The organism is Nocardioides marmoraquaticus (assembly GCF_054777915.1).
Genome location: NZ_BAAHAA010000025.1, coordinates 1 through 55,942 on the forward strand (window position 1 = coordinate 1; position 55,942 = coordinate 55,942).

Genomic DNA, 55,942 nt, shown 5'->3' on the forward strand with positions numbered 1-55,942 from the left:
TTCGGTCGGAGGTTGGTGTGGTAACCCCTCCGTACCGAAGGTCCTCGCTATTCGTCTACGCCTCGGCGTTCACAACCTGCCGGGGAACTACAGCTAGGCCTCCTGCAGCAGCACCAGCGAGCGGGCGGCGACGACGAGGTCCTCGCCGGCGACGACCGTGAGGTCGACGGGCACGTCGGGGTCGGTGGAGAGCACCACCGCACCGTGGTGCACCCACTGGTTCTCGGGCAGCGACACGGTGCGCTCCTCGGGCGAGGCGTTGAGCCACAGCAGGAACGAGCTGTCGCGCAGCTGCTCGCCGCGTGGCCCGGGGGAGCGCAGCGGGTCGCCCGAGACGAACATGCCCAGCACGTGCAGGCGCGGGTCCTGCCAGTCGTCGGGGGTCATCTCGCGGCCGTCGGGGTGGATCCAGGCGAGGTCCTTGGGGCCGCCGGACACGGTCGGACGGCCCTCGAACCAGTGCCGCTGCCGCAGCGCCTCGTGCCCCTTGCGCAGCCGCAGCGCGGCCCGGGTGATCTCGTAGACGTCGAGCCAGGCGTCCTCGGCGCGCCAGTCGACCCAGGAGGTCTCGTTGTCCTGGCAGTAGGCGTTGTTGTTGCCGCCCTGGGTGCGGCCGCGCTCGTCGCCGGCGGTGATCATCGGCACGCCGGCCGACAGGCACAGCGTGACCATGAGGTTGGCGGCCTGGCGGCGGCGCAGGGCGGTGATGTCGGGGTCGTCGGTCTCGCCCTCGATGCCGCAGTTCCACGAGCGGTTGTCGTCGCTGCCGTCGCGGTTGCCCTCGCCGTTGGCCTCGTTGTGCTTGCGGTCGTAGGACACGAGGTCGCGGACGGTGAAGCCGTCGTGCGCGGTGACGAAGTTGACCGAGGCGTACGGCGAGCGTCCGTCGTCGAGGTAGAGGTCGCTGGAGCCGGCGAGCCGGGTCGCGACGGTGCGCACCCCGTCGGTGGCGGCGCGCCAGAAGTCGCGCAGGGTGTCGCGGTACTGGTCGTTCCACTCCACGAACGGTGCCGGGAACTCGCCCACCCGGTAGCCGTCGCCCGAGACGTCCCACGGCTCCGCGACGAGCTTGACGTGCCGCAGCACGGGGTCCTGGGTGACGCAGGTGAGGAACTTGCCGGCCATGTCGACGCGGTGGCCCTCGTCGGCGCCCGCGCGGGCGAGCGCGGAGGCGAGGTCGAAGCGGAAGCCGTCGACGTGCATCTCGGTCACCCAGTAGCGCAGCGAGTCGAGCACCAGCCGCAGCGAGGCGGGGTCGTCGGTGCTGACGGTGTTGCCGCAGCCGGTGACGTCCCAGTAGGTGTCGGGCTCGCGGCGGTCCTCCGGCCGCAGCGACGTACGACGGTAGGCGCCGAGGTCGTCGAGGCCGCGCAGCGAGTACGTCGGCCCGTCGCTGCCCGCCTCGCCGGTGTGGTTGTAGACGACGTCGAGCAGCACCTCGATGCCGGCGGCGTGGAAGCTCTTCACCATCTGCTTGAACTCGGTGACCTGCTGGCCGCGGTCGCCCGAGGCGCTGTAGGCCGCGTGGGGGGCGAAGAAGCCGACTGAGTTGTAGCCCCAGTAGTTGGCCAGCCCGTGGGGGGCGAGGTGCGGCTCGGAGACGAACTGGTGCACCGGCAGCAGCTCGACGGCCGTGATGCCGAGGTCGGTGAGGTAGTCGGTCACGACGTGGTGGCCGAGGCCGGCGTAGGTGCCGCGCAGCTCCTCGGGGATGCGGTCGTGCAGCTGCGTGAAGCCCTTGACGTGCAGCTCGTAGATGGCCGTGTCGCGCCAGCGGTAGCCGTGCTTGACGTCGCCCGACCAGTCGAAGTCGTCGTGCACGAGCACGCTGCGGCCGACGTGGGGCGCGGAGTCGCGCTCGTCGGTCGCGTGCTGCGCGGCGTGGGTCTCGAACCCACCGCTGACGGCACGGGCGTAGGGGTCGAGCAGCAGCTTGGACGGGTTGAACCGCAGCCCCTGGTCGGGCGACCACGGGCCGTCGGCGCGGAAGCCGTAGCGCTGGCCGGGCGCGAGGCCGGGCACGGCACCGTGCCAGATGCCCAGGCTGTGCTCGCGCAGCTCGACCCGGGTCTCGACGTCGGACTCGTCGAACAGGCACAGCCACAGCCTGGTCGCCCGGGGCGAGTGCACCGCGAAGTTGGTCGACTCCGCCGACCAGGTGGCCCCGAGGGGCCAGTTGCGTCCGGGCCACAAGGGCACGGTGGCGTCGGTCGGCCGCTCTGCTCGGGTCACGTGGCCGATTATCCGGGCACGAGGTGGTCCGTGTCCCGGGGTCACGGCAGGCGGGGTCCGTCGACGAGCCGGAACCGCACCGTCTGCCCGGGTGCCGCCTGCGCGGCCAGCGGGAGGTCGTCGGTGACGACGACGGCGACGACCGGGTAGCCGCCGGTGACGGGGTGGTCGCGCAGGAACAGCACGGGCAGGCCGTTGGCCGCCACCTGCACGGCACCCGCCACGGTGCCCTCGCTGGGCAGCTCGGTGCCGGCGCGGTCGGGCCGCCGCTCGAGGGGCGGGCCCTCGAGGCGCACCCCGACCCGGTTGCTGCGCGAGTCGACCGCTCGCCCCGTCCGCAGCGACGCGACCGACGCCTCGGTGAACCAGTCGTCGCGGGGCCCGGGCACGGCGCGCAGCACCAGCGGGCCGGCCTCGGGCGTCGCGAGCGGCGCCTGGTCGAGGGGCGGCACGTCGCGACCGGGCCGGGGCCCGGTGGGCAGCTCGTCGCCCGCCGCGAGCGGCCGGCCGAGACCGGAGAGGACGTCGGTGCTCCGCGACCCGAGCACCGGCGCGACCTCGAACCCGCCCCGGACCGCGAGCCAGCTGCGGAGGCCGGCGTGCGGGGGCCGCACCTCGACGCTCGCGCCGTCGGGCACGCGTACGGCGCACCCGGCGCCGTGCGCGCGACGACCGTCCGCGGTCGTGACCACGAGGGTGACCGGGGCGCCGGCGGCGGCGACCACCTGGTCGCCGCGGGCCCGCAGCACCAGCCCTCCCAGGGTGACCTCGAGGCCCGCCGCGTCGTCGTCGTTGCCGACGAGGCGGTTGGCCAGGCCCAGCGCAGCCGGGTCGAGGGCGCCGGACTCGGGCACGCCGAGGTCGGCGCGACCCGGACGCCCGAGGTCCTGCACCAGGCTGAGCGCCCCGGGCGACTCGACCACCAGGTGACCCGTCACGTGGCCTCCTCGAAGCGGACCCGGGTGCCCGGGACGAGCAGCGCGGGCGGGTCGCGGTCGGCGTCCCACAGCACGGCGTCGGTGCGGCCCAGCAGCTGCCACCCCCCGGGGGACTCGCGCGGGTAGACGCCCGAGAACTCGCCCGCCAGGCCCACCGCGCCGGCCGGCACCCGCGTGCGCGACTCGGGGCGCCGCGGCACCGCGAGGCTGCCCCCGGGGCGCTCGGGCACCAGGTAGCCGAAGCCGGGGGCGAAGCCGGTGAACGCCACCCGCCAGGTCGTCGCGAGGTGGCGCCGCACGACCTCGGTGGGGTCGCAGCCCAGGTGCTCGGCGACGTCGGCGAGGTCCTCGCCGTCGTACGTCACCGCGACCACCACCTCGCCCTCGTGGTCGGCGGCCGACCCCGGCAGGTCCAGGCCGTCGACGGTCGCGGCGACGCGCTCCACGGCGGCGCGGTCGCGGCAGCGCAGCAGCAGGCTGCGGGCGCCCGGCACGACGTCCACCAGGCCGGGGAGGTCGTCGTGGGCGTCGCGCACGGCGGCGTGCAGCCGCAGCACCGTGTCGAGGTCGTCGAGGTCGACCAGGGCCGCCGCGTCGCCGCAGGCGCGCCACCTCACGGCGGGGCCTGCACGAAGGGCCGCGGTCGGACGCCGGCCGCCTCGAGCCGCCGACGCACGGCTCGGGCCATCTCGACCGCGCCGGGGGAGTCGCCGTGCACGCACACCGAGTCGGCCTCGACGGCGACGTCGTGGCCGTCGACCGAGGTGACCACGCCCTCGGCCACCAGACGCAGCACGCGCTCGGCGACCGCCTCGGGGTCGTGCAGCACCGCACCGGGCTCGCGTCTGCTCACCAGGGTGCCCTCGGCGGTGTAGGCGCGGTCGGCGAACGCCTCCCGGTGCGCGGTGAGCCCCGCCTCGCCCGCCCGACGCAGCCAGGCCGACCCCGGCAGGCCCAGCACCGGGAGCGGGGCCCCGGTCCCAGCGGCGTACGACGCGACGGCCTCGACGACGGCGGCGGCCTGCTCCTCGTGGTGCACGATCGCGTTGTAGAGCGCGCCGTGGGGCTTGACGTAGCGCACCGACGACCCGGCCACGCGCGCCAGCCCGTCGAGCGCGCCGAGCTGGTAGAGCACGTCGGCCACCAGGTCGTCGGGGTCGACGTCGACGAAGCGGCGGCCGAAGCCGGGCAGGTCGCGGTAGCCGACCTGGGCCCCGATGACGACGCCGTGGTCGACGGCCCAGGCGCACGACTCGCGCAGCGTGCGCGGATCGCCGGCGTGGAAGCCGCAGGCGATGTTGGCGCTGGTGACGATGCCGAGCATCGCCTCGTCGTCCCCCAGCCGCCAGGTGCCGAAGCTCTCGCCGAGGTCGCTGTTGAGGTCGATGGTCGCCTCGGACGCCGACGACTCCTCGGTCGCGGTCGCGGGTGCGTGCTGGGTCATGCAGCCTGACGATAGGCACCGTCCGGCCATCCGGCGTCGGCCCGGGCCGGTGCCGACCGGGCCAGCACTAGCATCCGTGCCATGAGCAGCGACGCCTCCCCGACCCCTGCCGCCCTGGTCCGCCTCGAGGTCACCGACGGGGTCGCCACCCTCCGGCTCGACCGTCCGCCGATGAACGCCCTGAGCGTCCAGGTGCAGGAGGAGATCCGCGCGGCCGCCGCCGAGGCGACCGAGCGCGACGACGTCCGAGCCGTGGTGCTCTACGGCGGCGAGAAGCTCTTCGCGGCCGGCGCCGACGTCAAGGAGATGGCGACCATGTCGCACGCCGACATGGTCAAGCGGTCGGGGGCGCTGATGTCGTCGCTGACGGCGGTGGCGCGCATCCCGAAGCCCGTCGCCGCGGCCGTCACCGGCTACGCCCTGGGCGGTGGCTGCGAGCTCGCCCTGACCGCCGACGTCCGGATCGCGGCCGACGACGCGACGCTGGGCCAGCCCGAGATCCTGCTCGGCATCATCCCGGGTGCCGGCGGGACGCAGCGCCTCTCGCGCCTGGTCGGCCCGAGCAGGGCCAAGGACCTGATCTTCACCGGCCGCTTCGTCAAGGCCGACGAGGCGCTCGCCATCGGCCTGGTCGACCGCGTCGTGCCCGCCGACCAGGTGTACGCCGAGGCGGTGGCGTGGGCGCAGCAGTTCGCCGGCGGCGCGGCCCTGGCCCTGCGGGCCGCCAAGGAGGCCATCGACCGGGGTCTCGAGGTCGACCTCGAGACCGGGCTCGAGATCGAGCGGCAGCAGTTCGCGGCGCTCTTCGCCACCGAGGACCGCACCCTCGGCATGACGTCCTTCATCGAGAAGGGGCCGGGCAAGGCGACCTTCGTGGGACGCTGAGCCACCCATCCCGTCCTCTCCGAGACCACGACCGAGACACCAGGAGGCCTCGTGCCCAAGGCCCGCACCGACGAGACCAGCGCGACCAAGCGCCCCGGCCAGGACGCGCTGCGCCAGCGGCTGTCACAGGTGGTGCGGGCGGTCTTCGGCGTCCTCGCCGCGATCCTGGCGGTGGGGGCGCTGCTGGTGGTGCTGCGCGACAACGTCAACGAGCAGAACACCATCGTGCGCTTCGTGCTCGACGTCGCCGACGCCGTGGCGGGCCCCTTCGACCGCCGCGACGGGATCTTCGACTTCGGCGGAGACAACGCCGCGGCCAAGAACGCCCTCGTCAACTGGGGGATCGCGGCCGTGGTCTACCTCGTCATCGGTCGCGTGGTCGCCGGACTGGTGGCGCCCCGCGGCGCGAAGTAGGACCATGGCCGCCTGGCGTGCACCCGGTGTGTACGCCGCGTGTCACACGGTGTGACTCACCCTGTGACCCACCCCACCCGACGACGCTGTTCCGGCTCTGGTGACCCGCCGGTAACCTCGTCAGCACAAGCCCGACCCATCCGTTGGAGGAGGGGCCCCGCCAGGGGCCGCACACGCGCATGAAGATCATCGTCTGTGTCAAGTACGTGCCCGACGCGACCGCCGACCGGCAGTTCGAGTCCGACCACACCGTCGACCGCGTCGGCGTCCCCGGCCTGCTGTCCGAGCTCGACGAGTACGCCGTCGAGCAGGCGCTGCAGCTGAAGGAGAAGGCCGAGGGCGAGGACGTCGAGGTCGTCGCGCTCACCATCGGTCCGGAGGGTGCCGCGGAGGCCGTCAAGAAGGCGCTGCAGATGGGTGTCGACGCCGGCATCCACGTGACCGACGAGGCGATCGCGGGCTCCGACTACCTCGCGACCTCCGAGGTGCTGGCCGCTGCCGTGCGCAAGGTCGGTGACGCCGACCTCGTGATGTGCGGCATGGCCTCGACCGACGCCTCGGGCTCGGTGGTGCCGGCGATGCTGGCCGAGCGTCTCGACCTGCCCCAGGTGACCCTGGGCGCGGTCATCGAGCGCCAGGGCGACCAGGTCCGCATCAAGCGCGACGGCGACACGTCCACCGAGGTCATCGGCGCGACGCTGCCGATCGTGCTGAGCGTGACCGACCAGTCCGGCGAGGCCCGCTACCCCTCCTTCAAGGGGATCATGGCGGCGAAGAAGAAGCCGGTCGAGACGTGGTCGCTGTCCGACATCGGGGTCGAGGCCTCGCAGGTCGGCATCGACGCGGCGTGGACCCGGGTCAACGACACCGAGGCGCGCCCGCCCCGCACGGCCGGTGAGGTCGTGACCGACGAGGACGGTTCCGGCGCCAAGGCGCTGGTCGACTTCCTCGCCTCGAAGAAGTTCATCTGAGCAGCGGAACGGCTGGAGGAAGAGACATGTCCGAGGTTCTCGTGCTGGTCGACCACGTCGACGGCAAGGTCCGCAAGCCCACCTACGAGCTGCTGACGATCGCCGCCCGCCTGGGCGAGCCGTCTGCGGTGTTCATCGGCTCGGGCGACGCCGCCGCCGGTGTCGCCGAGGCGGTCGGCAAGTACGGCGCGCAGAAGGTCTACGCCGTCGACGACGCCGAGATCAAGGGCTACCTGGTGGCCCCCAAGGCCGAGGCGCTGCAGCAGCTGGTCGAGAGGACCAGCCCGGCCGCGGTGCTCGTGCCCTCGCACAGCGATGGCAAGGAGGTCGCGGCGCGGCTGGCCGTCAAGATCGGCGCCGGCCTCATCACCGACGCCGTCGACGTGCAGCCCGGCGACGGTGGTCCGGTGACCACGCAGTCGGTGTTCGCCGGCAACTTCACCGTGCAGTCGACCATCACCAACGGCACGCCCGTGATCACGGTCAAGCCCAACTCCGCCGCGCCCGAGGAGGCGCAGGGCGCCGCCGAGGTCGAGCAGGTCGCGGTGACGATCTCCGACTCGGCGAAGAAGGCCAAGATCTACGCCTCCGAGCAGCGCAAGGCCTCCGGCCGTCCCGAGCTGACCGAGGCCGCGATCGTGGTCTCCGGCGGCCGCGGCACCGGTGGCGACTTCTCCGAGGTCGAGGGCTTCGCCGACTCGCTCGGCGCCGCCGTGGGTGCTTCGCGCGCCGCGGTCGACTCGGGTTGGAAGCCGCACGCCTTCCAGGTCGGCCAGACCGGCAAGACCGTCTCGCCGCAGCTCTACGTCGCCAACGGCATCTCCGGTGCGATCCAGCACCGCGCCGGAATGCAGACGTCGAAGACCATCGTGGCGGTCAACAAGGACGAGGAGGCGCCGATCTTCGAGCTCGTCGACTTCGGCGTCGTCGGCGACCTGCACTCCGTGCTGCCCGCCGCCACCGAGGAGATCACCAAGCGCAAGGGCTGAGGCGCTGACCCGCCCCGAGCCGCACCAGCCGGCCAGGACCCGCACGCTCGTCGTCGCGGTCGTCCTGGCCGGCTCGCTGCTGTGGTGCCTGGTGCTGACGCTGCTGCGGTGGTGGGGACCCGACCAGCACCACGCCGTGCTGCTGGCCTCCTTCGCGTCGTACGCCGCCCCGGCGTACCTCCTGCTGGCGGTGGTGCTCGGCGTCGCCGCGGTGCGGGCCCGGCGTCGGGTGCTGCCGGCGGCGGGGCTCGTGCTGGCCCTGCTCGGCCTGGGCGTCCACGCGGCGTGGCTGGCGCCGGACCTCGTCTCGCAGCCGGCACCAGCCGGCGACGGGCTCGTCGTGGCGACCCTCAACCTGCGCTTCGGCGAGGCCGAGACCGGCGCCGTGGCCGCGTGGTTGCGCGAGCATGACGCCGACCTGGTGGTGCTGACCGAGGTCACCCCGGAGGCGCTCGCCGCGCTCGAGGCCGACCCACGGGTCGGACCGCCCGGCCGGGGCCCGTGGCCGCACCGCGCGGGCCGCGCGCGGCCGCAGGCAGCCGGGACCGTCGTGCTCTCGCGGCTCCGGCTGGGCGAGCAGCGGCCGCTACGGCTGGGCAACAGCGGGTGGCGGATGCGGGTCGAGCACACCGTGCCCCTCACGCTGACCGCGGCCCACACGGCGTACCCGCTGCAGGCGCTCGAACCGTGGCGCGGCGACCTGCGCCGGCTCGCCGACGACGCGTCGAGCGTCGACGGACCGCACCTCGTGGTCGGCGACCTCAACGCCACGCTCGACCACCGGGCGCTGCGCGAGGTGCTCGCGGCCCGACCCGACGGCCTCCGCGACGCGGCCGAGCAGGCGGGCTCGGGCTGGCAGCCGACCTGGCCGGCGCCCGGGGAGTCGACCGCCCTCGGGGCGCGGCTCCCGGTCGCGCTGCTCGCGCTCGACCACGTGCTGGTGTCACCCGGGATCGTGGCGAGCAGGACGACGACCCAGGCCGTCCCGGGCACCGACCACCTCGCGCTGGTGGCCCGGCTCGAGGTGGCGCGTACGCTGGTCCGGCGATGAGTGCCTACCTCGACCACGCGGCCGCGACGCCGCTGCTCCCCGAGGCCGCGGCGGCGCTGACCGCCGAGCTGGGCCGGGTGGGCAACGCGTCGTCGCTGCACGCCTCCGGCCGCGCCGCCCGCCGGGTGGTGGAGGAGTCGCGCGAGCGCATCGCCGGCGCGCTCGGGTGCCGGCCCGGCGAGGTGGTGCTGACCTCCGGCGGCACCGAGTCGGACAACCTCGCGGTCAAGGGCCTGTGGTGGTCCCGGCGCGCGGCCGACCCCCGCCGGGTGCGGGTGCTGAGCACGCCCGTCGAGCACCACGCCGTGCTCGACGCGCTGCACTGGCTGGGCACCCAGGGCGCCGAGGTCGAGCTGCTGCCCGTCGACGAGGTGGGCCGGCTCGAGGTCGACGCCCTGCGCGCGAGCCTCGAGCGCGACCCCGGCAGCGTCGCCCTGGTCAGCGTGATGTGGGCCAACAACGAGGTCGGCACGGTGCAGCCGATTGACGAGGTCGTCGCCCTCGCCTCGGCCCACGGGGTTCCGGTGCACTCCGACGCGGTGCAGGCGCTCGGCCAGCTGCCGCTCGACTTCGCCGCCAGCGGGGTCGACGCCGTGACCGTCACCAGCCACAAGGCGGGCGGGCCCCACGGCGTCGGTGCGCTGCTGCTGCGCCGCGAGGTCAGCCCGGCGCCGCTGCTGCACGGCGGCGGCCAGGAGCGCGACGTGCGCTCGGGCACCCTCGACGTGCCCGCCGTCGCGGGCTTCGCCGCCGCGTGCGAGGTCGCCGTACGCCGCCAGCCCGCGCTCGCCGAGCGCCTCGAGACGCTCGCCGGTCGGCTGCGGGCCGGGGTGCTCGACGTGGTGCCCGACGCCGTCGCGCACGGCGACCTGCGGCCCGGGCCGCGGCACCGGCTGCCCGGCAACGTGCACCTGTCGTTCCCCGACTGCGAGGGCGACTCGCTGCTCATGCTGCTCGACGCCCAGGGCATCGAGTGCTCGACCGGCTCCGCGTGCGACGCCGGCGTGCCGCAGGCCTCCCACGTCATGATGGCGATGGGCCACGACGAGCGCACCGCCCGGTCGTCGCTGCGCTTCTCGCTCGGCCACACCAGCACCCAGGCCGACGTCGACGCCGTGGTCGGCGCGATCGGCCCCGCCGTCGAGCGCGCCCGGAGGGCGTCGCTGTCGGTGCGGCCCACCAGGGCCGCCGGCTGATGCGGGTGCCGGTCCCATGAGGGTGCTCGCCGCCATGTCGGGCGGCGTCGACTCCGCGGTCGCAGCGGCCCGGGCACGCGATGCGGGCCACGACGTCACCGGCATCCACCTGGCGCTCTCGCGCAACCCGCAGAGCTACCGCACCGGCGCCCGCGGCTGCTGCACCGTCGAGGACAGCAGCGATGCCCGCCGCGCCGCCGACGTGCTCGACCTCCCCTTCTACGTCTGGGACCTCTCGGAGCGGTTCCACGCCGACGTCGTCGAGGACTTCCTCGACGAGTACGCCGCCGGGCGCACCCCGAACCCGTGCCTGCGCTGCAACGAGAAGATCAAGTTCGCCGCCGTCCTCGACCGGGCCCTGGCGCTGGGCTTCGACGCGGTCGTCACCGGCCACTACGCCGTGCGGCGCGAGACGTCCGCCGGTGTCGAGCTGCACCGCTCGGCCGACCTGGCCAAGGACCAGAGCTACGTGCTCGGGGTGCTCGACCAGGACCAGCTCGCCCACGCGCTCTTCCCGCTCGGCGGCACCCCCAAGCCCGAGGTGCGCGCGGAGGCTGCCGCCCGGGGGCTGCGGGTGCACGACAAGCCCGACAGCCACGACATCTGCTTCGTCGCCGACGGCGACACCGGCGGCTGGCTGGCCGAGAGGCTGGAGGAGCAGGGGCGGTCGGTGCGCACGAGCGGCGAGCTCGTCGACACCGCGGGGCAGGTGCTCGGCCACCACGAGGGCGCCTGGCGCTACACCGTCGGCCAGCGCCGCGGCCTGCGGATCGGCACGCCCGCCGCCGACGGGCGGCCGCGCTACGTGCTCGACATCGAGCCGGTCAGCGGCACCGTCACCGTCGGCGCCCGCGAGGAGCTGCGCGTCGACCACCTCGAGGCCGGTCGCGCCCGCTGGTGCACGGCCCCGCTCACGACGCCGCTGCACGCCACGGTGCAGCTCCGTGCCCACGGCGCGGAGCACCGCGCCGTCGTACGACCCGTCGGTGGCGGCCTCGAGGTCGACCTGCTCGACCCGGCCGAGGGCGTCGCGCCCGGGCAGGCGGTCGTGGTCTACGACGGCAGCCGCGTGGTCGGCTCGGCGACCATCGACCGCACCCGCGGGCCGCGGGACCGGGTCGCCTGGTGACCGCGCGCGCCACCGGTGTCGGCTCGGTGCCCGGCACCGACGTCGTCGAGGCCGTCCGGGTGGTGCTGGGCGAGCTGGGCGACCCGCCGGGCATCCCGCACCTGCCCGAGCTCCCCGAGCGGGGCGCCGGGGCCACCACCGTCGGCCGCACCGTCGGCCTCGTCGCCGACCTGGGCTTCGACCTCCAGCCGGCCGGCTGGCGGCTGACCGGCGGCGGCGCCACTGGGCTCGACCAGCGTCGCGCCCGCTCGCTGCTCGGCCAGGACCTCGACGCCCTCGAGGAGCAGGCCCAGGGCTACGCCGGCGAGCTCAAGGTGCAGGTCGCCGGGCCCTGGACCCTGGCGGCCGCCGTGGAGCGTCCGCGGGGCGACCGGCTGCTGGCCGACCACGGCGCCCGGCGCGACGTGGCCCAGGCCCTGGCCGCCGCCGTCGCCGACCACGTGGCCGAGGTCGCCCGACGCGTGCCCGGCGCCTCGGTCGTGCTGCAGGTCGACGAGCCCGCCCTGCCGGCGGTGCTGGCGGGCCGCATTCCCACGGCCTCCGGCTTCGGCAAGCACCGCACGGTGCACCCGCCCGACGCCTCCGAGGCGCTCGGCTGGGTGCTGGCGGCGGCCCGGCCCGCCGCCACCGTCGTGCACAGCTGCGCCGACCAGGTGCCGGTCGCGCTGCTGCGGGGCGCCGGTGCCGACAGCGTCTCGGTCGACCTCGCCGTGCTCGACCCCGCCGGGGTCGAGGGGGTCGCCGAGCTCCTCGACGACGGCGGTCGCGCCTTCCTCGGCGTCGTGGGTGGCGCGGGGACCCAGACGCCCACCACGCGCTCCGTGCTCGACCGGCTGCGCAGCTGGCTCGACATGCTCGGGCTCGACGCCGACGAGGTCGCCGACCAGCTCGTGCTGACCCCGGCGTGCGGCACCGTCGGCGCGTCAGCGGCGTACGCCCGTGACGTGCTGGGCCGGCTGCGGGAGGCGGCCGGCGAGCTCGGCTGACGGCCCGCATCGCGCCCAGGGCGCGGGGTACGCGGGGGAGGAACCGACGTCCCCACGAGAGGAGCAGGTCGTGCCCGATCTGACCGGCAAGAGGATCGCGATCATCGCCACCACGCACTTCGAGGAGGCGGAGCTGGTCACGCCGCGCGACGAGCTCGCCGCGGCAGGCGCGGAGGTGAAGGTCTACTCCCACGGCAGCGAGCCGATCCAGGCGGTGGAGGGCGACACCGAGCCCACCCAGAAGGTGCCGGTCGACGGCGTCTTCGCCGAGCTCGACGTCAGCACCGTCGACGCCGTGGTGGTGCCCGGCGGCACTGTCAACGCCGACACCATCCGCGTCGACGAGGACGCCCAGGAGATCGTGCGCCAGGTGCTCGAGCAGGAGAAGGTGCTCGCCGTCATCTGCCACGCGCCCTGGCTGCTGATCTCGGCCGGCGTCGCCGATGGCAAGCGCCTGACCAGCTACCACACGCTGTCGATCGACCTGCAGAACGCCGGCGCCGACTGGGTCGACGAGGAGGTCGTCGTCGACGGCACGCTCATCACCAGCCGCAACCCCGACGACCTGCCCGCCTTCGTCGAGGCCATCGGCGAGGCCCTGACCGCCTGACGTTTCTCGCTCGTCGAGACCACGACGCCCTCCCCACCGACTGGTGGGGAGGGCGTCGCCGTCTCGGCTCGGTCCGCGAGGAGGTCGCGCAGCGACCGTCTCGGCTCGGTCCCCGAGGGGGTCGCGCAGCGACCGTCTCGGCTCGGTCCCTGAGGAGGTCGCCCAGCGACCGTCTCGGCTCGGTCCCTGAGGAGGTCGCGCAGCCACCCTCTCGGCTCGGTCCCTGAGGAGGTCGCGCAGCGACCGTCTCGAAGGGTCAGCCGGCGTGGACACCCTCCGGTGCGCCGTCCGTCGCGAGCTCCTCGTGCTTCACGCCGAGGAAGACCCACACCAGCAGGCTGGCGGTCCAGATCATGAAGGCGCCGGCCAGGAAGGCGTGCGTGGCGCCGTCGGTGAAGGCGCCCTGGTAGAGCAGGCCGGCCACGGCCTCGCGCACGCCCTCGCTGGGCTCGCCGCCGCCCGCGCCGGCCGCGGCCTGCTGCAGGCTCGTCCCGATCTGGGTGGCGCGGTCGGTGGAGAAGTGCACCGCCACGGTGGACAGCGCCGCGAGGCCCAGCGCGCCTCCGACCTGCTGCATGGTGTTGAGCACGCCGGAGCCGATGCCGGAGTCGCGGGCCCCGACGCCGTGCACGGCGGCCAGCGTCATGGGCACGAAGGTCGCGCCCATGCCGAGCGACATCAGCGCGATGAAGGGGAAGATCTCCGTCCAGTACGACACGTCGGTGCCGAGGTGCACCTGCGCCCGGCCGACCGCGCCGAGGATCGACGAGGCGGAGTCGTCGACGGAGAGCCGCGAGAAGCCCAGCAGGGCCAGGCCCGCCATGGCGGTGCCGGTGCCCGCGATCCAGCGGGGGTCGACCGTGGCGACGAGCTTGGAGGAGACGGTCGCGGCGATGACGATGCCGACGCTGAAGGGCAGGAACGCGACGCCGGTGTGCAGCGGCGAGTAGCCCATGACGTTCTGCACGAACTGCGAGAGGAAGTAGAACATCGCGAACATCGCGGCCGGGACGATCATCATCGTCACGAACGCGGTGGCCCGGGTGCGGCTGAGCAGGATCCGGAAGGGCAGCAGCGGGTGTGCGACCCGTCGCTCCACGACGACGAAGGCGGCGAGGAGCAGCACCCCGACGACGAGCGCGGTGACCGTGCCGGTGTCGCCCCAGCCGTGGGTCGGCTCACCGGCGCGGGACAGGCCGAAGACGATCGCCACGAGGCCCGCGGTGCCGCTCAGGGCGCCGGGCACGTCGAGCTGGCCCGGGTGCGACTCGCTCTCGGCGAGCACGCGGGGCGCGGCGAGCGCGGCGACGATGCCGATCGGCACGTTGATGAGGAAGGTCAGGCGCCACCCGTCGACGCTGGTGCCGAGCAGGTCGGGGGTCAGGCCGGTCAGCCAACCACCGAGGATCAGGCCGACCGCCGCGCCGGCGCCGGACATGGCGGCGTACACCGAGAAGGCGCGGTTGCGCTGCGGCCCGGCCGGGAAGTTGGTCGTGATCAGGGCGAGCGCGGCGGGGGAGGCAAGGGCGGCGCCGAGGCCCTGCAGGCCGCGCGAGCCGAGGAGCATCGCCTCGTTGGCCGCCAGGCCGCCGATGCCGGAGGCGACGGCGAAGATCGCGACGCCGACCATGAAGACGCGGCGGCGGCCGTAGAGGTCGCCGAGGCGTCCGCCGAGCAGCAGCAGGCCGCCGAAGGCGAGGGCGTAGCCGGTGACGACCCACTGCAGGTTGGCCTGCGAGATGCCGAGGTCGGACTGGATGTAGGGCAGCGCGATGTTGGCGATGGTGGCGTCGAGCACCACCATCAGCTGCGCCACGGAGATGAGCACCAGGGCCCAGCCGAGGCGGGTGGTGCCGTGGGTGCCGGAGTCGGTCGTGGTCTCGGGTTCGTCCGCCGGGGCGGCGGGCTCGCGTACGTCGGTCATGCTCGGGGCGCTTTCTTCAGGAGGTGGTGGCCGGGGCCCGGAGGCCGACGGCGGGCAGGATCACGTGGTCGACCACGCGTCGTACGGACTCGTCGTCGGTGGTGAGGCCGAGGACGAAGTAGCGGTGCAGGACGATCCCGGCGAGGGCCGGGACGATCAGGTCGAGGTCGAGGTCACCGTCGATCTCGCCGCGGCGCACGGCCCGGCGGTAGATCTCCTCGGTGGCGGCGACCTTGGGGGCGATCACGGCCTCGCGGAACAGCCCGGCGAACTCGGGGTCGCTGCCCAGCGCGGTGACGACCGCGCCCATCAGGGCGGTGGCGTCGGGACCGACGGGTCCGCGCGGGCCGCAGAACGTCGCGAGCAGGTCGTCGCGCAGCGAGCCGGTGTCGTGCGGGTCCAGGTGGGGTGCCCGGTGCCCGTGCAGCGTCGCCTCGACGACGAGGGCGGCCTTGGACGCCCACCGGCGGTAGAGCGTCGCCTTGCCGGCCCGGGCGCGCCTGGCGACCGCGTCGAGGGTGAGCCGGTCGTAGCCGACCTCGAGCAGCAGCTGCAGCGTCGCGTCGAGGATCTCCTCCTCGCGCTCGCCGACCACACGAGGGCGCGGGCCCAACGGACCTCCTCGGGACGGATGGAACGGAACGGTTCCGTTCAGTTGCCCCTTGCAACCACGGCCCGGCCCCGGGTGTTCCGGGGACCGGGCCGTGGTCTAGTCGGGCCCTGGGTGAGGCCGTCAGGGGGACGGCGAGGGGCTGGGCGTGCCGGCCCCCGCGTCGGGGTCCTCCGACGGGGTCGGGGTCGTCGGCGAGGTCGGCGTCGGGACCGGTGCGTCGGTCTCGGTCGGCTCCTCGCTCGGGGCCTGCGACGGGTCGGTCGACGACTCCTCGGTGGGCTGCTCCGACGGCTGCTCCGACGGCTCCTCCGACGGCGCCTCGGTGGGCTGCGGCTCCGGCGTGGGCTCGGAGCGGTTGCCGCTGAAGACGTTGCCCACCGTGGTGCTGCTGGTCTCGTCGTTGCCGAAGAAGCTCGACAGCGACCGCCCGGTCAGGCCCTCGAAGGAGGTGAGCACGACCATCGCGACCACCATGACGGCGGCGCTGGCGACGCCGACCTTGACCCACGGGAGGTCCGTGCCACGAGGGTCGAGACGCTTCCACCAGGGCGCCGCCGGGTCGTCGGGACCTCCGGCGCTGTCGTCACCCGCGTCGGCGGGCAGCGTGCGGGTGTCGTCGGGCCCCGGCTCGGAGCCCCTCGGGCGCGGGAGGCTGGCGCGGAGCGCCCCGCCCGACTCGCGCACCCGCTGCGCCCGGCGGCGCGCCATCTCGGCCGTGCGGCGCAGCGAGTAGGAGTACGTCGCCGATCCGACGGTGGCGACGACGGAGCCGAGCGCGGCCCCGATCAGGGTGCCGGCGGTGCCGAACCAGGAGGCGAAGACGGCAGCGGAGACGGCGGCCAGGGCGCTGGCCGCGACCTGGACGGTGGAGAGGTCGAGCTTGCGGGGCTCGTCGGTGGCTTCCTCGGGCATGGGTCCTTTGCGGGTCGGGTGCGGGCAGGTCGGCAGGCGTCGAGCCTTCCCGCTATGACGCCGCGGGCGGCGCAGACGTTCCTGTCGCGGGGCGTGACCTCGCCCACGTGGTCCTGGCTACCGTACGGCGCGCAGCCGGGGCGCCAGCGCGACCAGGCCGAGCACCGGCAGCACCGCCAGCCCGCCGAGGGCCGCACCCATGCCGAGCGTGTCGCCGAAACCACCGACGACGGCGGAGCCGACGCCGCCGCCGACGAGGAAGAACAGCGTCGCGATGCCGAGCGCGACCCCCCGCACGTCGTCGTGCACGGCGTCGCCGACGGCCTCCATCAGCGCGGGCTGGCCGAGGCCGAAGGCGAAGGTCACGGAGACCACCGCCGTGACGAGGAGCACGGCGGCGACGACGGTGCTGCCGACCGAGGCGCCGAGGGCGGCGACGACGAGCGCCACGAACGACACCGACGAGGCGACGGCCAGGCTGCGGGGCGGCCCGATCCGGTCGAGCAGCGGGCCGGCGACCCGGGGCGCCAGCAGGCCCGTCACGGCGCTCGGCAGCAGCGCGACGCCGACCTGCCAGGGCTCCCAGCCGCGACCGACGAGCACGGCGGGCACGGCGATGAGCAGCGCGAACCAGGCGGCGGGCGTGGCTGCGGCGGCCACCGCGCTGCGCACCACGGCGGCGTTGCGGATCACCGCGACCGGCAGGAAGCCCTGGGGACGGCGGCGTACCCAGGCGGCGACGGCGGGGGCGCCGAGCACGGCCAGGGCGGCGCCGATCGCCGCCACGAGCGGTCCGGTGGAGGGCGACTGCACGAGCAGCACGACCCCGGCGGCGGTGGCGGCGACGAGCACGGCGCCGATGACGTCGAGGCGGGCGCCGCTGCCGGTGGCCGGCACCTCGCGCCACATCAGGGGCAGCAGCAGGATGCCCAGCATGGGCAGCGCGATCACGGCGCGCCAGCTGAGCAGGCCCTCGATGCTGCCGCCGGCCAGCGGGCCCAGGCAGCTCAGCGCGGCGGCGACGCCGGCGACGGTGCCGAGTGCCCGGCCTCGGTGCGCGCCGCGGTAGCGGGCGCTCACGACCGCGACCCCGAGGGTCGGCACGGCCGCGGCTCCGGCGCCCTGCAGCACGCGCGCGGCGAGCAGCACGCCGAAGTCGGGCGCCAGCGCGCCGGCCAGCGCCCCCAGCGTCATCAGCACCAGTCCCACCAGCAGCGGCAGCCGCGGGCCGACGAGGTCGGAGACCCGGCCGTAGACGGCCGTCATCACGGCCAGCATCAGCGCGTAGAGGCTGATCGCCCACGCGCTGACGCCGGTGCCGACGCCCAGGTCGGCGGCCAGGGTCGGCAGCGCGATGGCCGCCGACGACGAGCCGAAGCCCGCCATGCCGAAGAGCAGGCCGACCAGCAGCGGGAGGCGCAGTGCCCGGCCGGAGGTCGGGGCGGGCGGCTCAGCGAGCGGGTCGGTCAGGTCGGGGTCGGTGGCGCGTGCAGACATTGCCGGCGTCAACCATCTCGTCCTGCTCCGCATTCCACCCCGGCGCGGACGAGCACCTCGCGGCAGCCGACGAGCGCGAGCTGGTTCCAGTGGCCGGTCCTGGCGAGCATGTAGTGGCCCAGCGCGCCGGCGTCGACGAAGTCGGCCGAGGCGGCGACGCCCCGGGCCCGCTCGACGTAGGCCCGCGTCATGCGCGCCGAGGTGATCCGGTCGCGGCTGCCGTGCACGGCCACGAGGTGACGCCCGGCCAGGGTGCGCACGGGGTCCTCCGGACCGAGCCACGGGGCGAGGGCGACCAGCCCCACGACGGCGGGGTGGTCGGCGACGTACGCCGACGTGCGCGCGCCCATGGAGTGGCCGAGCAGCACGACGGGGAGCCCCGGGTGCTCCCGCTGCAGCTCCTCCAGGGCCCAGCGGGCGTCGGGGACGGGGGAGGGCTCGGGCCCGGCGCCGGCGTTCCAGCCCCGCACCGTGTAGGTCAGCAGGTGCACGGCGACACCGTCGTCGCGCAGCGGCCCGTCGATGGCGCGCCGCATCACGTCGGAGCGCCAGCGCGAGGCGCTGCGCCCGCCGACGGGCTCCAGCCCGCGGGGCTTGCCGCCGTGGAGCATGAGCACCACCGCCCGCGGGTCGGCGGGTGGGCGGGAGGCGGTCAGGCCGGGGCCGGGCCGGTCGTCGTGCTCGGGCACGGGGCTCCTGTCGCTCGGGATCTCACGGATCTGGTCGGGGGCGCTTCGACGCCGAGGGCCCCGCTGGATGGGGTACCCGGGCGGCTGCCGGTTGTCGGTGGGCGAGGGCAAGATGGCCTCGTGACGCACGCCTCCCACGATGCCTCGGCCGACGACCTGCGCCAGGAGCACCGCCGCCTCGTCGAGGAGGTCGAGGAGGCCCGCTGGCGCTACTACGTGCTCGACGACCCCACGCTGTCCGACGCCGACTTCGACGTCCGCATGCGGCGGCTCGAGGAGCTCGAGGAGCAGCTGCCCGACCTGCGCACGCCCGACTCGCCCACGCAGAAGGTCGGCGGGGCGGTCTCGACCGAGTTCACGGCCGTCGACCACCTCGAGCCGATGCAGAGCCTCGACAACGCCTTCTCGACCGAGGAGCTCGAGGCCTGGGCGGGCCGGCTGGCCCGCGACGGCGTCAGCGACGCGGCCTACCTGTGCGAGCTCAAGGTCGACGGGCTCGCGATCAACCTGCTCTACGAGGACGGCCGCCTGGTGCGCGCGCTCACCCGTGGCGACGGGCGCACCGGCGAGGACGTCACGCCCAACGTGCGCACCATCGGCTCGATCCCGCACCGGTTGGCCGGCAGCGACGAGTTCCCCACGCCCCGGCTGCTCGAGGTGCGCGGCGAGGTGTTCCTGCCCGTCAGGGCCTTCGAGCAGCTCAACGAGCAGATGGTCGAGGCCGGCAAGCCGATGTTCGCCAACCCGCGCAACGCCGCGGCGGGGTCGCTGCGCCAGAAGGACCCCCGGGTGACCGCCCGCCGGGCGCTGGGCATGGTCTGCCACGGCATCGGCGCCCGCGAGGGCTTCGAGGCCGCGGCGCAGTCCGAGGCCTACGCCGCGCTCAAGGCCTGGGGCCTGCCCACGAGCGAGCGGGCCAAGGTCGTCCACGGGCTCGACGAGGTCGGCGAGTTCGTCTCCCACTACGGCGAGCACCGCCACGACGTCGAGCACGAGATCGACGGCGTGGTGGTCAAGGTCGACGACGTGGCGCTGCAGCGCCGGCTCGGCTCGACCAGCCGGGCGCCGCGCTGGGCGATCGCCTTCAAGTACCCGCCCGAGGAGGTCAACGCCGAGCTGCTGGCCATCGAGGTGCAGGTGGGCCGCACCGGTCGGGTCTCGCCGTTCGGCCGCATGGTGCCGACCAAGGTCGCCGGGTCGACGGTCGAGAAGGCGACGCTGCACAACGCCCACGAGGTCAGGCGCAAGGACGTCCGACCGGGCGACACCGTCGTGCTGCGCAAGGCCGGCGACGTCATCCCCGAGATCCTCGGCCCGGTGCTCGCGCTGCGCCCCGAGGGGCTGCCCGAGTGGGAGATGCCGACGGCCTGCCCGTCGTGCGGCTCCGAGCTCTACCAGCAGAAGGAGGGCGACCGCGACCTGCGCTGCCCCAACCACGAGCACTGCCCGGCGCAGGTGCGCGAGCGCATCTTCCACGTCGCGAGCCGGGGCGCCTTCGACATCGAGGGCGTGGGCGCCGAGGCCGCGCACGCGCTCCTCGAGGCGGGCGTGATCGCCAACGAGGGCGACCTGTTCGACCTCGACCGCGACCGGCTGCTGCGCACCGAGCTCTTCACCCGCGCCGCCAAGAAGACCGAGGCCGAGGTCGCCGTCGACGGCCGCGTGCTGTCGGCCAACGGCGAGCGGCTGCTGGCCCACCTCGGCGAGCGCCGCGACGTGCCGTTGTGGCGGGTGCTGGTCGCGCTGTCGATCCGTCACGTCGGCCCCACGGCCGCCCGCGCCCTGGCCACCCGCTTCGAGTCGATGCAGGCGATCCGCGAGGCGCCCGAGGAGCTGCTCGCCGACACCGAGGGCGTCGGGCCCACCATCGCCGAGTCGGTGCGCCGCTTCTTCGACGAGGAGCCCGCGGCCGCCTGGCACAACCGCATCGTCGACTCGTGGGCCGCGGCCGGCGTGAGCATGGCCGACGAGCGCGACGCCTCCGTCACCCGCACCCTCGAGGGGCTGACGATCGTCGCGACCGGTTCGCTCGCGGGGTTCACCCGCGACTCGGTCAAGGAGGCGATCATCAGCCGCGGCGGCAAGGCGTCGGGCTCGGTGTCGAAGAAGACCGACTACGTCGTCGTCGGCGACAACGCCGGCACCAAGGCCGAGAAGGCCGAGCAGCTCGGCGTCACCACCCTCGACGAGGCGCAGTTCGTCACCCTGCTCGAGCAGGGACCCGACGGGCTGTCCTGATGCCGGGCCTCGTCCTGCACAAGCGCTGGCGGCTGCGCCAGGGCGTCGCCGTGGCCGACGTGGTCGACCTCGTGCGCACGCGGATCGTCCCGCACTACGCCCGGCTGAGCCCTGAGGTCGGCCTCGGGCTCGAGCAGGACGACGACACCTCCGTCGTCGCCACCCAGCGCTGGACCAGCCGCGCCGCCCTCGAGGCGGCCACGACCGGAGCGGCGTACGACGCCTGGTGGGAGGCGTACCTGCCGGTCCTGTCCGACTGGGACCGGCTCGTCACCTTCGACTCGGAGTGGGAGTCGGTCGAGCTGCTCTGAGCCTCCCCGCCCCTCGTGACGCCCGCTCGTCCCTCGCGGGCTCCTCGGGGAGCGGGGACGTGACCGGTCCCTGAGGTGCGAGCGCACCGAGCCCCCCGCTCCGTGAGGTGCGAGCGCAGCGAGGCCCCCCGCTCCCCTGAGGTGCGAGCGCAGCGAGCCCCTCGGTCCCTGAGGTGCGAGCGCAGCGAGCCCCTCGGTTCCTGAGGTACGAGCGCAGCGTGCCCCCCGCTCCCTGAGGTGCGAGCGCAGCGAGCCTCGAAGGGGCGGCTCGGTGTCAGGATCGTGTCGGCTCCGGGCCGTCGGGACGACCCGTTCCTGACATCGAGCGGGGTGTCGGGCCGGCGCCCCTCGTGACCCCCGCTCGTCCCTCGCGGGCTCCTCGGGGAGCGGGGACGTGACCGCTCGCTGAGGTGCGAGCGCAGCGAGCCCCTCGCTCCCTGAGGTGCGAGCGCAGCGAGCCCCCTCGCTCCCTGAGGTGCGAGCGTAGCGAGCCCCCTCGCTCCCTGAGGTGCGAGCGCAGCGAGCCTCGAAGGGCGGCTCGGTGTCAGGATCGTGTCGGGCCGCCCCTCGTGACGCCCGCTCGTCCCTCGCGGGCTCCTCGGGGAGCGGGGACGTGACCGCTCCCTGAGGTGCGAGCGCAGCGAGCCTCGAAGGGGGGGCGTCAGCGGTCGACGGCCGCCAGGACCGCGTCGGCGACGGCTTGCTGCTCCTCGGCAAAGGGGTGGAAGGCGAGGGCGCGCTGCTGGTCGGTGTCGGCGCCGTTGACCCAGGGCTCGTCGGCGCAGATGTCGTGGTCGGCGGTGGCCTCGGCGACGTCGACGTACGTCACCCCGGCGCGCTCGGCGGCGGAGCGGACGGCGTCGTTGAGCGCCGTGTTGAGCCGCGCCGCCACGCGGCGGGTGCCGTCGGAGAGCGGCAGCGCCTCGCAGCCGCGGTCGGCCGAGACGATGGTGGGGTAGCCGACCGCCAGCACCTGGGCGTCGGGCGCGCGGCGCTGCACCAGCCGCAGCGTGCGCAGCAGGTCGTCGCTGGTGCGCTCGAGCCGCTGGGCGAGCCGCGACTCGTCGCTGGCAGTCAGCTCGCGGGCGCAGCGGCTCGGGGCACCGGGACGGCCGCACTGCCCGACCAGGGTGGAGAAGACGCCGCCGTCGTTGCCGCCGAGGGCGACCGTCACCAGCTGCGCCTCCGGGGTCACGGCCTGCGCCTGCGGGGGTACGCCGCGGAGCTGGCGGGAGCGCACGTCGGTGGTGTCGGCGCCGGCGCAGCTGACGTCGGTCAGCTCGGCACCGAGCGCCTCGGCCACGAGCGAGGGGTAGTTGGTGTCGGAGCGGAAGCAGCCGCCGGCCACGTCGGTCAGCGGCACGAAGGGCGCGGAGGTGTAGGAGTCGCCGAGGGCGACGTACGTCGTGGGCCCGCCGGCTGCGCTCGGGGCGGCCGCCGGGGGCTCGGCGACGGGCTCGCCGCCGTCGGCGCCGGGGGAGCAGGCGGTGACCAGCAGGCCGAGGCACGTCACGACCAGGACGAGCAGGCGAGGGGGAAGAAGGCGGTGCGGAGGCACCCACCTAGGATGACGCGCATGCCTGAGATCAGCCGCGAGCAGGTCCGGCACCTCGCCGACCTGGCCCGCATCGACCTCGACGACGCCGAGCTCGACCACCTGGCGCCGCAGCTCGCGGTGATCCTCGAGTCGGTCGCCTCGATCGGCGAGGTCGCTGCCGACGACATCCCCCCGACGTCGCACCCGCTGCCCCTGACCAACGTGTTCCGCGACGACGTCGTCACCCCCGGCCTCACCCCCGCGCAGGCGCTGTCGGGCGCACCGGCGGTCGAGGACCAGAAGTTCGCCGTGCCGCGCATCCTGGGTGACGAGCAGTGAGCGGCATCCACGCGACCGCCGCCGAGATGGCCGCCGCGCTCGCCGCCGGCGAGACCACCAGCGTCGAGCTCGTCCAGGCCCACCTCGACCGCATCGCGGCCGTCGACGGCACGCCGACCGAGGGCGTCCACGCGTTCCTGCACGTCGACGCCGAGGGCGCGCTCGCCGCCGCCCGGGCCTCCGACGAGCGTCGCGCGGCCGGCCGGCCGCTCTCCGAGCTCGACGGCGTGCCGATCGCCGTCAAGGACGTGCTGGCCACCGACGGCCTGCCGACCACCTGCGGCTCGAAGATCCTCGAGGGCTGGGTGCCGCCGTACGACGCCACGGTCGTGCGCCGCCTCAAGGAGGCGGGCCTGCCGATCCTCGGCAAGACCAACATGGACGAGTTCGCGATGGGCTCCTCCACCGAGCACTCCGCCTACGGCCCCACCCGCAACCCGTGGGACCTCGAGCGCATCCCCGGCGGGTCCGGCGGCGGCTCGGCGGCGGCCGTGGCGTCGTACCAGGCCCCGCTGGCGCTCGGCACCGACACCGGCGGCTCGATCCGCCAGCCCGGCGCCGTCACCGGCACCGTGGGCGTGAAGCCGACGTACGGCGGCGTCAGCCGCTACGGCCTGGTGGCCATGGCCAACAGCCTCGACCAGGTCGGCCCGGTCACCCGCACGGTCCTCGACGCGGCGCTGCTGCACGAGGTCGTCGGCGGGCACGACCCGCTCGACTCCACCAGCGTCGACCAGCCGCTGCCCGACCTCGTCGGCGCGGCCCGCGAGGGCGCCGACGGCGACCTCACCGGCGTCAAGGTCGGCGTCGTCACCGAGCTGGGCGGCGAGGGCTACCAGCCGGGGGTGCAGCAGCGCTTCGACGAGGCGGTCGAGCTGCTCGTGCAGGCGGGTGCCGAGGTGGTGCAGGTCAGCTGCCCGAGCTTCGTGCACGCGCTCGCGGCCTACTACCTGGTGATGCCGAGCGAGGCGTCGTCCAACCTCGCCCGCTTCGACGCCATGCGCTACGGCCTCCGCGTCACTCCCGACGGTGCCGCCCCGAGCGCCGAGGAGGTCATGCGCGCGACCCGCGACGCGGGCTTCGGCGACGAGGTCAAGCGCCGGATCGTCCTCGGCACCTACGCGCTGTCCAGCGGCTACTACGACGCCTACTACGGCCAGGCGCAGAAGGTCCGCACGCTGATCTCGCGCGACTTCGCCCGTGCCTTCGACAAGGCCGACGTGCTCGTCAGCCCGACCGCGCCGACCACGGCGTTCCGGCTGGGGGAGAAGCTCGACGACCCGCTGGCGATGTACCTCAACGACGTCGCCACCATCCCGGCCAACCTCGCCGGCGTCCCGGGCATCTCGGTGCCGGCGGGTCTCGCTCCCGAGGACGACCTGCCGGTCGGCGTGCAGCTGCTCGCCCCCGCCCTGGCCGACGACCGGCTCTACCGGGTGGGCGCGGCGCTCGAGGCGTTGCTCGAGGCCCGGTGGGGTGGCCCGCTGCTCACCCACGACAAGCTCGACGAGGCGGTGCGCCCATGAGTGCCCACGACCAGCTCCTGTCCTTCGACGACGCGCTGGCGTCGTACGACCCGGCGATGGGCCTGGAGGTCCACGTCGAGCTCGGCACCGCCACCAAGATGTTCTGCGGCTGCTCGACGGTCTTCGGCGCCGAGCCCAACACCCAGGTGTGCCCGACCTGCCTGGGCCTGCCCGGCTCGATGCCGGTCGTCAACGCCGTGGCGGTGGAGTCGGCGATCCGGATCGGCCTCGCGCTCAACTGCGAGATCGCGGAGTGGTGCCGCTTCGCGCGCAAGAACTACTTCTACCCGGACATGCCGAAGAACTTCCAGACCAGCCAGTACGACGAGCCCATCGCGTTCGACGGCTGGACCGAGGTCGAGGTCGTGACCGACGAGGGCCCGCGCACCTTCCGCGTCGAGATCGAGCGTGCCCACATGGAGGAGGACACCGGCAAGTCGACCCACGTCGGCACCACCGGCCGCATCCACGGCGCCGACTACTCGCTCGTCGACTACAACCGCGCCGGCATCCCCCTCATCGAGATCGTCACCAAGCCCATCGTGGGTGCCCGCGAGCACGCGCCGGCCGTCGCCCGGGCGTACGTCGCCCACCTGCGCGAGCTGCTGCTGGGTCTCGGGGTGAGCGACGTGCGCATGGAGCAGGGCTCGCTGCGCTGCGACGTCAACCTCTCGCTCTCGCCCGCCGGCTCGGGTGCCCTCGGCACCCGCACCGAGACCAAGAACGTCAACTCGCTCCGCTCGGTCGAGCGGGCGGCCCGCTACGAGGTCTCGCGCCAGGCGGCGCTGCTGCAGGGCGGCGGGTCGGTGACGCAGGAGACGCGGCACTGGCACGAAGACACCGGCGTCACCACGTCGGGCCGCGAGAAGTCCGACGCCGAGGACTACCGCTACTTCCCCGAGCCCGACCTGGTGCCGGTCGCCCCGAGCCGCGAGTGGGTCGAGCAGCTCCGCGCCGAGCTGCCCGAGCCGCCGCGCGAGCGTCGCGCCCGGCTGCAGCAGGCCTGGGGCTTCTCCGACCTCGAGATGCGCGACACCGTCGGCGCCGGGGCCCTCGAGCTGGTCGAGCAGACCATCGCGGAGGGCAGCCCGCCGCAGGCCGCGCGCAAGTGGTGGCTCTCCGAGCTGGCCCGTCGGGCCAACGAGCAGGGCACCGAGCTCACCGGCCTGCCCGTCACGCCGGCCCAGGTCGCCCGCATCCAGGCGCTGGTCGACGAGGGCTCGCTCAACGACAAGCTGGCCCGTCAGGTCTTCGACGGCGTGCTCGCCGGCGAGGGCGACCCCGACGCGGTGGTCGCTGCCCGAGGGCTCGCGATCGTCTCCGACGACGGCGCCCTCGGCGCGGCGGTCGACCAGGCGATCGCCGAGAACCCCGACGTCGCCCAGAAGATCCGCGACGGCAAGGTCGCCGCCGCCGGCGCCCTGATCGGCTCGGTGATGAAGCAGATGCGCGGCCAGGCCGACGCCGGCCGGGTCCGCGAGCTGATCCTCGAGCGGCTGTCCTGAGCCCGGTCGTGCGGCCGGGTCGTGAGCAGGGTCTCCGGCGTGACCCGTCGCGGTGTCGGGTAACTGTGGGTGTGACCGCAATCCAGGAGGACCCCATGTCTCGTCGCCTGAGCCTGCTGCTCGGTGCGCTGCTGCTGAGCCTCGCGTGGGCGGTGCCGGCGTACGCCTCGCCGTCGCCCTCGGCGGCCCCCGCGGATGGTGACTTCTGCGCCGACGGCGTCGGGGTCAGCGTCGCGGTCGACGCCACGGCGGCCGACGGCGACGTGCGCGAGACCTGCGTGCCCGCCGACTCCGAGACTCCCGCGACCGACGTGCTCGAGCAGGCCGGCGTCGAGCTGGCCTTCGTGCAGGGCCAGCCGGGTTTCGTGTGCACCGTCGACGGCCTGCCGGCCGACCAGGACTGCTCGACCACGCCGTCGGGCAGCTCCTACTGGGGCTTGTTCCTGGCCAGCCAGGGCACCGGCGCGGGTGACGGCAGCGGCGACGGGGCGTGGGACTACGCCCCGGTCGGCGTCGAGGACCTCCGGCTGCAGCCGGGCGACTTCGTCGGCTTCGCGTGGCAGACCTCCGCCGAGCCCGCGCCGCCGGGCGCCGAGCCGGTCGCGGGCTCCGCGACCGGTGCGTCCGAGAGCTCCGAGCCGCAGCCCAACGACGGCCAGACGATCCCCAGCACGCCGGGCACCGACGCCAGCGAGGCCGCCGACTCCGGCCCCGGCGACGGCATCCCGGTGTGGATCTTCTACGTCGTCGTGGTCGTCGCGGCCGTGTCCGGCCTCGTGTTCGTGATGCTGCGCCGCCGCCGCTCCGGGACGTGATCCGGCTGGCCCGGGACCTGCACCCCGCCGCGTGGTGGGTGTGGGCCCTCGGGCTGGCCACGGCGGCCACCGCCACGCTCAACCCCGCGCTGCTCCTGCTGCTGGTGCTGGTCGCGGGCTTCGTGGTGGCGGCCCGGCGGGGCGACCACCCGTGGTCGCGCGCCTTCCGGCTGTACGTGGTCGTCGGCCTCGTCATCGTGCTGCTGCGCGTCGTGGTGCGGGTGCTGTTCGGAAGCGGCCTGGGCGGCACCGAGCTGCTGTGGCTCCCGCGGGTGCCGCTGCCCGACTGGGCCGCCGGCATCAGCCTGCTCGGCCCGGTCACGCGGGAGTCGCTGCTCGCCGGGCTCTACGACGGCATGCGCCTGGCCACCCTCGTCATCTGCGTCGGGGCCGCCAACGCGCTGGCCAACCCCAAGCGGCTGCTCAAGACGCTGCCACCCGCCCTCTACGAGATCGGCACCGCCGTCGTCGTCGCCGTCACGCTGCTGCCGCAGCTGGCCGACAGCCTGAGGCGGGTGCGCGCGGCCCGGCGGCTGCGCGGCGTACCGGGTGGTCGGGTGGCCCGCTTCCGCGGCGTCGTGGTGCCGGTGCTCGAGGACGCCCTGGAGCGCTCGCTGGCGCTCGCGGCGGGCATGGACGCCCGTGGCTACGGCCGCTCGGGGGCGCTCACCCGTGGTCGGCGCACCACCACCGGGGCGCTGCTGCTGCTCGGGCTGCTCGGGCTCTGCGTGGGCACCTACGCCCTGCTCGACCTCACCGCGCCGCGATGGCTCGCCGTTGCGGGGCTGGCGGGAGGCGTGGGGCTCGCCGGGCTCGGGCTGTGGTCGGCCGGCCGCCGCGTGCACCGCACCCGCTACCGCCCTGACCCGTGGGCGCTGCCGGAGACCGTGGTGGCCCTCTCGGGCGTCGCCGTCGCGGCCGGGACCCGGCTGCTGGTGCCGGGCGGGGTACGGTTCCCCGCGCTGGACGCGGTGCCCGCGCTGAGTCCCCTCGCCGTCGTCGTGGTGATCCTGGGCCTGGTGGCCGCCGTCGCAGCGCCGCCGCCGCGGCTGTCGACCGCGGGGGCCGACCGGACGGAGGTGGCGCGTGCTGGCACTGCGTGACCTCGGCTTCCGCTACGCCCCCGACCTCCCGGCGGTGCTCGAACACGTCGACCTCGAGCTGGAGGAGGGCGAGCTGGTGCTCGTGGCCGGCCGCACCGGGGTCGGCAAGTCGACGTTGCTCGGCGTGCTCGACGGGCTGGTGCCCTCCTTCACCGGCGGCGTGCTCGAGGGCGACGTCGTGCTCGACGGCACGAGCATCGTCGAGCTGCCGCCGCGCGAGCGCGCCCACGTCGTCGGCTACGTCGGGCAGGACCCGACCGCCGGCTTCGTCACCGACTCGGTCGAGGAGGAGCTCGCCTACGGCATGGAGCAGCTCGGCGTCGAGCCCGCGACGATGCGCCGCCGCGTCGAGGAGACGCTGGACCTGCTCGGCATCGCCGAGCTGCGCGGCCGCGACCTGCGCACGCTCTCGGGCGGTCAGCAGCAGCGCGTCGCCATCGGGGCCGTCCTGACCATGCACCCGCGGCTGCTGGTGCTCGACGAGCCCACCTCGGCGCTCGACCCGACCGCTGCCGAGGAGGTGCTGGCCACGCTGACCCGGCTCGTGCACGACCTCGGCGTGACCGTCGTGCTCGCCGAGCACCGGCTCGAGCGCGTGGTGCCCTTCGTCGACCGGATGGTGCTGGTCGAGGGCTCCGGCCGGATCCGCGTGGGTGCGCCGGCCGAGGTGCTCGCCGACTCGCCGGTCGCCCCGCCGATCGTCGAGCTCGGCCGCTGGGCGGGCTGGAGCCCGCTGCCGCTGAGCGTGCGTGACGCACGTCGACGGGCCTCGCGGCTCGCGCTGCCGGTGGCGCCCGAACGCGCTGCCCTGCCGCCCGCCGTGCCGGCCCTGACCGCGCGGGGCGTCTCGGTCGCCTACGGCCGCGTCGTGGCACTGCGCGAGGTCGACCTCAGCCTCGCCGCCGGTCAGGTCACCGCGCTGATGGGCCGCAACGGGTCGGGCAAGTCGACCCTGCTGTGGGCCCTGCAGGGCTCGCGGCGTCGTACGACGGGCGACGTCGCGGTGGGCGGTCACGACCCGGCTCGCCTCGCCGCCGAGGAGCGTCGCCGCCAGGTGGCGCTGGTGCCGCAGACGGCGGCCGACCTCCTCTACCTGGAGACCGTCGCCGACGAGCTCGCCGTGGCCGACCGCGACGCCGGGGTGGCGGCGGGCACCGCCGACGCGCTGCTCGAGCGGCTGGTGCCGGGCGTGCCGCGCAACAGCCACCCGCGCGACCTCTCGGAGGGCCAGCGCCTGGCCGTCGCGCTCGCCGTGGTGCTGCTGGGCGACCCGCCGGCGCTGCTGCTCGACGAGCCGACCCGGGGCCTCGACTACCCGGGCAAGGTCGCGCTCGCCGGGGTGCTGCGCGACCAGGCCGCGCAGGGCCGCGCCGTGCTGGTCGCGACCCACGACGTCGAGTTCGTCGCGCAGGTCGCCCACCAGGTGGTGGTGCTCGCCGACGGCGAGGTCGTCTCGGCCGGCCCCACCGGGCGGGTGGTCGCCGAGTCGCCCGCCTTCGCGCCGCAGGTGCACAAGATCCTCGGCCCGCCGTGGCTCACCGTCGACGAGGTGCGTGAGCCGCGTGGCTGACGTGGCGCACCGCGACGACCGGCTCGACGTGCCGGGCCTGCGGCTGCGGCCACGTTCGGCGGTGACGCTCGTGGTCGCCTCGCTGCTCGGCCTGGCGATGTTCTGCTGGCCGCTGCTGCTGCAGGTGCCGCCCGACGCGCAGTCGGTGCAGCCGCCCTTCCTGCTCACCGCGCTGCTGCCCGTGGTCGCGGTCGTCTGCCTGGCCGAGCTCACCGAGGGCGGCATGGACGCCAAGGTGCTGGCGATGCTGGGCGTGCTGACCGCGGTCAACGCCGTGCTCCGCGGGCTCGGCGCCGGCATCGCCGGCATCGAGACGGTCTTCTTCCTGCTCGTGCTGGCTGGGCGGGTCTTCGGCCCGGGCTTCGGGTTCGTCCTCGGGTGCACCTCGATGTTCGCCTCCGCGCTGCTGACCGGCGCGGTCGGGCCGTGGCTGCCCTTCCAGATGGTCGCCGCCGCCTGGGTGGGGCTGGGCGCTGGTCTGCTGCCGCGACGGCTGCGCGGCCGGGCCGAGATCGCGGCGCTCGTCGCCTACGCCGTGGTGGCGTCGTACGCCTTCGGGCTGGCGATGAACCTGATGAGCTGGCCCTTCCTGCTCGGCGTCGAGGTGCCCGGCCACGACGGCGGGCTGTCGTTCGTGCCCGGGGCGCCGCTGCTCGACAACCTGCACCGCTTCGCGATCTACACCCTGCTGACCTCCACCGGCGGCTGGGACACCGGCCGCGCCGTCACCACGGCGATCGCGCTCGTGGTGCTCGGCCCCGCCGTGCTGACGACGCTGCGGCGCGCCGTGCGGCGGGCGGTCGTCGTACGTCGCAGCGAGGCCGCCCAGCCCCCTGCTGGCTAGCCTCGAGAGGCATGAGGACCAGGCTCGTCGCCCTCGCCGCCACCTCGGCGCTCGTGCTCACCGCCTGCGGGTCCGACGACCCGCCGTCGGCCGACGACAGCCCGGCGGCCCCTGCGTCGAGCGCGACGCCGACCGAGGAGGCCTCCGAGGCGCCCGCTCCCTCCGCTCGCCCGAAGGTGCTGGGCGAGGTCGCGACCGAGCTCGAGGCGCCGTGGGGCATCGCGTTCCTGCCCGACGGCGCGGCGCTGGTGACCGAGCGCGACAGCGAGCGGGTGCTCCGCGTCGACGCCGACGGCGTCCGCGAGGTCGGCACCGTCGACCTGGCGGCGCCGAAGAACGAGGCCGGCCTGCTCGGCGTCGCCGTGTCGCCCGACTTCGCCAGCGACCGCCGGGTCTTCCTCTACGTCTCGACCGACACCGACAACCGCGTCCTGCGCACCACCCTGCAGGGCGGCCGGCTCGGTGAGCTCGAGCCGATCCTCACCGGCATCCCGCTCAACACCTTCCACGACGGCGGCAAGCTCGCCTTCGGCCCCGACGAGCAGCTGTACGTCGCCACCGGCGACGCCGGTCGGCCCGAGCTCGCCCAGGACCGCCGCTCCCTGGCCGGCAAGGTCCTGCGGATCACCCAGGACGGCGAGCCCTCCCGCGGCAACCCCGACGGCACGGCGATGTGGTCCTACGGCCACCGCAACGTGCAGGGCCTCGCGTGGGACGACGAGGGCCGGCTGTGGGCGCCCGAGTTCGGCGACCAGACCTGGGACGAGCTCAACCTCGTCGAGAAGGGCGGCAACTACGGCTGGCCGCAGGCCGAGGGCAAGGGCGGCCCCGAGGGCACCACCGACCCCCGGGTGCAGTGGTCGACCGACGAGGCCTCGCCGTCCGGAGCGGCGTACGTCGACGGACGGGTCTGGGTCGCCGGCCTCGGCGGCGAGCGGCTGTGGCGCCTCGACGTGCGCCCCGGCGGGGTGCGCAACCCGACCGACTTCCTCGTCGGCCGCTACGGTCGCATCCGCGCCGTCGCCGCCGCCCCCGACGGCAACCTGTGGGTCGCCACCAACAACACCGACGGCCGCGGCGAGCCCCGCCCCCGCGACGACCGGATCCTCCTCGTGCGTCCCTGAGCCCCTCTCTCGACGATGTCGCGGCGTGGGTCGCGTGGACGGACTGGCAGCTCGCGCCCGACAGCGGGCGCGGGGTCAGCGACGACGCGGCGGTGGAGCCTGCGCCGCGCCGAGCCGCCAGTCGTTCCTCGAGCGGGCCTACGCCGACTCGGCGGCCGCCTCGACGCGGTCGAGGAGGGCGAGCAGGCCGGCGTGGACCTCGGCGGGCTTCTCCAGCGGCAGGAAGTGGCTGGCCCGGAGCTCGGTGTAGGTCGCGCCAGGTATGCGGTCGGCGGCGGTGCGCATGTCCTGGGCCGAGGCGAGCACGTCGTAGGTGCCCGCGACGAAGGCGGTGGGCACGCGGACCGAGCGCAGCGAGACGCGGCGGTGGTACGACGCGTGCAGCGCGAGGTGGGCGTACCACTCGACCGGCGTCGAGAAGAACTCCTGCACCGCCCGCTGCCCGATCTCGGGGTCGGCGAGGGGGAGCATGAAGCCGCTGTGGCTCAGCACCCGGATGAACCGGTCGCCGATCGGCAGGTGCGTGGTGGTCGGGGTGGCGAGGTGGCCGATGCGCCGGCACAGCCGGGCGGTGCCGGCGAGGATGGGCTTGCGCAGCGGCCGCGGCAGGAACAGCGGCGCCATCATCGACTCGAAGGTGCCGCCGGGCACGCCGCCGACGGCGTACAGGCCGAGGACCCGGTCGGGGTGCTCGACCGCGACCTCGTACATGGTGTTGACGCCCATCGACCAGCCCATCATCACGGCGGCGTCGACGCCGAGGTGGTCCATCAGGGCGACGGCGTCCTCGGCGAAGGCGCCGATGCCGACGCGCTCGGGGTCGGCCGGGCGCGACGAGCCGCCGGTGCCGCGGTGGTTCCACGAGACCACCCGCACGGGACAGGCCGGGTCGAGCAACGCGGGCCACGCGTAGGGGTTGGTGCCGAGGCCGTTGCACAGTACGACGGTCGGGCCGCTCCTGGTGCCCGTCACGTCGTTGCTCCAGCCCTGCAGCGCGGTGCCGTCGGGGGCGGTGAAGTGGAACCACCGCAGCGACAGGCGCGCGTCGAGGTCGGGGACCAGGCTCAGACGGTTCTGGCGGCGCATCGTGCGATTGTGCACGACCGTGCTGGGCCGGCGCTGCGACCTGGACCACTCAGCTGCCGGTGGCGGCCTCTCGCTGCGCTGCCGGCTCGACGCTGCCGGACCGGCGGGCGAGGGTGCCGACGACGTACGCCGCGACCTCGTCGCGCTCGAGCCGGGCCTGGGCGAGCGCGGTGGAGGCCACCATCGCGTTGCGGCAGGCGCGCTGCTGGCTCCGCTCGGCCCAGCGGGTCAGCGGTGCCGTCCACGGTGCGGCCCGCGTGGTGATCAGGTGCGTCATGGACCCTCCCAGGTGCTGCGACTCCCTGGCCCAGAACCTACGCGCCGGGCACGACGAGCCCGTCACGCGTGCGTGACGGTTGCGTGAACGAGGGACGGGGACGCCGATGAGTCCGCCCGCCGAGCCGGGTCGGTACCGGCATGAGCGACCCCGCACCAGACCCCACCCGAGGCACCGTCCTGCTCGTCGGCACCCGCAAGGGCCTGTGGATCGGCATGTCCGACGCCGCCCGCCGCGACTGGTCGTGGTCGGGCCCGCACGCCGACATGGAGGAGGTGTACGCCGTCTGCGTCGACGGGCGCGGCGGCCGGACCCGGCTGCTGGCGGGCGCCAGCTCGCCCTGGCTGGGGCCGCGGGTACGCCGCTCCGAGGACCTCGGCGCGACGTGGCAGGAGGCCGACGACGGCGGCGTGCGGTTCCCCAACGGTCACGACGCGAGCGTGGAGCGGGTCTGGCAGCTGGTGACCGGGGTCGGCGACGGCGAGGTGTGGGCCGGCACCGAGCCCGGGGCGGTCTGGCGCTCGCACGACGGCGGCGCGTCGTTCGCGCTCGAGCAGGCGCTGTGGGACCACCCGCACCGCGCGGAGTGGGGCGAGGGCTTCGGTGGACAGGCCTTCCACACCGTGCTGCCGCACCCCACCGACCCGGACTCGGCGCTGGTCGCCATCTCGACGGGCGGCGTCTACCGCACCCGTGACGGCGGCGGCTCCTGGGAGGCCCGCAACGTCGGCATCCGGGCGGAGTTCCTGCCCGAGGGCGAGCAGTTCCCCGAGTTCGGGCAGTGCGTGCACAAGGTGACGCGGCACCCGTCGCGCCCCGAGCGGCTCTACCTGCAGAACCACGGCGGGGTCTACCGCTCCGACGACGAGGGCGACCGGTGGGTCTCCATCGCCGACGGGCTGCCCTCCGACTTCGGCTTCCCGGTCGTGGTGCACCCGCACGAGCCCGACACGCTCTTCGTCTTCCCGCTCGGCGGCGGCGCCGGCCGGTACCCGCCCGAGGCCCGGGCCCTGGTCTGGCGCTCGCGCGACGCGGGGGGGACCTGGGAGGCGCTGGGCGAGGGGCTGCCCGAGCGGTTCTACGTGGCCGTCATGCGCGACGCGATGTGTGCCGACGACCACGAGTCCGCCGGGCTCTACCTCGGGGCGCGCAACGGCACCGTGTGGGCCAGCGCCGACGCGGGCGAGACCTGGTCGCTGGCCGTCGAGCACCTGCCCGACGTGCTGTCGGTGCGCGCCGCCTCGGTACTGCTCTAGACCCCGGCCACCACGCGGTCGGCCCGGTCGCGGGAGGCGAGCACGAGCTGCGCGTTGGGCTCGTCGACGCGGGCCACCCAGGCCTCGGCCTCGGCCGGCGTCTTGCCGAACTGCACGTGGCGGGCGACCAGCCGCGCCCGGCGCACGTCGTCGTCGACCTCGAGGAAGACGCACTCGTCGAGCTCGGCGCGCACCGCCCGCCACTCGGGCCGGTCGAGCAGCAGGTAGTTGCCCTCGGTCACGACGACGTCGGCCTCCGGCGGCACGGCGACGGCACCGGCCAGCGGCTGCTCGAGCACCCGCTCGAACCCCGGCGCCCACACCACGTGCTCGCGCTCCTCGCGCACGCGGTGCAGCAGCGCGGCGTACCCGCGCGCGTCGAAGGTCTCGGGCGCCCCCTTGCTGGCGCGCAGCCCGAGCGCGTCGAGCGCGACGTCGGCGAGGTGGAAGCCGTCCATGGGCAGGTAGGCGGCGCCGAGCTCCTCGGCGAGCCGCAGGGCGTACGTCGTCTTGCCCGCCCCCGGGGCGCCCGCGATGCCGATGACCCTGCGCACCCGCTCACCCTAGGGTCGGGCGGGTGGAGCCGACCTGGGAGGAGCACGGGCCCGTCGTCGAGCGGCTGCTCGGAGGCGCCGTGGGCGAGGCCGTCGACCTGGGCGGCTCGAGCCGCACCGTCGTGTGGCGGGTGCGGTCGGACGAGGCGTCGTACGTCGTCAAGGTGCACCGCGAGGAGGAGGCCGAGGGCTACGCCCGGGAGTGCTCGGCGCTCGAGGCGCTCACCGGCTCGGGTGCGCTGCCGGACCTCGTCGGGCACGACGACGCCACCCGCACCATCGTGATGCAGGACCTCGGGGCCGGTGCCCACCTCGCCGACGCCCTGCTCGGTGACGACCGGCCGCTCGCGTCGCGACGGCTGCTGGCGTGGGTCGACGCGCTCTCCCGGCTCCACGGGGCCGCCACCGGGGAGCGGGTCTCGGCCTTCGAGGCCGCCGCCGCCCGGCGCGGGGGCGTGGTGCGGACGTCGCCGGAAGAGCTCGCCGGTCCGGCCCTCGAGCAGTACGCCGCCCACCTGCCCGGGCTGCCCGTCGACGAGGTGCGCGAGGCGCTCGGCGGGGTGACGGGACTGCTGTCCGACGACGTCGTCGTGTCACCGGGTGACGTCTGCCCCGACAACAACGCGGCGGTCGGCGAGCGCCTGGTGCTGCTCGACCTCGAGGGGGCGCAATTGCTGCACCCCGCCTGGGACCTGGCCTACCTCACGGTGCCGTGGCCGAGCTGCTGGTGCTCGTGGGCGGTGCCGGAGGCCGAGGTCGCCCGCGCGCTGGCCCGGTACGGCGGCCGGGTGTCACCGGACGACCTCGCCGTCACCACGCTGGTGTGGTCGGTCGTGAGCCCCGGGTGGTTCCTGCCGCGGGCGCTGGGTGACGACCACGCCGGGACCGACCCGCGCGTGCCCGGTCGACGGGCGATGGTGCTGCACCGGCTCGCCCGCGCAGCGGCCAGCGAGGCCCCCTCGCCGCTCGCCCCGCTCGTCGACCTCGCCGCGCGGGCGCACGACGCGCTGCGGGCGCGGTGGGGCGACGTACCTCTGCCGCTCGGGCCGGTGTGGCGCGCGACTACCCTCGCCCCATGAGCACGCACGACCTCAAGCCCCGCTCCCGCGACGTCACCGACGGTCTCGAGCGGGCCGCCGCCCGGGGCATGCTCCGCGCGGTGGGCATGGGCGACGCCGACTGGGAGAAGCCGCAGGTCGGCGTGGCCTCGAGCTGGAACGAGATCACGCCGTGCAACCTCTCGCTCGACCGGCTGGCCAAGGCGGTCAAGAACGGCGTGCACGCGGCGGGGGGCTACCCGCTCGAGTTCGGCACCATCTCGGTCTCCGACGGCATCTCGATGGGCCACGAGGGCATGCACTTCTCGCTGGTCTCGCGCGAGGTCATCGCCGACTCCGTCGAGACGGTGATGATGGCCGAGCGCCTCGACGGCTCGGTGCTGCTCGCGGGCTGCGACAAGTCGCTGCCCGGCATGCTCATGGCCGCCGCGCGGCTCGACCTCTCCAGCGTCTTCCTGTACGCCGGCTCCACCATGCCCGGCCAGGTCGACGGGCAGGACGTGACGATCATCGACGCCTTCGAGGCCGTCGGTGCCTGCCTCGCCGGCAAGATCACCCGCGAGGAGGTCGACCGCGTCGAGCGCGCGATCTGCCCCGGCGAGGGTGCCTGCGGCGGCATGTACACCGCCAACACCATGGCCTCGGTCGCCGAGGCGATCGGCATGAGCCTGCCCGGCTCGGCCGCCCCGCCGGCCGTCGACCGGCGCCGCGACGGCTTCGCCCACCGCTCCGGCGAGGCCGTGGTCGAGATGCTGCGCCAGGGCATCACCGCCCGCCAGGTCATGACCAAGCCCGCCTTCGAGAACGCCATCGCCGTCGTCATGGCGCTCGGCGGCTCCACCAACGCCGTGCTCCACCTGCTCGCGATCGCTCGCGAGGCCGACGTCGACCTCTCGCTCGACGACTTCACCCGCATCGGCGCGAAGGTCCCGCACCTCGGCGACCTCAAGCCCTTCGGCCGCTACGTGATGAACGACGTCGACAAGATCGGCGGCATCCCCGTGGTGATGAAGCTGCTGCTCGACGCCGGGCTGATGCACGGCGACACCCTCACCGTCACCGGGCGCACCATGGCCGAGAACCTCGAGGCGCTCGCACCGCCGAAGGCCGACGACGACATCATCCGCTCGCTCTCGCGGCCCATCCACGCCACCGGCGGCATCACCATCCTCAAGGGCACGCTCGCCCCCGAGGGCGCGGTCGTGAAGTCCGCGGGCTTCGACGACGAGGTCTTCGAGGGCCCGGCGCGGGTCTTCGACGGCGAGAAGGCCGCCATGCAGGCGCTCTCCGAGGGCCGCATCGAGCACGGCGACGTCGTCGTGATCCGCTACGAGGGTCCCAAGGGCGGCCCCGGCATGCGCGAGATGCTCGCCATCACCGGCGCCATCAAGGGCGCCGGGCTCGGCAAGGACGTCCTGCTCGTCACCGACGGCCGCTTCTCCGGCGGCACCACCGGCCTGTGCGTCGGCCACATGGCGCCCGAGGCCGTCGACGGCGGCCCGATCGCCTTCCTGCGCGACGGCGACCGGATCCGGCTCGACGTCGCCAACGGTGGGCTCGACGTGCTCGTCGACGAGGCCGAGCTCGAGGCGCGCCGCGAGGGCTGGGAGCCGCTGCCGCCGAAGTACACCCGCGGCGTGCTGGGCAAGTACGCCAAGGTCGTGCAGTCCGCGGCGCACGGCGCCGTGACGAGCTGACGCGCGGGGGCGCCCGGGTCGCGATCCCGGGAGAGATCAAGGTCCTCGTCGCCTCGGCGTTCGTCATCGCCGTCGGCTTCGGGCTCGTCACCCCGGTGCTGCCGGCCTACGCCCGCAGCTTCGACGTCGGCGTGGCCGCCGCGTCGGTCGTGGTCTCGGCCTTCGCCTTCTTCCGGCTGCTGTTCGCCCCGGCGAGCGGCGCGCTGGTGTCGCGGCTGGGCGAGCGGCCCGTCTACCTCGGCGGGCTGCTCGTGGTGGCGGCCTCGTCGTTGGCGACCGCCTTCGCGCAGTCCTACGCCCAGCTGCTGGTGCTGCGGGGTGTGGGGGGCATCGGCTCGACGATGTTCACCGTCTCGGCCATGGCGCTGCTGGTGCGGCTCGCGCCGCCCACCATCCGCGGGCGGGTGTCGTCGGCGTACGCCTCCTCCTTCCTGCTGGGCGGCATGCTCGGGCCGGTGCTGGGCGGCGGCCTCGCGGGCTTCGGGCTGCGGGTGCCGTTCGTGGCGTACGCCGCTGCGCTCGTGCTGGCAGCAGCGGTCGTCGGCGTCCGCCTCTCCGGCGCCTCGCTGCGCCCCGCGACGACCGACGGCCAGGCCGCGCTCGCGCCGATGCGGGTCCGCGAGGCGCTCGGCGACCCGGCGTACCGCGCCGCCCTGGCCTCGGCCTTCGCCAACGGCTGGTGCAACTTCGGCGTCCGCGTCGCGGTGCTGCCGCAGTTCGCCGTCGCGGTGCACGACGACACCTGGGTGGCCGGCGTCGCGCTCGCCCTCGCCGCCGCCGGTACGGCGCTCGCCCTCCAGGTCGCGGGCCGCGTCGCCGACTCGGTCGGCCGCAAGCCGCTCGTGCTCGTCGGCCTGCTCGTCACCGCCGCCACCCTGGGTGCGATCGGCCTGAGCGGCGACCTCGTGGTGCTCTTCGTGCTCTCCGCGCTGTCGGGCCTCGGCAGCGGCCTGCTCAACCCCGGCCAGCAGGCCACCGTCGCCGACGTCGTCGGCAACGACCGCGGCGGCGGGCCGGTGCTCGGCGCCTTCCAGATGACCCAGGACGCCGGCGCGATCCTCGGGCCGGTGCTCGTCGGCGTGGTCGCCGACCAGGCCGGCTTCGCCTGGGCCTTCGCCACCACCGCGGCGATCAGCCTGCTCGCCCTGCTGCCCTGGCTCACCGCCCCCGAGACGCTGCGCCGGGTGCAGGCCCCGGAGGCCAGCGCCTAGGGTCGGACGGCATGGACCAGCGCCTCTCCCTCGTGACCGTCGCCGTCGCCTCCCGCGACCGGAGCCGCGACTTCTACGTCTCCGGCCTCGGGTGGGAGCCCCACTTCGACGGCATCGACGTGCTGATGTTCCGGGTGGGGGAGCGGGTGCTGCTCTCGCTGTGGGAGCGCGAGGCCTTCGAGGCCGAGGTCGGCCCCATCGCCACGGGCGTCGGCCACCCGCCGTTCACGCTCGCCCACAACGTCGGGAGCGACGCCGAGGTCGACGCCGTCCTCGAGACCGCGGCCGCGGCCGGCGCCTCGGTGCGCGGCGCCCGGCGCCGCGAGTGGGGCGGCTGGTCCGGCTACTTCGCCGACCCCGACGGCACCCTGTGGGAGGTCGCCTGCGCCGGCGACGACCTCGCCTTCCTGGTGCCGTAGCGCCGCCGCCGCACCGCAAACACGCGGAGCCAAGTTCTCGCCAGCCCCGGCAAACCGGGGCACGTCGGGCGCGTCGTCGGACTTGGCTCCGCGTGTCTGCGCGCCGCCGAGCCCCGCTGCCCCGCGTGGTGTCGGCGGGGAGGGGTAGGAAGGGGGCATGGCGATCAGCGACGACGACAAGCGGGCCCTGGGACGCGAGGAGGCGCAGCAGGCGCTGCCGGAGGGGTGGCGGCTGGTGCTCGACCAGGTGGTCGCGCACTACGACACCGGTGGCTTCTCGGCCGGGGCAGCGTTTGTGCAGCGTGTCGCCGAGCTGGCCGACGCGGCCGACCACCACCCCGACGTCGACCTGCGCTACCCGCACGTGACGGTCGCGCTGTCGAGCCACGACGTCGGGGCGATCACGGCGCGCGACACCCGGTTGGCCGCCGAGATCCACCAGGCCGCCACGGAGGCCGGCATCGCCGTCGGCCAGGCCCCCGACAAGACCGAGGTGGCCCTCGACGTGCGCGACAAGGCGGCGCTGGGCCCGTTCTACGCGGCGCTGCTCGGCTACGACCGGCCCGACGACGACGCGCTGGTCGACCCGGCGTCGCGCGGGCCGCAGGTGTGGTTCCAGGACACCGACAGCGACGCCGTCGACCGGCAGCGCTGGCACCTCGACGTCAGCGTCCCGCACGACGTCGCCGAGCAGCGGGTGCAGGCGGTGCTCGACGCCGGTGGCCGCCTGGTCGACGAGAGCTTCGTGCCGGCGTTCTGGGTGCTGGAGGACGCCGAGGGCAACCGCTCGTGCATCTGCACCTGGCAGGCGCGCGACTGAGCCTGCCCACGGAGTGGGACCGCCGTCTCGCCGACTGGGACGGCTGTCACACTGGGTTGAGCCGTTCCGCCCCCGGGTGGATGATGGGCGCATGCGTTCCGACCTCCTCGTACGCACGCGACGCGTGAGCTGATCCCTCAGGGCAGCACGCGCGTCGACCCCTCGTCAGCCATCCCGGCTCGAGGGGTTTTTTGTTGGGCAGGGGTCGGCACGCGACCTCCCGGAAGCGACACGGAAGATGAGCAGATGAGCGAGCAGACGGCGGGGCAGACCACGCGGCCCAACCCGAGCCAGCTGGCGGCGCAGGGCGTCGGGCGGCCCCCGGTCCCCACGCCCGAGACGATGACCGGGGCGCAGAGCCTGGTGCGGTCGCTGGAGCACGCGGGCGTGACCGAGATCTTCGGCATCCCCGGTGGCGCGATCCTCCCGGCGTACGACCCCCTCTACGACAGCTCCATCCGCCACATCCTGGTGCGCCACGAGCAGGGCGCCGGCCACGCCGCCCAGGGGTACGCCGCCGCCACCGGCAAGGTCGGCGTGTGCATGGCGACCTCCGGCCCGGGGGCGACCAACCTCGTCACCGCCCTGGCCGACGCCTACATGGACTCCGTGCCGATCGTCGCCGTCACCGGCCAGGTCGGGGCCAGCATGATCGGCACCGACGCCTTCCAGGAGGCCGACATCCGCGGCATCACGATGCCGATCACCAAGCACAACTTCCTCGTCACCGACCCCGCCGACATCCCGCGGGTCGTCGCGGAGGCGTTCTACCTCGCGCGCAGCGGTCGCCCCGGCCCGGTCCTCGTCGACGTCGCCAAGTCGGCGCTGCAGGCCGAGACGACGTTCAGCTGGCCGAGCGAGATCACGCTGCCGGGCTACCGCCCCGTGACCAAGCCGCACGCCAAGCAGATCCGCGAGGCGACGAGGGAGATCCTGGCCGCCCGCAAGCCCGTGCTCTACGTCGGCGGCGGCGTCATCCGCGCCGGCGCGGCCCGCGAGCTGCGCACCCTCGCCGAGCTCACCGGCATGCCGGTCGTGACGACGCTGATGGCGCTCGGGGCCTTCCCCGACAGCCACCCGCAGCACATGGGCATGCCCGGCATGCACGGCACCGTGGCCGCGGTCGCGGCGCTGCAGAAGAGCGACCTGCTGATCAGCCTCGGCGCCCGCTTCGACGACCGGGTCACCGGCAACCTCGACTCCTTCGCCCCCGGCGCGCGGGTCATCCACGCCGACATCGACCCCGCCGAGATCGGCAAGAACCGCGAGGTCGACGTGCCGATCGTGGGTGACGCCCGCGAGGTCATCGCCGACCTGGTCGTCGCGCTGCAGGCCGAGGCCGACGCCGGCCACACCGGCGACTACGACGCCTGGAACCAGCAGCTGCAGGGCATCAAGCAGAAGTACCCCTTGGGCTACGACGCCCCGGAGGAGGGCCTGTCGCCGCAGTACGTCATCGAGCGGCTCTCGGCGATCGCCGGGCCCGAGGCGGTCTACGTCTCCGGCGTCGGCCAGCACCAGATGTGGGCCGCCCACTACGTGCAGTACGAGCACCCCAACACCTGGCTCAACTCCGGCGGCCTCGGCACCATGGGCTACTCGGTGCCCGCCGCGATGGGCGCCAAGGTCGCGCGGCCCGAGGCGGTCGTGTGGGCGGTCGACGGCGACGGTTGCTTCCAGATGACCAACCAGGAGCTCGCCACCTGCACCCTCGAGGGCATCCCGATCAAGGTCGCGCTGATCAACAACGAGTCGCTCGGCATGGTGCGTCAGTGGCAGACCCTGTTCTACGAGGGCCGCTACTCCAACACCGACCTGCACTCCAAGCGCGTGCCGGACTTCGTCAAGCTCGCCGAGGCGTACGGCGCCGTGGGCCTGACCTGCGACGACCCCGAGGACGTCGACGCGGTCATCGCCAAGGCGATGGAGATCAACGACGGGCCCGTCGTGGTCGACTTCCGCGTCGAGCGCGACGCCATGGTCTGGCCGATGGTGGCCGCCGGCGCCAGCAACGACGACATCAAGTACGCCCGCGACCTCGCGCCCGAGTTCGAGAAGGACGACCTGTAAGCCATGAGCACCCACACCCTGTCCGTCCTGGTCGAGGACAAGCCCGGCGTGCTGACCCGCATCGCGGGCCTGTTCAGCCGCCGCGGCTTCAACATCGACTCCCTGGCCGTCGGGCGCACCGAGCAGCCCGGCATCTCGCGGATGACCATCGTGGTCAGCGTCGAGGGCCTGCCGCTCGAGCAGGTGACCAAGCAGCTCAACAAGCTCGTCGAGGTCGTCAAGATCGTCGAGCTCGAGCCCGGCGAGGCCGTGCAGCGCCAGCTGCTCATGGTCAAGGTCCGGGCCGACGTCGCCACCCGCAGCCAGGTGCTCGACGCCGTGCAGCTGTTCCGCGCCAAGGTCGTCGACGTGGCCCCCGACGCGGTCACGATCCAGCTCACCGGCAACAACGGCAAGGTCAACGACTTCCTCGCCGTCGTGGAGCCCTTCGGCATCCGCGAGCTGGTGCAGAGCGGCGTCATCGGCATCGGCCGCGGTCCCCGCTCGATCACCGAGAAGACCCTGCGACCGGTCCCCGTGCCGGTCCCCGACGCCGCCGGCTGAGCCCGGGCCCTCGGGTGGTCGAGGTGCGAGGAGCCCCCGTGCGAGAGCCTCGAGACCCGGTGAGCCGACCGCAACACCCCCGACGTACGAGATGAACCAACCGAAGGAGAAGCCCACCGTGGCTGAGATGTTCTACGACGACGACGCCGACCTGTCCCTGATCCAGGGCAAGAACGTGGCCGTCATCGGCTACGGCTCGCAGGGCCACGCCCACGCGCTCTCGCTGCGCGACAGCGGCGTGGACGTGCGCATCGGCCTGCAGCCCGGCTCCAAGAGCCGCGCCAAGGCCGAGGCCGAGGGCCTGCGCGTCGTCACCCCCGCCGAGGCGGCCGAGGAGTCCGACGTCATCGTCATCCTCGCCCCCGACCAGCACCAGCGGACGCTGTACGCCGAGGAGATCGAGCCGCAGCTCGCGCCCGGCGACACCCTGGTCTTCGGCCACGGCTTCAACATCCGTTTCGGCTTCATCACCCCGCCCGAGGGCGTCGACGTCTTCATGGTCGCCCCCAAGGGCCCCGGCCACCTGGTGCGCCGCGAGTACGTCGACGGCCGCGGCGTGCCCGTCCTCGTCGCGGTCGAGGCCGACGCCTCGGGCAACGCCTGGCCGCTCGCGCTGTCGTACGCCAAGGGCATCGGCGGCCTGCGCGCCGGCGGCATCAAGACCACCTTCACCGAGGAGACCGAGACCGACCTCTTCGGCGAGCAGGCCGTGCTGTGCGGCGGCGCCTCGCAGCTGGTGCAGTACGGCTTCGAGGTGCTGACCGAGGCCGGCTACCAGCCCGAGGTCGCCTACTTCGAGTGCCTGCACGAGCTCAAGCTCATCGTCGACCTGATGTACGAGGGCGGCATCGCCAAGCAGCGCTGGTCGGTCTCCGACACCGCCGAGTTCGGCGACTACGTCTCCGGCCCCCGCGTCATCACCCCCGAGGTGAAGCAGAACATGGAGGGCGTGCTCGAGGACATCAAGAACGGCTCCTTCGCCGAGCGCTTCATCTCCGACATGGACAACGGCTCGCCGGAGTTCACGGAGTTCCGCAAGAAGGGCGAGGCCCACCCGATCGAGTCGACCGGTCGCGAGCTGCGCAAGCTCATGGCATGGGTCAAGAGCCACGACTCCGACTACGTCGAGGGCACCTCCGCCCGCTGACCGTCCGCTGACGCACCAGTGCGGTGCTGCGCTGTCACCTGGTGGCAGCCCAGCACCGCACTGTCGCGTCAGCGGTTGGCCGGGCCCGCGACAATGGGCGCCATGAGCGCGCCGTACCTGCCCGACAGCCGCCGGCCCGGGCCCCCCGGCTTCTGGCGCTCGCTGGTCGTGATGCTCGGCGTCGTCGCGGTGATGTGGGTGCTCGAGGTGGTCGACCAGCTCAGCCGCGGCACGCTCGACGCCTACGGGATCGAGCCGCGCCGGCTCGACGACGCGTGGACCGTCTTCACGGCGCCGTGGCTGCACGGCAGCTTCAGCCACCTGGCGTCCAACGCGGTGCCGCTCGCGGTGCTGGGCGCCCTGGTGCTGATGGACGGCTGGCGCCGCTTCCTCGTCACCACCCTCGTCGTGGTGCTGGCCTCCGGCGCGTTCGTGTGGGTGGTCTCGCCGCCGCAGTCGATCACGCTCGGGGCCAGCGGCGTGGTCTTCGGCTACCTGCTTTACGTGCTGCTGCGCGGCGTCTTCACCCGCAGCCCCGGCCAGGTCGCGACCGGCGTGGTGATCTTCCTGGTCTACGGCAGCATCCTGTGGGGGGTCTTCCCGCAACAGGTGGGCGTCTCCTGGCAGGCGCACCTCGGCGGCGCCATCGGCGGCGTGCTGGCGGCCGTGCGCGCCGGTGACGACCGCCGCGAGCGTCGCGCGCTGGAGCAGCCGGCGCGGTGGTGAGGCCCGTCTTCGTGCTCCACGAGCACCACCGGCCCCACCACCACTACGACCTGCGCCTCGAGGAGGACGGTGTGCTGCGGTCGTGGGCGGTGCCGAAGGGGATGCCCACCGACCCCGCCCACGACCGGCTCGCGGTGGCGGTGGCCGACCACGACCTCGACCACGCGACGTACACCGACGAGCACAAGGCGATCGCCGACACCGGCTGGTGGGAGCTCGAGAGCCGCACCGAGCGTCGGTTCGTCTTCCGGCTCCACGGTCGTGACGGCGTACGCCGCTACGCCCTCGTCGACACCGGGCGCGGCGGGGAGACGAGCTGGCTCTTGCACCTGACGAAGGACCAGACGCTCGTCACGTGACCTCGGAGCGCAGCGTCAGCCAGGTGCCCAGCACGAGCGGCAGCACCAGCCACAGCAGGCCCGAGGTGGCGAGCTGCGCCCAGTCGGTGACGGTGAAGCCCCCCTCGAAGAGCGTGCTGGTCATCCACTGGAAGTCGACCCAGTCGCGCACGTCGGCGAACCACTGCTGGTAGGTCGCGAGCAGCGTGCCGACGGTCGGCAGCAGGAAGGTGTAGAGGAAGTACGTCACGACGGCGACGGGCGAGCTGCGCGTCACCAGGCCGATGACGAAGCCCATCGCGACCCCGATGACGTTGGCCAGCACGATCATCAGGTGCTGCTCGAGGGTCACGCCCCACACCGGGTCGGCCCCGGTCACGGCGGACCCGAGCAGCGTGGCCAGCGCCGCGATGCCGAAGCCCAGCGCCATCGACGCGGCCCCGACACCGAGGGCGCACAGACCCTTGGCGAGCACGACCCGGCCGCGCCGCGGCACCAGCGAGAAGGTCGTCAGGGCGCTGCGCTGGCTCCACTCGCTGGTCACGGACAGGATCGCGACGAGCGGCAGCACGATGGCCAGCGGGAAGCCGATGGCCTGGGCGAACGACCCGTAGGTCATCGCGGAGTCGGGTGCGACGAGCACGACCAGCACCGACGCCGTCACCGACAGCAGCACGATGCTGGCCATCAACCAGGCACCGGCGCGGGTGTCGAACATCTTGCGCAGCTCGACGGCGACGAGCCGGCCCAGCGGGACCGGCGCGAGCGTCGGCCGGCCCGGGGGAGCGGCCGGGACGGGTGTCGTCAGGGCGGTCATGCTGCTGCTCCTTCGCGCTGGGACGAGGCGGTGAGCTCGAGGAACATCTCCTCCAGGCCGGCGCTGTCGGCCGCGCGGAGCTCGCTGAGGGGCACGCCGGCGCGCAGCGCGAGCCGACCCACGTGCTCGGCGTCGTCCTGCACCAGGACGGTGCCGTCGGGGGTGACGGTGTGGGCCACGCCGGCGGCCGACAGGGCCGCGAGCAAGCCGGCGCGGTCACGCGCCCGGACGACGGTGCCGGCGCCTGCGAGCAGCTCGGCCTTGGTGCCCTGCGCGACGATCCGGCCGTTGCCGATGACGACGAGGTCGTCGGCCACCACCTCGACCTCGTGGAGCAGGTGCGACGACAGCAGCACGGTGCCGCCGTCGTCGGCGTACGAGCGGAGCAGGTCGCGCATCCACCGGATGCCGGCAGGGTCGAGGCCGTTGGCGGGCTCGTCGAGCACGAGCACCTGCGGGTCGCCGACCAGCGCGGTGGCGATGCCGAGCCGCTGCCGCATGCCGAGCGAGTAGCTGCGCACCCGACGGCACGACTCGTCGTCGGTCAGCCCGACCAGCGCGAGCATCGCGTCGACGCGCGAGCGCGGCAGGCCCATCGTGGCGGCGGCGACGCCGAGGGCCTCCCGGCCGGTGCGACCCGCGTGCTGCGCGGAGGCGTCGAGCAGCACCCCGACCTCGCGCCCGGGGTTGGGCAGGTCGACGAAGCGCCGCCCTCCCACGAGCGCCCGGCCCGACGTCGGCGGCGTGAGGCCTGTCAGCATGCGCAGCGTGGTCGACTTGCCGGCACCGTTGGGGCCGAGGAACCCGGTCACCCGGCCCGGGGCGGCCGCGAAGCCGACGTCGTCGACCGCCGTGAACCGGCCGTATCTCTTCGTGAGCGACTCGATCGTGATCATGGCCCGAGCGTCGTACGCCGCCGTGCCCCGGCACATCGGGGCGACCCCGCGGATCGACCCTGGTCCGACCCCTGCCCGGGTCAGGGCCGGGTCAGGGCCGGGTCAGGGCCCGCTCAGCACCGGATCAGGGGCGCGTCGCCCGGAAGACCCGCGAGCCCGAGCCGTACCACCGGTCGGTGACGCCGAGGTCGGTCATGCCGATGGCGCGGGCGACGGCCTGCGAGGGGTAGTTGTCGAGGTGGGTCAGCGCCCAGACCTCGTCGTGCACCCCGAGGCCGTGGGCGAGCACGGCGGCGGCCGCCTCGCGGGCGAGGCCTCCGCCGACGGAGTCGGGGTGCAGGTGCCACCCGACCTGCACGTCGGTCGAGCCGGGCAGGTGCACCAGCATCACCGAGCCGGCCACGACGCCGGTAGCGCGCACCTCCACCGCCCAGTGACCGAGCCCGGGCGTCAGCGCGACGCGGTTGTCGCGGGCGATCCGCTCTCGGGCCGCGTCGAGGTCGGCCAGCAGCACCGGGGGGCCGTCGCCGAGCCACCGCGTCACCTCGGGCCGGGAGTGGATGTCGAGCACCCGGGGTGCGTCGGCCTCGCGCCACCGGCGGAGGTCGAGCCGCTCGGTGGTGAGGAGGAGGTCGCTCACCGCGTGTCGACCGTCCAGGCCGGTCCGGGGCCGGCCGCGTGGCCGCGAAGGTCACGGACGGCGGTGGACGGGAGACGGGTCGGCTCGCTCACGACGACGAGCGTGGCACGGGGCCGGGAAGCAGTGGGTGAGCGGGAGCGTTGCAGGGGCCATGCAGATCGAGATCTGGTCCGACGTCGTGTGCCCCTGGTGCTACATCGGCACGCGGCGGCTGCAGACCGCCCTGGCCGACTTCCCCCACGCCGACGACGTCGAGGTCGTCTACCGCTCCTTCCAGCTCGACCCCGGTGCACCCACCGAGCCGACCGAGACGGTCGCCGAGTCGCTGGGCCGCAAGTACGGCGGCGGGCCGGCCGCGGGGCAGCAGATGATCGACCGCGTCGAGGCGGTCGCCGCCGAGGAGGGGCTGGTGTTCCGGCTCGGCCAGGCGCAGCGCGTCGGCACCGTCGACGCCCATCGGCTGCTGCACCTTGCCCTCGAGGACGGCCCCGCGACCCAGCGGGCGCTCAAGGAGGAGCTGCTGGCGGCGTACTTCACCCGCGCCGACAACGTCGCCGACCACGACGTGCTGCGGGCCGCCGCCGCGACCGTGGGGCTCGACGCAGCCCGGGTCGACGAGGTGCTGGCGGGCGACACGTACGCCGACGACGTCGAGGCCGACGTCCGGCAGGCCGCGGCGTACGGCGCGTCCGGGGTGCCGTTCTTCGTCGTCGACCAGAAGTACGGCGTCTCCGGCGCCCAGCCTGCCGACACGTTCCGCCAGGTGCTGCAGCGGGCCTGGGACGACAGCCACCCCACGCTGCAGACCGTCGGCGGCGACGCTGACGCCTGCGGTCCCGACGGCTGCGCGATCTAGCGAGGAGCGGGGTACTGCGGGCGGGTGGTGCAGACCTTCCTGCCGTACGCCGACTTCGAGGCCTCGGCGCGCGCGCTCGACGCCCGGCGGCTGGGCAAGCAGCGGGTCGAGTGCCTGCAGCTGGTGCGCGCGCTCACCGTGCCGGGCCACGGCTGGCGCCGGCACCCGGCCGCCCGGATGTGGCGCGGCCACCTCGAGGCGCTCGGGCGCTACGCCCTGACCTGCTGCGAGGTGTGGGTGGAGGAGGGCCGCGCCGACACCTGCGCCGCGAAGATCCTGGTCGACCTCGCCGGCGCGGGCGTCGACGAGGTCAGGACCCAGACCCACCTGGCCGAGGCCGCTGCGCTGCCGGGGTGGCTCGGCGACGAGGCGGTCCACCGGTCGCACCGCTCGGCGCTGGTGCGCAAGGACCCCGACCACTACGGGCCGATGTTCCCGGGAGTGCCCGACGACCTGCCGTACGTCTGGCCGGTCCCGCCCGACCCGCCCTCGGGCTAGAGTGGCGTCGTCGCACAGTGTCGTGCCGGCTCACCCGTCTCTCCTCACCAGGAGCACCGTGACCCAGCAGCACGCCCCGGTCGTCCTCGTCGCCGAGGAGCTCAGCCCGGCCACCGTCGCCGAGCTGCACGGCTTCGACGTACGCCGCTTCGACGGCGCCGACCGCGAGGCGCTGCTCGCCGCGCTGCCCGAGGCCGAGGCGCTCGTGGTGCGCTCGGAGACCCATGTCGACGCCGAGGCGCTGGCCGCGGCCCCGAGGCTGCGGGTGGTGGCGCGCGCGGGCGTGACCCTCGACCACATCGACGTGCGGGCGGCGACCCAGGCCGGGGTCATGGTGGTCAACGCCCCGTCGGCCAACCTCGTCAGCTGCGCCGAGCTCACGATCGGGCTGCTGCTGGCCGCCTGCCGCCGCATCCCCACCGCCCACGCCGCGCTGGTGCGCGGGGAGTGGTCGCGCTCCGAGCACGTGGGCGTGGAGCTCCACGGCAAGACCGTCGGCGTGCTGGGGCTCGGCCGGATCGGGGTGCTCGTCGCCCAGCGGCTCGCGGCCTTCGGCATGGAGGTCGTCGCCCACGACCCCTACGTGCAGGCCGGGCGCGCGGCGCAGATGGGCGTGCGAATGGTGGGGCTCGCCGAGCTCGTCTCCGTCAGCGACGTCATCACCGTGCACCTGCCCCGCACCGCCGAGACCGTCGGCCTCCTCGGCGCCGAGCAGCTCGCGCGCGCCAAGCCGGGGCTCGTCGTCGTCAACGCCGCCCGCGGCGGCATCGTCGACGAGGAGGCGCTGCACGACGCGCTCAAGAACGGCCGCGTCGCCGCCGCCGCGCTCGACGTGTGGACCCACGAGACGCCCCAGGACTCGCCCCTGCTCGAGCTCGACAACGTCGTCGCCACGCCCCACCTCGGCGCCAGCACCGTCGAGGCGCAGGAGAAGGCCGGCGTGGCGGCCGCCCGCTCGGTGCGTCTCGCGCTGGCCGGCGAGCTGGTGCCCGACGCGGTCAACGTGCAGGGTGGCTCGATCGCCGAGGACATCCGCCCCGGGATCCCGCTGGTCGAGAAGCTCGGCCGCATCTTCACCGCGCTGGCCGGCGGCGTCGCGCAGGCGCTCGACGTCGAGGTCCGCGGCGAGATCGTCGACCACGACGTCAAGGTGCTCGAGCTGGCGGCGCTCAAGGGCGTCTTCGTCGACGTGGCGGGCGAGCAGGTGTCGTACGTCAACGCACCCCTGCTGGCGGCCGAGCGCGGCCTCGAGGTGCGGCTGGTGACCGACCCCGAGAGCCCCGACCACCGCAACCTGATCACCCTGCGCGGCACCCTCGCCGACGGCTCGCAGGTCTCCGTCTCCGGCACCCTCGTCGGTCTCGCGCAGCGCGAGCGCCTCGTCGAGCTCGACGGGTTCGCCGTCGACCTCGAGATCGGCGACCACCTGGCGCTCTACCGCTACGAGGACCGCCCCGGCGTGGTCGGCGTGGTCGGGGGCATCCTCGGCGAGGCGGGCGTCAACATCGCCGGCATGCAGGTCTCCCGCGACCGCCGCGGCGGTCAGGCGCTGGTCGCCCTCGACGTCGACAGCGCCATCCCGACCGAGGTGGTCGAGCGGATCCGCACCGCCATCGACGCCGAGGCCGTCCAGACCATCGACCTGTAGGTCCGGCGCGCCGGCACTTTTCGAACGAAAAGCCCCCGACACGCCGGACCGCAGGGAGCGGATCGCTCGAGAAGTCGACCCGGCCCGGGCCGGAGGTGCTTTTCGAACGAAAAGCACCTCCGCGCGGCCGCCCGCTAGCGCCCGGTCTCCGCGGCGATGGTGTCGGCGATCTTCTGGGCGTCGGAGCGGGGCGCCTGCAGGGTCATCGCCGTCGGCAGCGGGGTGCTCGAGACCTGCTCGAGACCGCGCTGGCCGTCGGTGAGCCGGTACGTCGCCCGGGTGAACGCCGGCGCGCCCGGCTCGGTGACGACCGGGACGCAGCGGAAGTCGGCCTCGAGCGTCTCGGGGGTGATGCGGGTGCTGACGTAGCCGCGCAGGTTGGTCCAGAACCGCAGGGCCGGGTTGTACGCCGCCCACGGGTGCTGGTCGGTGGGCTCGTCGTATCCGTTGCCGCCGGAGGTGATGGACGAGCAGACCAGCTCGGAGGCGACCACCTCGGAGGTCGGGTCGTCGAAGTCCGCGAGCACGTCGGAGGCCCAGTGGGCGTGGACGTCGCCGGTCAGCACGACGGGGTTGCGCACGCCCCGTAGCCCCTCGACGACGCGGTCGCGCGAGGCGGGGTAGCCGTCCCACGAGTCCATCGACACGGTGACGTCGGGCGTGGCCGAGCGGTCGCGCCGGCTGAAGAAGACCTGCTGCCCGAGCACGTCCCAGCGGGCGCGCGACGACCCCAGGCCGCGGGCGAGCCACCGCTCCTGGGTCTCGCCGGGCAGCGACCGGGCGGGGTCGGCGGCCTCGGGGCAGTCCTGGTAGCCGTCGCCACACGCCTGGTCGTCGCGGTACCGCCGGGTGTCGAGCATGTGGAAGGCGGCGAGCCGGCCCCACCGCAGCCGGCGGTAGACCTGGATGTCCGGCCCGACCGGCACCGAGGTCCGGCGCAGCGGCATGTTCTCGTAGTAGGCCTGGAACGCCGCGGCCCGGCGGGCGGGCAGCAGCGGGCTCTCCTCGGGGTTCTCCGAGACGTCGTCGGCCCAGTTGTTGTCGACCTCGTGGTCGTCGAAGACCACCAGCCAAGGCGCCACCGCGTGGGCCGCCTGCAGGTCGGGGTCGGTGCGGTACTGCGCCAGCCGCTGCCGGTAGCCGGCGAGGGTGGTCGTCTCCGGGCCACGGTGGTCGCGCACGTTGCCGGTGGGGGAGACGTAGTCGTCGGCGCGGTACTCGTACTGGTAGTCGCCGAGGTGCAGCACCAGGTCGGGCTCGTCCTCGGCCAGCCGGCCGTAGGCGGTGAACCAGCCGTGCTCGTACTGGCTGCACGACGCGAACGCCATGGCGAGGCTGCTCGGCGTCGCGCCGTACGCCGGAGCGGTGCGGGTGCGTCCGACGGGGGAGACGTGGCGGCCCAGGCGGAAGCGGTAGAAGTACTCCCGGCCAGGACGCAGGCCCTCGACCTCGACGTGCACCGCGTGCGCGGCCGCAGCGTCCGCGCGGGCCGTGCCCGCACGGACGACGCGTGCGAACCGCGGGTCCTCGGCCACCTGCCAGCGCACCGGGTAGGTGCGGGCCGCCATGCCGCCGAGACCGTCGTCGGCGAGCGGGTCGACGGCGAGCCGGGTCCACAGGACGACCGAGTCGGGGAACGGGTCGCCGCTGGCGACACCGAGGGTGAAGGGGTCCCGCCGCGGCGTCGGGGCCGCGGCGGACGGTCGGGCGTCGAGCAGCGGCAGGGCCGTGGCGGTGGCGAGGGCACCCGTGGCGGCGCCGGCGCGCAGCACGGTGCGGCGGGTGGGGGAGGTCAGGGTGTCCCGAGAGAGGCGCATGCCCCGAGCACAGTGCCTGCGAACCGCCACGAGGCGACCCGCGGGTGAACTCTCGGGTCGTCGTCGGCCGGCCCGACCACGTCACCGCCCGAGCAGCCCGGAGCGCGTCGAGGTCGACGTCGGGCCGGTGCCGCGAGGCGCTGTCGGGCCCCATGACGTCTGGCCCCATGACATCCGACCCCGTCACGTCCGGCCCCGTCCCGTCGACGCGGTCAGGAGAAGACGCCGGAGTAGGCGTTCAGCGCCGGCTGCCCGCCCAGGTGGGCATACAGCACCGTCGACGACGCGGGGATCTCGCCGTCCTCGACCAGGTCGATGAGCCCCGCCATCGACTTCCCCTCGTAGACCGGGTCGATGATCATGCCCTCGAGCTCGCCGCTCAGGCGGATGGCGTCGATGGTCGACCGCACGGGGATGCCGTAGAGGTCACCGGCCCAGCCCTCGAGCACCGTGATCTCGTCGTCGCGCAGCTCGCGCCCGAGGCCGATGAGGTCGGCGGTGTGGCGCGCGATCCGCTCGACCTGGGCCCGGGTCTTCTCGAGCGTGGCCGACGCGTCGATGCCGATCACGCGTCGCGGCCGGTCGGAGCCGGCGAAGCCGGCGATCATGCCGGCGTGCGTCGAGCCGGTCACGGTGCACACCACGATGGTGTCGAAGAAGACACCGAGCTCGCGCTCCTGCTGCTCGACCTCGCGGGCCCAGTTGGCGAACCCGAGGCCGCCCAGGGGGTGCTCCGAGGCGCCGGCCGGGATGCCGTACGGCGTGCCGCCACCGGCGCGCACCTCCTCCATGGCGTCCTCCCAGGAGGAGCGGATGCCGATGTCGAAGCCGGACTGGTCGAGGCGCACGTCGGCGCCCATGATCCTCGAGAGCAGGATGTTGCCGACCTTGTCGTTGACGGCGTCGGGCCAGTCGACCCAGCGCTCCTGCACGAGCCGGGCCTTCAGCCCGAGCTTGGCCGCGACCGCCGCGACCTGGCGGGTGTGGTTGGACTGGTAGCCCCCGATCGACACCAGTGTGTCGGCGCCGCTGGCGAGGGCGTCCGGGACGATGTACTCGAGCTTGCGGGTCTTGTTGCCGCCGTAGGCGAGGCCGGAGTTGCAGTCCTCGCGCTTGGCCCACACCTCGGCGCCGCCGAGGTGCCGGGTGAGGCGGTCGAGGCGGTGCACGGGGCTGGGGCCGAAGAGCAGGGGGTAGCGCTCGAAGCTGTCGAGTCCGGGGAGCGTCACGGTCGAGTCCTTCTCTGGAGGGGGGTGGGGCGGCAGTCAGGCGGAGGGGCTGAGGGTCAGCCAGTTGGCGCGGGTGGTCGCGGCCGCCGCCTCGGCGTCGCCGCGCCGGGCGGCCTCGACGATGTCGCGGTGCTGGGACACCGAGGCGCGCCCGGCGAGCGTCGCGAAGCGGGCGCGCTCCATGCGGCGCAGCAGCGGCGTCACGTCGTCGAGCACGGCGATGACGGTCCGGTTGGCGCAGAGGTCGACGAAGACCTGGTGGAAGGCGGCGTCCGCGGCGATCGCGGCCTCGACCTCACCGCGGCGCAGGGCCGCGGTGAAGTCGTCGTTGGCGCGCTCCATGGCCTCGAGGTGGACGGGCCCCACGACAGGGACGGCCTCGCGGGCGGCCAGCTCGTGCAGCGTCGCGACGACGGACTGGGCCTCCACCGCCGCACGGTCGTCGAGCGGGCTGACGATCGTCGAGCTGCCCGGCCGCACCTGCACCAGGCCGGTCTGCTCCAGGCGACCCAGTGCCTCGCGGACCGGGGTGCGGCTGACGCCGAGCCACCGGCACAGGTCGGTGTCGTTGAGCCGCTCGCCCGGCTCGAGGGTGCCGTCGACGATGGCCTCGCGGAGCCGGGCGAAGACCCGGTCGCGCAGCAGCACCCGGGGCTCGCCGGCGGAGGAGGGAACGGGCATGCGCTGACCGTATGCGATATTTCGCATGCTGCATAGGCAGGGGAGGCGCAGAGTCTCGACCACGACCCGCGGCTCGACGTGCTGCGCAGCACCGACGACTGGTACGCCCGCTGAGGCTCGGGGTCAGGCGACCAGGGTCGGCGACGGTGCGCCGGGTCCGGCGGGGACGCCGTCGCGCACGTCGCGCCACGCCGCCGCGACCCGCGAGACGGCCTCGACCACGACGTCGGGCGGCAGCGCGAACGGGATCCGCAGGTGGCGCTCGAGCCCACCCTCCGGCGCGAAGGCAGGCCCCGGCGCCAGGGCGACCCCGTGGTGCAGCGCCCGGGCGACCAGGGTCGTCGAGCGCGGAGCCGGGAGCCGGCACCACAGCGACAGCCCGCCGGCCGGGTCGGCGACCTCCCAGTCGGGCAGCAGCTCGAGCAGGGCGGCGCGGGCGGCGTCGCGCGAGGCCCGCAGCGCCGTACGACGCTCGGCCAGGCCCGCCTCGCCCTGGCCGACGAGGTCGGCGGCGACGAGCTGCTCCAGCACGGGCGCGCCGAGGTCGAGCGAGAGCCGTGAGGCGACCACGGCGTCGAGCAGGTGCTCGGGCACCCGCACCCACCCGACCCGCAGGCCTCCCCACCACGGCTTGCTGGTGCTGCCCACCGAGACCGCGCCCGGCGCGTGCGCCGCCATCGGCGCGGGCATCGTGCGCCCGTCGAGCACGAGCGGTGCCATCGACTCGTCGACGACCGCCGTGGTGCGGGTGCGTCGCAGCGTGGCCGCCAGCCGCTCGCGCTCGTCGTCCTCGAGCAGCCGCCCGGTGGGGTTGTGGAAGTCGGGGATCAGGTACGCCGCCCGCGGCAGCACCTGCCGCAGCGTCGTGACCAGCGACTCGACGTCGGGGTCGGCGCCCAGCAGCCGCCCGCCGCTGCGCACCAGTGTCGCGATGGCGTTGGGGTAGGTCGGGTTCTCCACCACCACCCGGTCGCCGCTGCCGAGCAGCGCCCGCGCCGCGACGGCGACGCCGGCGAGCGCGCCGGGCACGACCACGACCTGCTCGGGGGACGTCGCCAGCCCGCGGGACGCGTAGTCGCGGGCCACCGCCTCCCGCAGCGCCGGCAGGCCGGAGGGGAAGTAGCCGGTGCCCGCCATGTGGGCGGGCAGCGCCTCCGCCGCCCGGCCGTACGCCGCCAGCACGCCCGGAGCCGGTGCCGCCGCGGCGCAGGTCAGGTCGATGACGCCGTCGCCCGCGTCGACGGGGGACAGCAGGTGGTCTCCGCGGTGGCCCCGGCCCGGCGGCAGCACGGTCACACTGCCGGAGCCCTGCCGGGAGACCACGAAGCCGTCGTCGCGCAGCGCGGCGTACGCCCGGGCCACGGTGGTGCGGCTGACGCCGAGCGCCGCGGTCAGCTCGCGCTCGCTGGGCAGCCGCACGCCGACCGGCACCCGGCCCTCCGTGACGAGCTCGGCGACGCGGGCGGCGAGACCGGCGTACGCCGGGTCGCGGTCGAAGTCGCCGACGAGGGCGGCGAGGCGGGTGGCCGCGATGACGCGAGGCATGCAGGCCAGTCAAGCACGATTGGCCATGTCGGAGAAGGCCAATGCGCGTCAGGATAGGTCCGTGTCCACGCACCTGGCCCCCCGCCCTCCCCGCACCCTGGCTGCCCTCGGCCCCGTCGAGCAGCTCCGAGCCGGTCGTCTCGGCCGCCGGCTCGTGCAGCTCTACCTCGGCCTCGCGCTGTACGGCATGACCCTCGCGATGGTGCTGCGCGCGACGCTCGGCAACGCCCCGTGGGACGTGCTCCACCAGGGCATGGCCCGCCACCTGCCGATGTCGGTCGGCACCGCGATCGTCGTGGCCAGCGGCCTGGTCCTGCTGCTGTGGGTGCCCCTGCGCGAGAAGCCCGGGGTGGGCACCGTCTCCAACGCCCTGGTCGTCGGCGTGGTCGCCGACCTGGCCCTGGCAGTGCTCGACGGCCCCGACGGGCTGCTGCCGCGGGCGCTGCTCCTGCTCGGTGGCGTCGGGCTCAACGCCGTCGCGACCGCGATGTACATCGGCGCCCAGCTCGGGCCCGGGCCGCGCGACGGCCTGATGACCGGCCTGCGCCGCCGCACCGGCCTGCCGCTCGGCCTCGTGCGCACCGGCATCGAGGGCAGCGTGGTCGTGCTCGGCGTGCTGCTCGGCGGCACCCTCGGGCTCGGCACCCTGCTCTACGCCCTGACGATCGGCCCGCTGACGCAGCTGCTGCTGCCGTGGTTCGTCGTCGAGCTGCCGGACCGG

Annotated in this window: 54 protein-coding genes (1 of these 54 cut by a window edge); 34 read left to right on the plus strand and 20 right to left on the minus strand. The window is 74.6% G+C overall.

The genetic code is table 11. The annotated features are described in order from the left end of the window. Window positions 1-93: 93 nt before the first annotated feature. Genes glgX through ACYU8I_RS15840 form a run of 4 tightly spaced genes read right to left on the minus strand, consistent with a single transcriptional unit; the run spans window position 94 to window position 4,614 of the window. Entirely contained in the window at window positions 94-2,232 is a 2,139-nt protein-coding gene (gene glgX / locus ACYU8I_RS15825; RefSeq protein ID WP_460842631.1) for a glycogen debranching protein GlgX, read from the minus strand. Window positions 2,233-2,273: 41 nt separating this feature from the next. Beyond that, complete coding sequence (locus ACYU8I_RS15830; RefSeq protein WP_460842633.1) at window positions 2,274-3,170, minus strand: 5-oxoprolinase subunit C family protein; 897 nt, start codon at window positions 3,168-3,170, stop codon at window positions 2,274-2,276. After that, on the minus strand, window positions 3,167-3,787 hold the full coding sequence (locus tag ACYU8I_RS15835) for a 5-oxoprolinase subunit B family protein (RefSeq protein WP_460842635.1): 621 nt from the start codon (window positions 3,785-3,787) through the stop codon (window positions 3,167-3,169). The genes ACYU8I_RS15830 and ACYU8I_RS15835 overlap by 4 nt, the downstream gene beginning before the upstream one ends. Next, complete coding sequence (locus ACYU8I_RS15840) at window positions 3,784-4,614, minus strand: LamB/YcsF family protein (RefSeq protein WP_460842637.1); 831 nt, start codon at window positions 4,612-4,614, stop codon at window positions 3,784-3,786. Before ACYU8I_RS15840 ends, ACYU8I_RS15835 begins: the two co-directional genes overlap by 4 nt. 81 nt (window positions 4,615-4,695) lie before the next feature. On the opposite strand from ACYU8I_RS15840, the gene ACYU8I_RS15845 reads away from it, so the two are divergent. From ACYU8I_RS15845 to ACYU8I_RS15885, 9 genes are all read left to right on the plus strand, one after another. Beyond that, the gene (locus ACYU8I_RS15845; RefSeq protein ID WP_460842639.1) at window positions 4,696-5,499 is read left to right on the plus strand and encodes an enoyl-CoA hydratase/isomerase family protein; all 804 of its coding nucleotides are present in this window, start codon (window positions 4,696-4,698) and stop codon (window positions 5,497-5,499) included. A 51-nt stretch (window positions 5,500-5,550) separates the two neighbouring features. Further along, on the plus strand, window positions 5,551-5,913 hold the full coding sequence (locus tag ACYU8I_RS15850; RefSeq protein ID WP_460842641.1) for a hypothetical protein: 363 nt from the start codon (window positions 5,551-5,553) through the stop codon (window positions 5,911-5,913). 179 nt (window positions 5,914-6,092) lie between these two features. Next, on the plus strand, window positions 6,093-6,884 hold the full coding sequence (locus tag ACYU8I_RS15855) for an electron transfer flavoprotein subunit beta/FixA family protein (RefSeq protein ID WP_460842643.1): 792 nt from the start codon (window positions 6,093-6,095) through the stop codon (window positions 6,882-6,884). 26 nt (window positions 6,885-6,910) lie between these two features. Next, window positions 6,911-7,873: an electron transfer flavoprotein subunit alpha/FixB family protein gene (locus tag ACYU8I_RS15860; RefSeq protein WP_460842645.1), complete on the plus strand. Its 963-nt coding sequence runs from the start codon at window positions 6,911-6,913 to the stop codon at window positions 7,871-7,873. A 91-nt stretch (window positions 7,874-7,964) separates the two neighbouring features. Then, the gene (locus tag ACYU8I_RS15865; RefSeq protein WP_460842647.1) at window positions 7,965-8,924 is read left to right on the plus strand and encodes an endonuclease/exonuclease/phosphatase family protein; all 960 of its coding nucleotides are present in this window, start codon (window positions 7,965-7,967) and stop codon (window positions 8,922-8,924) included. After that, complete coding sequence (locus ACYU8I_RS15870) at window positions 8,921-10,120, plus strand: cysteine desulfurase family protein (RefSeq protein ID WP_460842648.1); 1,200 nt, start codon at window positions 8,921-8,923, stop codon at window positions 10,118-10,120. Before ACYU8I_RS15865 ends, ACYU8I_RS15870 begins: the two co-directional genes overlap by 4 nt. 16 nt (window positions 10,121-10,136) lie before the next feature. Beyond that, window positions 10,137-11,249 carry a tRNA 2-thiouridine(34) synthase MnmA gene (gene mnmA / locus ACYU8I_RS15875; protein WP_460842650.1) on the plus strand — a complete coding sequence of 371 codons (1,113 nt, stop codon included), beginning with the start codon at window positions 10,137-10,139 and terminating at the stop codon, window positions 11,247-11,249. Next, window positions 11,246-12,235: a uroporphyrinogen decarboxylase/cobalamine-independent methonine synthase family protein gene (locus tag ACYU8I_RS15880; protein WP_460842652.1), complete on the plus strand. Its 990-nt coding sequence runs from the start codon at window positions 11,246-11,248 to the stop codon at window positions 12,233-12,235. The genes mnmA and ACYU8I_RS15880 overlap by 4 nt, the downstream gene beginning before the upstream one ends. 70 nt (window positions 12,236-12,305) lie before the next feature. Then, complete coding sequence (locus ACYU8I_RS15885) at window positions 12,306-12,845, plus strand: type 1 glutamine amidotransferase domain-containing protein (protein WP_460842654.1); 540 nt, start codon at window positions 12,306-12,308, stop codon at window positions 12,843-12,845. 256 nt (window positions 12,846-13,101) lie between these two features. On the opposite strand, the gene ACYU8I_RS15890 is transcribed toward ACYU8I_RS15885, so the two are convergent. The 5 genes from ACYU8I_RS15890 to ACYU8I_RS15910 all read right to left on the minus strand — a co-directional run bounded on the left by ACYU8I_RS15890 (window position 13,102) and on the right by ACYU8I_RS15910 (window position 18,480). After that, on the minus strand, window positions 13,102-14,769 hold the full coding sequence (locus tag ACYU8I_RS15890) for an MFS transporter (protein WP_460842656.1): 1,668 nt from the start codon (window positions 14,767-14,769) through the stop codon (window positions 13,102-13,104). A 16-nt stretch (window positions 14,770-14,785) separates the two neighbouring features. Continuing rightward, on the minus strand, window positions 14,786-15,382 hold the full coding sequence (locus tag ACYU8I_RS15895; RefSeq protein ID WP_460842658.1) for a TetR/AcrR family transcriptional regulator: 597 nt from the start codon (window positions 15,380-15,382) through the stop codon (window positions 14,786-14,788). A gap of 120 nt (window positions 15,383-15,502) precedes the next feature. Continuing rightward, window positions 15,503-16,294, minus strand: a complete 792-nt coding sequence (locus ACYU8I_RS15900) for a hypothetical protein (protein ID WP_460842660.1) — start codon at window positions 16,292-16,294, stop codon at window positions 15,503-15,505. Window positions 16,295-16,411: 117 nt separating this feature from the next. Further along, the gene (locus ACYU8I_RS15905) at window positions 16,412-17,791 is read right to left on the minus strand and encodes an MFS transporter (protein ID WP_460842663.1); all 1,380 of its coding nucleotides are present in this window, start codon (window positions 17,789-17,791) and stop codon (window positions 16,412-16,414) included. 8 nt (window positions 17,792-17,799) lie between these two features. Next, complete coding sequence (locus tag ACYU8I_RS15910; RefSeq protein WP_460842666.1) at window positions 17,800-18,480, minus strand: alpha/beta hydrolase; 681 nt, start codon at window positions 18,478-18,480, stop codon at window positions 17,800-17,802. A 120-nt stretch (window positions 18,481-18,600) separates the two neighbouring features. On the opposite strand from ACYU8I_RS15910, the gene ligA reads away from it, so the two are divergent. Continuing rightward, window positions 18,601-20,718, plus strand: a complete 2,118-nt coding sequence (gene ligA / locus ACYU8I_RS15915; protein WP_460842669.1) for an NAD-dependent DNA ligase LigA — start codon at window positions 18,601-18,603, stop codon at window positions 20,716-20,718. After that, a complete protein-coding gene (locus ACYU8I_RS15920; protein WP_460842671.1) occupies window positions 20,718-21,029 on the plus strand; it encodes a hypothetical protein in 312 nt (103 codons plus the stop codon). The genes ligA and ACYU8I_RS15920 overlap by 1 nt, the downstream gene beginning before the upstream one ends. 661 nt (window positions 21,030-21,690) lie before the next feature. Here ACYU8I_RS15920 and ACYU8I_RS15925 read toward each other — a convergent pair. After that, complete coding sequence (locus ACYU8I_RS15925) at window positions 21,691-22,587, minus strand: SGNH/GDSL hydrolase family protein (protein ID WP_460842673.1); 897 nt, start codon at window positions 22,585-22,587, stop codon at window positions 21,691-21,693. An 18-nt stretch (window positions 22,588-22,605) separates the two neighbouring features. On the opposite strand from ACYU8I_RS15925, the gene gatC reads away from it, so the two are divergent. From gatC to ACYU8I_RS15965, 8 genes are all read left to right on the plus strand, one after another. Next, window positions 22,606-22,905: an Asp-tRNA(Asn)/Glu-tRNA(Gln) amidotransferase subunit GatC gene (gene gatC / locus ACYU8I_RS15930; RefSeq protein WP_460842675.1), complete on the plus strand. Its 300-nt coding sequence runs from the start codon at window positions 22,606-22,608 to the stop codon at window positions 22,903-22,905. Window positions 22,906-22,931: 26 nt separating this feature from the next. Next, window positions 22,932-24,431 (plus strand): Asp-tRNA(Asn)/Glu-tRNA(Gln) amidotransferase subunit GatA, encoded by a 1,500-nt coding sequence (gene gatA, locus ACYU8I_RS15935; protein ID WP_460842745.1) that lies wholly within the window; start codon window positions 22,932-22,934, stop codon window positions 24,429-24,431. Continuing rightward, complete coding sequence (gatB, locus tag ACYU8I_RS15940) at window positions 24,428-25,936, plus strand: Asp-tRNA(Asn)/Glu-tRNA(Gln) amidotransferase subunit GatB (RefSeq protein ID WP_460842678.1); 1,509 nt, start codon at window positions 24,428-24,430, stop codon at window positions 25,934-25,936. Before gatA ends, gatB begins: the two co-directional genes overlap by 4 nt. Window positions 25,937-26,031: 95 nt before the next feature. Beyond that, window positions 26,032-26,751, plus strand: a complete 720-nt coding sequence (locus ACYU8I_RS15945; protein ID WP_460842680.1) for a hypothetical protein — start codon at window positions 26,032-26,034, stop codon at window positions 26,749-26,751. After that, window positions 26,748-27,854 carry a CbiQ family ECF transporter T component gene (locus ACYU8I_RS15950; RefSeq protein WP_460842682.1) on the plus strand — a complete coding sequence of 369 codons (1,107 nt, stop codon included), beginning with the start codon at window positions 26,748-26,750 and terminating at the stop codon, window positions 27,852-27,854. The genes ACYU8I_RS15945 and ACYU8I_RS15950 overlap by 4 nt, the downstream gene beginning before the upstream one ends. Next, window positions 27,838-29,424, plus strand: coding sequence for an ABC transporter ATP-binding protein (locus tag ACYU8I_RS15955; RefSeq protein WP_460842684.1), 1,587 nt, complete (start codon window positions 27,838-27,840; stop codon window positions 29,422-29,424). The genes ACYU8I_RS15950 and ACYU8I_RS15955 overlap by 17 nt, the downstream gene beginning before the upstream one ends. After that, the gene (locus ACYU8I_RS15960) at window positions 29,408-30,268 is read left to right on the plus strand and encodes an ECF transporter S component (protein ID WP_460842686.1); all 861 of its coding nucleotides are present in this window, start codon (window positions 29,408-29,410) and stop codon (window positions 30,266-30,268) included. Before ACYU8I_RS15955 ends, ACYU8I_RS15960 begins: the two co-directional genes overlap by 17 nt. An 11-nt stretch (window positions 30,269-30,279) precedes the next feature. Further along, the gene (locus tag ACYU8I_RS15965) at window positions 30,280-31,392 is read left to right on the plus strand and encodes a PQQ-dependent sugar dehydrogenase (RefSeq protein ID WP_460842688.1); all 1,113 of its coding nucleotides are present in this window, start codon (window positions 30,280-30,282) and stop codon (window positions 31,390-31,392) included. Between the two features lie 138 nt (window positions 31,393-31,530). On the opposite strand, the gene ACYU8I_RS15970 is transcribed toward ACYU8I_RS15965, so the two are convergent. Further along, window positions 31,531-32,478, minus strand: coding sequence for an alpha/beta fold hydrolase (locus ACYU8I_RS15970; protein ID WP_460842690.1), 948 nt, complete (start codon window positions 32,476-32,478; stop codon window positions 31,531-31,533). 49 nt (window positions 32,479-32,527) lie between these two features. Beyond that, window positions 32,528-32,755 (minus strand): hypothetical protein, encoded by a 228-nt coding sequence (locus ACYU8I_RS15975; protein WP_460842691.1) that lies wholly within the window; start codon window positions 32,753-32,755, stop codon window positions 32,528-32,530. Between the two features lie 140 nt (window positions 32,756-32,895). Between ACYU8I_RS15975 and ACYU8I_RS15980 the strand changes: the two genes are divergently transcribed. Beyond that, window positions 32,896-34,011 carry a WD40/YVTN/BNR-like repeat-containing protein gene (locus ACYU8I_RS15980; RefSeq protein ID WP_460842693.1) on the plus strand — a complete coding sequence of 372 codons (1,116 nt, stop codon included), beginning with the start codon at window positions 32,896-32,898 and terminating at the stop codon, window positions 34,009-34,011. Here the strand turns inward: ACYU8I_RS15980 and ACYU8I_RS15985 are convergent. Further along, window positions 34,008-34,565 carry a nucleoside/nucleotide kinase family protein gene (locus tag ACYU8I_RS15985; protein ID WP_460842695.1) on the minus strand — a complete coding sequence of 186 codons (558 nt, stop codon included), beginning with the start codon at window positions 34,563-34,565 and terminating at the stop codon, window positions 34,008-34,010. The two genes, ACYU8I_RS15980 and ACYU8I_RS15985, sit on opposite strands and share 4 nt — an antisense overlap. A gap of 23 nt (window positions 34,566-34,588) precedes the next feature. Here ACYU8I_RS15985 and ACYU8I_RS15990 point away from each other — a divergent pair, with 23 nt between their 5' ends. The 10 genes from ACYU8I_RS15990 (at window position 34,589) to ACYU8I_RS16035 (ending at window position 44,615) form a co-directional block, all read left to right on the plus strand. Then, complete coding sequence (locus ACYU8I_RS15990; RefSeq protein ID WP_460842697.1) at window positions 34,589-35,644, plus strand: phosphotransferase family protein; 1,056 nt, start codon at window positions 34,589-34,591, stop codon at window positions 35,642-35,644. Beyond that, window positions 35,641-37,320 (plus strand): dihydroxy-acid dehydratase, encoded by a 1,680-nt coding sequence (gene ilvD, locus ACYU8I_RS15995; RefSeq protein WP_460842699.1) that lies wholly within the window; start codon window positions 35,641-35,643, stop codon window positions 37,318-37,320. Before ACYU8I_RS15990 ends, ilvD begins: the two co-directional genes overlap by 4 nt. 35 nt (window positions 37,321-37,355) lie before the next feature. Further along, the gene (locus ACYU8I_RS16000) at window positions 37,356-38,531 is read left to right on the plus strand and encodes an MFS transporter (RefSeq protein WP_460842747.1); all 1,176 of its coding nucleotides are present in this window, start codon (window positions 37,356-37,358) and stop codon (window positions 38,529-38,531) included. A gap of 11 nt (window positions 38,532-38,542) precedes the next feature. After that, complete coding sequence (locus ACYU8I_RS16005) at window positions 38,543-38,950, plus strand: VOC family protein (RefSeq protein ID WP_460842701.1); 408 nt, start codon at window positions 38,543-38,545, stop codon at window positions 38,948-38,950. Between the two features lie 157 nt (window positions 38,951-39,107). After that, complete coding sequence (locus ACYU8I_RS16010) at window positions 39,108-39,770, plus strand: 4a-hydroxytetrahydrobiopterin dehydratase (protein WP_460842703.1); 663 nt, start codon at window positions 39,108-39,110, stop codon at window positions 39,768-39,770. Window positions 39,771-40,112: 342 nt separating this feature from the next. After that, a complete protein-coding gene (locus ACYU8I_RS16015) occupies window positions 40,113-41,840 on the plus strand; it encodes an acetolactate synthase large subunit (protein WP_460842749.1) in 1,728 nt (575 codons plus the stop codon). Window positions 41,841-41,843: 3 nt separating this feature from the next. Further along, window positions 41,844-42,383 (plus strand): acetolactate synthase small subunit, encoded by a 540-nt coding sequence (gene ilvN / locus ACYU8I_RS16020; protein ID WP_460842705.1) that lies wholly within the window; start codon window positions 41,844-41,846, stop codon window positions 42,381-42,383. A 118-nt stretch (window positions 42,384-42,501) separates the two neighbouring features. After that, window positions 42,502-43,530, plus strand: a complete 1,029-nt coding sequence (gene ilvC / locus ACYU8I_RS16025; protein ID WP_460842707.1) for a ketol-acid reductoisomerase — start codon at window positions 42,502-42,504, stop codon at window positions 43,528-43,530. A gap of 171 nt (window positions 43,531-43,701) precedes the next feature. Further along, window positions 43,702-44,256 (plus strand): rhomboid family intramembrane serine protease, encoded by a 555-nt coding sequence (locus ACYU8I_RS16030; RefSeq protein ID WP_460842751.1) that lies wholly within the window; start codon window positions 43,702-43,704, stop codon window positions 44,254-44,256. Then, complete coding sequence (locus ACYU8I_RS16035; protein WP_460842710.1) at window positions 44,253-44,615, plus strand: DNA polymerase ligase N-terminal domain-containing protein; 363 nt, start codon at window positions 44,253-44,255, stop codon at window positions 44,613-44,615. Before ACYU8I_RS16030 ends, ACYU8I_RS16035 begins: the two co-directional genes overlap by 4 nt. Here ACYU8I_RS16035 and ACYU8I_RS16040 read toward each other — a convergent pair. The 3 genes from ACYU8I_RS16040 to ACYU8I_RS16050 all read right to left on the minus strand — a co-directional run bounded on the left by ACYU8I_RS16040 (window position 44,608) and on the right by ACYU8I_RS16050 (window position 46,947). Further along, window positions 44,608-45,411, minus strand: a complete 804-nt coding sequence (locus ACYU8I_RS16040; protein WP_460842713.1) for an ABC transporter permease — start codon at window positions 45,409-45,411, stop codon at window positions 44,608-44,610. The two genes, ACYU8I_RS16035 and ACYU8I_RS16040, sit on opposite strands and share 8 nt — an antisense overlap. Further along, window positions 45,408-46,307, minus strand: a complete 900-nt coding sequence (locus ACYU8I_RS16045; protein ID WP_460842715.1) for an ABC transporter ATP-binding protein — start codon at window positions 46,305-46,307, stop codon at window positions 45,408-45,410. Before ACYU8I_RS16045 ends, ACYU8I_RS16040 begins: the two co-directional genes overlap by 4 nt. A gap of 124 nt (window positions 46,308-46,431) precedes the next feature. Continuing rightward, on the minus strand, window positions 46,432-46,947 hold the full coding sequence (locus ACYU8I_RS16050; protein WP_460842717.1) for a GNAT family N-acetyltransferase: 516 nt from the start codon (window positions 46,945-46,947) through the stop codon (window positions 46,432-46,434). Between the two features lie 151 nt (window positions 46,948-47,098). Here ACYU8I_RS16050 and ACYU8I_RS16055 point away from each other — a divergent pair, with 151 nt between their 5' ends. Genes ACYU8I_RS16055 through serA form a run of 3 tightly spaced genes read left to right on the plus strand, consistent with a single transcriptional unit; the run spans window position 47,099 to window position 49,949 of the window. Beyond that, window positions 47,099-47,803 (plus strand): DsbA family oxidoreductase, encoded by a 705-nt coding sequence (locus ACYU8I_RS16055; RefSeq protein ID WP_460842719.1) that lies wholly within the window; start codon window positions 47,099-47,101, stop codon window positions 47,801-47,803. 24 nt (window positions 47,804-47,827) lie between these two features. After that, window positions 47,828-48,301: an MSMEG_6728 family protein gene (locus tag ACYU8I_RS16060; RefSeq protein ID WP_460842721.1), complete on the plus strand. Its 474-nt coding sequence runs from the start codon at window positions 47,828-47,830 to the stop codon at window positions 48,299-48,301. Window positions 48,302-48,359: 58 nt separating this feature from the next. Next, window positions 48,360-49,949 (plus strand): phosphoglycerate dehydrogenase, encoded by a 1,590-nt coding sequence (gene serA, locus ACYU8I_RS16065; RefSeq protein ID WP_460842723.1) that lies wholly within the window; start codon window positions 48,360-48,362, stop codon window positions 49,947-49,949. 134 nt (window positions 49,950-50,083) lie between these two features. On the opposite strand, the gene ACYU8I_RS16070 is transcribed toward serA, so the two are convergent. The 4 genes from ACYU8I_RS16070 to yczR form a co-directional block, all read right to left on the minus strand. Further along, the gene (locus ACYU8I_RS16070; protein WP_460842725.1) at window positions 50,084-51,766 is read right to left on the minus strand and encodes an alkaline phosphatase D family protein; all 1,683 of its coding nucleotides are present in this window, start codon (window positions 51,764-51,766) and stop codon (window positions 50,084-50,086) included. Window positions 51,767-51,978: 212 nt separating this feature from the next. After that, complete coding sequence (locus ACYU8I_RS16075; RefSeq protein WP_460842727.1) at window positions 51,979-52,995, minus strand: 1-aminocyclopropane-1-carboxylate deaminase; 1,017 nt, start codon at window positions 52,993-52,995, stop codon at window positions 51,979-51,981. Window positions 52,996-53,031: 36 nt separating this feature from the next. Further along, the gene (locus ACYU8I_RS16080; protein WP_460842729.1) at window positions 53,032-53,676 is read right to left on the minus strand and encodes a GntR family transcriptional regulator; all 645 of its coding nucleotides are present in this window, start codon (window positions 53,674-53,676) and stop codon (window positions 53,032-53,034) included. Between the two features lie 123 nt (window positions 53,677-53,799). Continuing rightward, window positions 53,800-55,221, minus strand: coding sequence for a MocR-like transcription factor YczR (yczR, locus tag ACYU8I_RS16085; RefSeq protein WP_460842732.1), 1,422 nt, complete (start codon window positions 55,219-55,221; stop codon window positions 53,800-53,802). A gap of 61 nt (window positions 55,222-55,282) precedes the next feature. Between yczR and yczE the strand changes: the two genes are divergently transcribed. Then, window positions 55,283-55,942: the 5' portion of a membrane protein YczE gene (gene yczE / locus ACYU8I_RS16090; protein WP_460842736.1), read on the plus strand. 12 nt of this gene lie beyond the right edge of the window; the window shows 660 of its 672 coding nt (coding positions 1-660); it begins with the start codon at window positions 55,283-55,285; its stop codon lies off the right edge, out of view.

Coding starts and splice junctions, on each gene's coding strand:
- ACYU8I_RS15965 (WP_460842688.1), top strand. CDS start 30,280: ATGAGGACCAGGCTCGTCGCCCTCGCCGCCACCTCGGCGCTCGTGCTC.
- ACYU8I_RS16010 (WP_460842703.1), top strand. CDS start 39,108: ATGGCGATCAGCGACGACGACAAGCGGGCCCTGGGACGCGAGGAGGCG.
- ACYU8I_RS15920 (WP_460842671.1), top strand. CDS start 20,718: ATGCCGGGCCTCGTCCTGCACAAGCGCTGGCGGCTGCGCCAGGGCGTC.
- ACYU8I_RS15900 (WP_460842660.1), bottom strand. CDS start 16,294: ATGCCCGAGGAAGCCACCGACGAGCCCCGCAAGCTCGACCTCTCCACC.
- ilvD (WP_460842699.1), top strand. CDS start 35,641: ATGAGCACGCACGACCTCAAGCCCCGCTCCCGCGACGTCACCGACGGT.
- ACYU8I_RS16005 (WP_460842701.1), top strand. CDS start 38,543: ATGGACCAGCGCCTCTCCCTCGTGACCGTCGCCGTCGCCTCCCGCGAC.
- ACYU8I_RS16045 (WP_460842715.1), bottom strand. CDS start 46,307: ATGATCACGATCGAGTCGCTCACGAAGAGATACGGCCGGTTCACGGCG.
- ACYU8I_RS15840 (WP_460842637.1), bottom strand. CDS start 4,614: ATGACCCAGCACGCACCCGCGACCGCGACCGAGGAGTCGTCGGCGTCC.
- ACYU8I_RS15860 (WP_460842645.1), top strand. CDS start 6,911: ATGTCCGAGGTTCTCGTGCTGGTCGACCACGTCGACGGCAAGGTCCGC.
- ACYU8I_RS15970 (WP_460842690.1), bottom strand. CDS start 32,478: ATGCGCCGCCAGAACCGTCTGAGCCTGGTCCCCGACCTCGACGCGCGC.
- ACYU8I_RS15855 (WP_460842643.1), top strand. CDS start 6,093: ATGAAGATCATCGTCTGTGTCAAGTACGTGCCCGACGCGACCGCCGAC.
- ACYU8I_RS15945 (WP_460842680.1), top strand. CDS start 26,032: ATGTCTCGTCGCCTGAGCCTGCTGCTCGGTGCGCTGCTGCTGAGCCTC.
- ACYU8I_RS16030 (WP_460842751.1), top strand. CDS start 43,702: ATGCTCGGCGTCGTCGCGGTGATGTGGGTGCTCGAGGTGGTCGACCAG.
- gatC (WP_460842675.1), top strand. CDS start 22,606: ATGCCTGAGATCAGCCGCGAGCAGGTCCGGCACCTCGCCGACCTGGCC.
- ACYU8I_RS16040 (WP_460842713.1), bottom strand. CDS start 45,411: ATGACCGCCCTGACGACACCCGTCCCGGCCGCTCCCCCGGGCCGGCCG.
- ACYU8I_RS16080 (WP_460842729.1), bottom strand. CDS start 53,676: ATGCCCGTTCCCTCCTCCGCCGGCGAGCCCCGGGTGCTGCTGCGCGAC.
- ACYU8I_RS16055 (WP_460842719.1), top strand. CDS start 47,099: ATGCAGATCGAGATCTGGTCCGACGTCGTGTGCCCCTGGTGCTACATC.
- ACYU8I_RS15890 (WP_460842656.1), bottom strand. CDS start 14,769: ATGACCGACGTACGCGAGCCCGCCGCCCCGGCGGACGAACCCGAGACC.
- ACYU8I_RS15980 (WP_460842693.1), top strand. CDS start 32,896: ATGAGCGACCCCGCACCAGACCCCACCCGAGGCACCGTCCTGCTCGTC.
- ACYU8I_RS16015 (WP_460842749.1), top strand. CDS start 40,113: ATGACCGGGGCGCAGAGCCTGGTGCGGTCGCTGGAGCACGCGGGCGTG.
- ACYU8I_RS16070 (WP_460842725.1), bottom strand. CDS start 51,766: ATGCGCCTCTCTCGGGACACCCTGACCTCCCCCACCCGCCGCACCGTG.
- mnmA (WP_460842650.1), top strand. CDS start 10,137: ATGAGGGTGCTCGCCGCCATGTCGGGCGGCGTCGACTCCGCGGTCGCA.
- ACYU8I_RS15870 (WP_460842648.1), top strand. CDS start 8,921: ATGAGTGCCTACCTCGACCACGCGGCCGCGACGCCGCTGCTCCCCGAG.
- ACYU8I_RS15905 (WP_460842663.1), bottom strand. CDS start 17,791: ATGTCTGCACGCGCCACCGACCCCGACCTGACCGACCCGCTCGCTGAG.
- gatB (WP_460842678.1), top strand. CDS start 24,428: ATGAGTGCCCACGACCAGCTCCTGTCCTTCGACGACGCGCTGGCGTCG.
- gatA (WP_460842745.1), top strand. CDS start 22,932: ATGGCCGCCGCGCTCGCCGCCGGCGAGACCACCAGCGTCGAGCTCGTC.
- ilvN (WP_460842705.1), top strand. CDS start 41,844: ATGAGCACCCACACCCTGTCCGTCCTGGTCGAGGACAAGCCCGGCGTG.
- ACYU8I_RS15845 (WP_460842639.1), top strand. CDS start 4,696: ATGAGCAGCGACGCCTCCCCGACCCCTGCCGCCCTGGTCCGCCTCGAG.
- ACYU8I_RS15975 (WP_460842691.1), bottom strand. CDS start 32,755: ATGACGCACCTGATCACCACGCGGGCCGCACCGTGGACGGCACCGCTG.
- yczR (WP_460842732.1), bottom strand. CDS start 55,221: ATGCCTCGCGTCATCGCGGCCACCCGCCTCGCCGCCCTCGTCGGCGAC.